Here is a 47937-nt window from a genome sequence, read left to right as displayed (position 1 = left end):
TAATCACAGTGCCAATGAAGCCATTAACCATGGTTTTGCACTGGTGACGGAAGAACGTCGTTCCACCGGTATTTATGCATATCTGGACATCGGCTTTAACTCGCTGATTTCTAATATTCGTCAATATAAAAATAAAGCCGGTTTACTCGACACTGCCCGGATGAAAAGCGATACCCAATGGGTTATCGATTCCATGCGGGTGAAAACGCCGGGACATAAAACCAGCATTGGTTCATTGTCAGGCGGTAATCAGCAAAAAGTTATTATCGGGCGCTGGTTATTAACCAACCCTGAGATATTAATGCTGGACGAACCGACGCGCGGCATTGATGTTGGCGCTAAGTTTGAAATTTACCAGTTAATCACCGAGTTGGCGAAAAAAGAGAAGGGGATCATTATTATCTCCTCTGAAATGCCGGAGTTGCTGGGTATTACTGACAGAATATTGGTTATGAGTAATGGACAGGTTGCAGGTATTGTTGAAACTAAAAATACCTCGCAGAACGAAATATTACGCCTGGCTTCCTTGCATCTCTAATTTTTAAGGGTTCTTATTATGAAAGCATTAAATAAGAAAAGTGTGCTCACTTATTTAAAAGAGGGCGGGATTTATGTGGTCCTGCTGGTCTTACTGGCCATTATTATCATCCAGGATCCGAGCTTCCTCAGTCTCGTCAACTTAAGTAACATTCTGACTCAGTCATCTGTGCGCGTTATTATCGCACTGGGCGTGGCAGGGCTTATCGTCACCCAGGGTACTGACCTGTCAGCCGGGCGTCAGGTCGGGTTAGCAGCGGTTGTTGCGGCCACCATGTTGCAGGCGATGGACAACGTCAACAAAGTATTCCCGAATCTGGAAGTGGTGCCCATTCCGCTGGTTATTCTGACCGTGTGTATTGTTGGTGCATTAATTGGTTTGCTGAACGGTATTATTATCGCTTACCTGAACGTAACGCCGTTTATTACCACGCTGGGCACGATGATTATCGTCTACGGGATTAACTCCCTGTATTACGATTATGTTGGTTCTTCACCGGTCGCAGGCTTTGACCCGGGCTTCTCCCAGTTTGCACAAGGCTTTATCCATTTAGGTGGTCTGAAGCTTTCCTACATTACGTTCTACGCGCTGATTGCGATCGCCTTTGTCTGGGTGTTGTGGAACAAAACCCGCTTCGGTAAAAACATCTTTGCTATCGGTGGTAACCCTGAAGCTGCGAAAGTTTCCGGCGTTAACGTCCCGTTAAACCTGATTATGATTTATGCATTGTCTGGTGTGTTCTACGCGTTCGGCGGTTTACTGGAAGCTGGGCGTATCGGCAGTGCGACCAACAACCTCGGCTTTATGTATGAACTCGATGCCATCGCAGCCTGTGTGGTCGGCGGCGTGTCATTCGCCGGTGGTGTGGGTTCTGTGGCAGGGGTGGTGACARGGGTGCTGATTTTCACCGTCATCAACTACGGCCTGACCTACATCGGCGTGAACCCTTACTGGCAGTACATTATCAAGGGCAGCATCATCATCTTCGCGGTGGCGCTGGACTCTTTGAAATACGCCAAGAAGAAATAAGTTATCGGGCAGTAAAAACAAAAGGCCGCATACGCGGCCTTTTTGCTGTCGTAAATTCGGAACCGGACTGCTCCCTCCCCTTTCGCAGGGTGAGGCGCTAAAGGCCAAACCCTTTCGAAGGGGAGGCGCAGTCCGGTTCTTACTGCTGGAAAGGATTTCTGCCCACCGGTTTCGGTGGTTCAGGTTGCGGTGCCGGTGCGGCATCCTCGGTTTCAGCCTGTGCCGCGTCATTGGCTTCCTGCTCCGCTTTGACTCTGGCTGCTTCGTCTGCGGCCGCTTTTTCCGCAGCAGCTTTATCCGCTGCTGCCTTATCTGCCGCGGCTTTGGCGATAGCGGCTTTCTTCTCGGCTTCAAGTTGCTGTTGTAATGCCAGCAGTTGTTCCGGTGTTACCGCCGGGTAGCCCTGGGCATCGTCCGGAATGGTGTGTACCGCAGGAATAGGGATTAGCGGGCCAAGGAAGCGGGGTTCGCGTTTAAGCAGATACAAATCCGTCAGCGCGCCGAGGCGGGCGAAGATCTCGCGGCTGCGCACGCTGAGCATATTTTTTGGCGATGGTACGGCGAAACATTGTGCCTGAATGCCCATGTGCAGCGCGATAAACAGCGCCCGCTCGCAGTGGAAACGCTGGGTGATAATGATGAAATCGTTAGTGTCGAAGACTTTACGGGTACGCACGATGGAGTCGAGCGTACGGAATCCGGCGTAGTCGAGCACGATATCGCTGGCGGGAATACCGGCGGCAATCAGATCGCGGCGCATGGTGCTCGGCTCGTTATAACTTTGCTGTGCATTGTCACCGCTCAGCAGCAGATATTTTACCTTGCCGCTGTTGTAGGCATTAATCGCGCCCTGAATCCGGTACAGGTAATACTGATTAATGACGCCGGTGCGGTAATACTTCGCCGTTCCGAGCACCACGCCGACCTGACGGTGCGGCAGGGTTTGTACTTCGTCATAAATGTAGGGCTGGGTACGTAAGCTTATCCACTGATCAAGCCCAATAGCGACAGCCAGCATCAGAATAATGATGCCGAAAACGCCAGCTATAAGTCGCTTAATCATAGGTATCCCTGTTATGACCGGATGGAAATCGGATCCAAGGCTACTTTACCTGTTCGGGGTTCGCAATACGTTGGACTCTGCATCCACAGGCTTCGCAGCTTTTTTCAGCACTTTTCAGTGAATTACTTCTTAATCTGCGCGACGTGCTGCAATTTGGACGAAAAAAAAGACCAATGCATAAGGCATTGGTCTGGATCATAGCCGGACTTCTTTTACTACCGTCGGATCAGAAAGACGTGCGCTTATAACTTCGGTACTGCGGTGCCCAGAAGTTATGCTCAATGGCTTTCGACAGAGAATCTTCTGACGTTACCATCGCCACGCCCTGCAACTGCGCGGCCTTACCGACGGCCATCGCGATGCATTTAGACACGCCCTGAATATCGTCAACGTCCGGCAGCAGCGAGCCTGTGCCTTCTGTGGCCAGCGGCGAACACTCTGCCAGTGTTCTGCTGGCGGCCATCAGCATACCGTCGGTAACGCGGGTGGCGCCCGAGGCAATCACACCCAGCCCGATCCCCGGGAAGATGAAGGAGTTGTTGCACTGTGCGATAGGGTAGAGCTTGCCTTTGTGGCTCACCGGTGCAAACGGGCTGCCGGTGGCGACCAGCGCGGCGCCGTCGGTCCAGTTCAGGATATCGGCAGGTGTGGCTTCCACGCGGGACGTCGGATTGCTCAGGGGCATCACCACCGGACGTGCGCAGTGTTTGTGCATTTCGCGGATGATTTCTTCGGTGAACAGCCCCGGCTGGCCGGAAACGCCGATCAGCACGGTTGGCCTGGCGTTACGCACCACATCCAGCAGGGAAACGCTGTCGCTTTCCATGCCCCAGCTGGCCAGTGCGCTGCTTTTCTGCACCAGTTTGCTCTGGAAATCCAGCAGGTTAGGCAGTTTATCGGTGAGCAAACCAAAGCGGTCGACCATAAAGACTTTGGCGCGGGCTTCTTCTTCGCTCAGACCTTCAGATTTCATCTGCGCAACGATTTGTTCTGCGATACCACAACCGGCAGAACCCGCACCGAGGAAGGCGACTGTCTGATCGCTCAGTTTGCCCCCGGCGGCTTTACTGGCGGCAATCAGGCTACCCAGCGCCACGGACGCTGTGCCCTGAATATCGTCGTTAAAGCAGCACAGTTCATCACGGTAGCGTTCGAGGATCGGCATGGCATTCTTCTGTGCGAAATCTTCAAACTGCAGCAGCACGTTTGGCCAGCGGATTTTTACGGCCTGAATGAACTGATCAACAAACGCTTCATATTCTTCACCCGTAATGCGCGGATGACGCCAGCCCATGTACAGCGGGTCGTTGAGTAACTGCGGATTGTTGGTACCGGCGTCCAGAACCACCGGCAAGGTATACGCCGGGCTGATGCCGCCACAGGCGGTATACAGGGAAAGCTTACCGATCGGAATGCCCATGCCGCCGATGCCCTGGTCGCCCAGACCGAGAATGCGTTCGCCGTCAGTCACCACCACCACTTTTACGTGTTGTTTGGTGGCGTTTTGCAGCATGTCATCGATGTGGGCGCGGTTGGGATAAGAGATGAACAGGCCACGGGCGCGGCGGTAGATATCTGAAAAGTGTTCGCAGGCCTCGCCGACGGTCGGGGTATAAATCACCGGCATCATTTCGCTGAGATGGTTGTCCAGCAGACGGTAGAACAGCGTCTCATTGGTGTCCTGAATGTTTCTCAAATAGATGTGTTTATCGATGTCGGTTTTGAAATTCTGAAACTGGCGGTAGGCACGGTCAGCCTGTTCTTCGATGGTTTCCACCGCTTCCGGCAGTAAACCGTGAAGGTTAAAGTTGCTGCGCTCTTCTTCAGTAAAAGCGCTGCCTTTATTCAGTAACGGAAACTCTAACAGGATCGGGCCAGCGTGGGGAATGTACAGGGGGCGTTTACTTTCGTATTCAAGTTCCATCGTTTTACTCTTCCGGTTTTCAGAATGTTGTTTTTTATATTTCGGAGCGGTGAGGGTAACAGAGAGGAAATAAGGATTTCAAATGACAAATGTAATGACAATGTTATGTAACTAAAGACTCCGGAAACAGAGTCTTTAGTGTTAACCGGCTCACACTATCAGCAGGTCAGCGTGGTGATATCTTTGCAGCCCAGTGCTTTTAACGTGGCACGCGTGGCATCGTTTTGCGTGATCAACGCATCTTTTTGCTCGACCAGTACTGCACGGCGAACTTTCAGGCAATCTTCACCTGACATATTCAGCAGGATTAACGCGGCCTGCAAAGGAGGCAGGCTCGGATTGAATGCGGCGTTTTCGGCGTAACGGCCACCGAACTGTTTGCCGTTATGGGTTTCCAGCGCCACACCACTGTGCGACTTACTGTAAGGCGCATGACTTTGATTGCAGGCATCCAGTGCCATGAGTGCCAGGGAGTCGGTGCTTTCCAGTGTGTAACCGTGATTCACTTGGTCCATCAGCAGAGTGGTGATGTCCAGATCCTTCGGGCCGAAGGAGTGCGGCAGATAATCGCCAAGTGTTGCTACATCACGATCGGGCAGATGGATATCCAGCGCTGTGCCGCTGGTCAGCTCATTCATAAACTGACGACAATGCCCGCAAGGGGTGTAATTCACGGTGATGGAGGCCAGACGGGTTTCACCACGCAGCCAGGCGTGCGTGACTGCGGATTGCTCAGCGTGAACCGTTTGTTGCATCGGCGCACCGGCGAATTCCATGTTGGCACCGAAATACAAATTGCCTGAAATTCCGCGTGCAACCGCACCGACATTGAAATGAGAGATAGGCGTAACGGAACAGGCTGCGGCCAGAGGCAGCAGGGCAAATGCCAGCGCGTCATCGTCCAGTCCGGTCGCCTGTTTTATCTGCGCAACATCAGCCGCAGTGAGCATTGCCGGGAAGTCATCATGACGCAAAAACGGCTCAAGCGCGGAGGATAAATTTTCAGGGAGTGCCGCAAAGGCGGTGTGAAAACGTGCGTGCATAAACATTCGATCTCGCAGTGATTACGGTTGAACAGTGTAAAAGTCATTCCATGAATGTAGTGTGATGAATGTCACTTTTTCGATGTAATAAGTTCTGCTTCGTTGCATATTTGGGAGATGTTACGCAGAACAGCCGCCTTTCCAGACGGCTGTTAAAAAAGGATGACGGGGAATCAGTGAGCCGGGAACCACTTGTCATTGATCTTTTTAAATTCGCCGTTAGCTTTGATCCCTTCCAGCGCTGTGTTCAGCTTCGCCAGCAGTTCCTTATTATCAGGACGCACCGCCATGCCGACGCCGGTACCAAAGTATTGCGGATCTTTAATCAGCTCGCCGACTTCACCCAGATTCGGGTTGGATTTCAGCCAGCCGTTCAGCACGGCGGTGTCGCCTAACAGCCCGTCCAGACGACCACTTTTCAGATCCAGAATCGCATTCTGATAGCTGTCGTAACCGACGGTAGTGATTTCAGGATGCTTTTCCATCAGGTATTTCTGGTGCGTGGTGCCATTTTCCAGGCCAACACGCTTACCTTTCAGATCCGCAATAGAAGCAAACTTGCCTTTCGGCCCGATAATCATCGCCGTGTTAGCGTAGTAAGGCTGGGTGAACGTCACCTGTTTACTGCGCTCTTCCGTGATATCCATACCGGAAATAATCACATCGAAACGACGGAATTTCAGTGCCGGGATCAGACCATCAAACGGCTGATTGGTGAAGGTACAGGTTTCCTGCATTTGCTTACACAGCGCGTTCGCCAGATCGATATCAAAACCAATAATCTGGTTGTCAGCGCCGATAGATTCAAACGGCGGATACGTGGCGGAAGTACCGAAACGAATGGTGTCCGCAGCGGTGGCAGTGAAAACCGTGGCAGACAAGAGGGCGGCGAGGATCAGCTTTTTCATGCAATACATTCCTGTTCAAAAAATGACATTCCCTTCATGGTGCAGTTTACTGATTTTATTAATTTAATCGGGTAACTGGCAGGAAGTGAAACCTGAGAATAAAGTGCCACTAAATGAATTTATATGCAATAAATTTGATTAAAAAATTATAAATTGAAACAAGGGGATGTTTTTTCCGGCACAAAAAAAGGGACGATTTCTCGTCCCTTCAGATTCTTCTCTGGCTATCAGTTACGGCGTTCAAATGCCAGTGCACGACGCTCAATCAGGCGCATCATCAGGGTCAGCAACCCGTTCACGCACAGATAAACCACACCGGCCGCACCGAATACCATCACGTCATACGTACGACCGTACATCAGCTGGCTGTGACCCATCACATCCATCAGCGTAATGGTGTAGGCCAGCGAGGTACTTTTAAACACCAGCACCACTTCGTTGGAATACGATGACAGCGCGCGTTTAAAGGCGTACGGCAACAGAATGCGCAAGGTTTGCGGCTTCGACATGCCAAGTGCTTCGCACGACTGCCACTGGCCGGACGGAATAGCGCGTACCGCACCGGTAAACAACTGTGTGGTATATGCCGCGCTGTTCAGCGCCAATGCAAACATCGCGCAAAGCCACGGCTGCGACAGGACTTCCCATAACCACGGAATTTCGCGGATCGACGGAAACTGGCCCGGTCCGTAGTAAATCAGGAAGATTTGCACCAGCAACGGTGTGCCGGTAAACAGCGTGATGTAACCTTTAACGATCTGGCTGGCAACCGGCACTTTCAGCGTCAGAATGACGGTGAAAATCATCGCCAGCAACAGTGCAACAATCAGTGCCGCCACGGTCAGCGTCAGGCTGGTGTGCAATCCTTTCAGGACTTCAGGTAAATATTCCCACATCAGGATGCACTCCGTTCAAAGCGTGTGGTACGCAATTCGATACGTTTAATCACGAACTGGCTGAACAGGGTAACAAGCAGATAGATACACGCCGCAATCACATACCAGGTAAATGGCTCCTGCGTACGGGTCGCAATGCTTTTGGTTTGCAGCATCAGGTCGTTCACGCTGATAAGGGATACCAGTGCGGTATCTTTCAGCAGCACCAGCCACTGATTACTCAGTCCCGGCAACGCATGACGCCACATCTGCGGCATGATCAGGCGGAAGAAAATCGCCGACTTTTTCATGCCCAACACCTGACCGGACTCCCATTGTCCTTGTGGCACGGCTTTCAGTGCGCCGCGCAATGTCTGCGATGCATAAGCCGAATACAGCAGGGAAAGGGCGATCACACCACACACAAACGGGCTGACTTCGAAGTTCTCAATCGGCAACTTGATCGGTATGGCGAACAGGCCAAGGTTGATGCTGAAGCCATCGGCCAGCACCATCAGCAGTTGTGAGGAACCAAAATAGATGAACAGTACCACCAGGATTTCCGGCAGACCGCGCAGCACGGTAACCCACGCGGTGCCCAGCCAGCTAAGCGGCTTCCACGGCGCGGATTCCCAGACTGCGAAAATCATCGCCAGCACCAGGCCGAGGATCAGCGCACAAACGGCAAGGCCGACGGTCATCCCGGCGGCGCTTGCTAAAGGTTGGAATTCAGTCATTGATAGGCAAACTTATTGCTGGAACCATTTTGAATACAGTGTTTTGTAAGTGCCGTCTGCTTTCACTTTTGCCAGAGCATCATTCAGTTTAGTCAGCAATTCGGTATTGTTCTGACGAACCGCAACACCCAGGCCGGTACCGAAGTAAGTCGGGTCAGTGATTTTGTCACCCACAGCGGCCAGATTTTTGTTCTGTTTCAGCCATTCATTCACCACGGCGGTGTCACCGAATACGGCATCCAGACGACCGTTTTTCAGGTCCAGTACGGCATTCTGATAGCTGTCGTAAGGTACGGCGGTGATTTCAGGGTGCTTATCCATCAGGTATTTCTGATGAGTCGTGCCGTTTTGCATACCGACACGTTTGCCTTTGAGCGCAGCAACGTCAGTGAACTGACCAGAATGGGCGATGAAAATAGCAGAGTTATCGTAGTACGGGTTGGTGAATGCCACTTGTTTCTGACGTTCAGGCGTGATGTCCATACCGGAAATCACCGCGTCAAAACGGCGGAATTTCAGGCTCGGGATCAGGCTGTCGAACGCCTGATTGGTGAACGTACAGGTTGCCTGCATCTCTTTACACATGGCGTTCGCCAGATCGACGTCAAAGCCCTGGATCTGATTGCTGGAGTCTACAAACTCAAACGGAGGATAAGACGCTTCCATCGCGAAACGGATGGTATCAGCAGCGCTGGCAGACAAACTGACGGTAGCCAGAACCGCGGCAATTACTAATTTTTTCATCGCAAACTCCGTAGAAACATCAATCAATGTATTGATAGAAATACAGTTTAGTGGGAAAGGTAGCTGGCAAACTCTTTGGTTTGCGGCTGTGCGAAAACGGAGGCATCGCCTTGCTCGACAATGCGGCCATTTTCCATGTACACCACGCGGCTGGCGGTCTTACGCGCAACTTCAACTTCGTGGGTCACGATAACCTGAGTAATGCCGGTGCCGGCCAGTTCGCGAATAATGCTGACGATCTGGGCGGTGATTTCCGGGTCAAGCGCGGCGGTAGGTTCATCAAACAGCAGAACCTGAGGCTCCATCATCAGCGCACGGGCAATCGCCACACGCTGTTGCTGGCCACCGGAAAGATGCAACGGAAAACGATCGGCGTAATCGGTCAGACGCAGACGGGTCAGCAATTTCTGGGCACGCGCGAGCGCAACGTCTTTGGTCAGCCCCAGCACTCGCATAGGCGCTTCCAGTAAGTTGTCGAGCACCGTGCGGTGCGGCCACAGATTGTATTGCTGGAAAACCATGCCGACGTTCTGACGCAATTCGCGAACGGCTTTTTCATCCGGTTTGCGGGTGAAATCGAAGGTATTACCGGCGATCTGCAAAGTGCCTGAACGCGGCATTTCCAGCAGGTTCAGAACACGTAACAGGGAGCTTTTGCCTGCACCACTTGGGCCGAGTAAAACCAGAGTTTCACCGGCAGGGCAGTCGAGCTGAATGTCAAAAAGCGCCTGATGCACGCCGTAGAAGCAGTTGATGCTATTAAGTTGAATACTCATGCGCAAATAGTGAATAGCCATTGATGCCGCAGATGGTAACTTCCGCAGCATAGTTATGCAACGATCGCGGCTTAAAAATTATGTGTTACCGCAGGAATGCCAAAGTGTAGCACATCATATTGTTAAACCGCTGTGACGGGGATGTTGGTCAATGACGATATTCATCACTGACCCACATTATGCAACCGCTATTTTAGAGAAAGGAATGGCTTACTGGTGTTCTAAAACCTGGCGCAGTGTGCCACTTGAAGCGAAATCGAGGTTTGCCATATAACGCACATCATCAACCGTCCAGCATTGGCCTTCACGCACCATCAGCACTTCATCTTTCCAGCTTGTCGATGCGCCTTTGTCTTTCTCATGTGTGAAGGTGACACGCAGGGGAATGTTACGGGCGTCGGTGTTCGGTATGGTGGAGGCGCTGTCTACGGAGGCAGACGTCGGTCCATCAAACAGGCTGGAGAAAATGTCACCATCGCCTGAACCAGCACCCGTTTTCTCGTTCGGTGAGGCGGCGATATCGACTTTCGGATGTGACTGCGCTTTCAGCAGCGCATCATACAATGCGGTGCTCAGATAAGGTCGGTATGCGGCCAGTTGGCTGGAATTGGGTAATCCGCTGCCGCCTTGTTTAATGCGAAAATCATAGAATTGCTGAGCAACGCTGTCAGGGCCGCCATCGACACAGGGTGCGGTGCGGCTGCCAATGTCCTTATATGCAGGTTCTACCGTGGTGCAGGCACTTAACATCAGTACCAGCGGGATGGCGGCGACAAGGGTTTTCTTTTTCATTGTATTCCTTACTGAAAGATTGAACATTTTCACCATGACGTTCTTTACCATACAGTATAAAACCGATTTGGCTTAATGCATGACGAAGAGAAATCAGTCAAAGGTAATACCTTGATCTCTCACGCAGGGTTTATGCTATTAATGGCATTATTGCCAGGATTTGGACGACAACTGATAAGGAATACGCATGCAAATTTCAACCACTCCGACCCTCGAAGGTTTCACCATCGCTGAATATTGCGGCGTAGTGACGGGCGAAGCGATTTTAGGGGCAAATATTTTTCGTGATTTCTTTGCTGGTGTGCGCGATATCGTCGGTGGGCGTTCCGGCGCTTATGAAAAAGAGCTGCGCAAGGCGCGTGAAATTGCTTTCCGTGAACTGGAAGAACAGGCGAAAGAGCGCGGTGCGAACGCGGTTGTCGGTATTGATATCGATTATGAAACCGTGGGCAAAGACAGCAGCATGCTGATGGTCAGTGTGTCCGGCACCGCAGTGATTGTGCATCGCAAATGATCTGTCAGCGTGTGAAACGGGGTCTGTTCACTGTCGCATTACTCATGCTGGCCGGTTGTCAGCACGCCAGCCAGCAGGGCGCGGATGCGCCATTCCGGCTGGAAACGGCGCGACAGGCGCAGGGCGCAGATCAGCGGATCCGTTTTCTGGTGATCCATTACACCGCTGAAGATTTCAACAACGCATTAAATACGCTTACAGATGAGCACGTCAGCGCACATTATCTGATCCCGGCGCAACCGCCACTTGAAGCGGGTAAACCGGTGGCGTGGCAACTGGTGCCTGAAAATATGCGCGCCTGGCATGCCGGTGCCAGCAGCTGGCGCGGGCGTACCAATCTTAACGATACGTCGGTGGGCATCGAACTGGAGAACAAAGGCTACAGCAACTATTTGCTCGGCAAAAAATTCTATCCGTTCCCGCCTGCGCAAATAGATTTACTGGCTAATCTGAGCCAGGAGATTGTCGCGCGTTATCAGATAGAACCGCGCAATGTGGTGGCGCACAGCGATATCGCGCCGCAGCGCAAAGATGACCCCGGTCCGCTGTTCCCCTGGCAGGAAATGGCCGAACGTGGGATTGGCGCGTGGCCGGATGCGGCGCGGGTGAATCAGTATCTGGCAGGACGTAATCCGCAACAGCCTGTCGATCAGGCGCAGTTGCTGGTGTTGCTGAAAGCGTACGGATATTCAGTGGAGGATAATATGACGCCGCGTCAGCAGCGTCGGGTGATTGCTGCATTCCAGATGCATTTCCGCCAGAGTGATTATCGCGGCCATGCGGATGCTGAAACCGAAGCGATCGTCCGGGCGCTGTTACAGCAGTTTCCGGAGAAGAACGACTGAAACCAGCGACTGACCTGTACGGTCAGTCGCGTTTCGGACCGATGCCGTGCAGCCCCTGAAGTTTACCGTGATCGCGTAACCAGTCGGCGGTGCGGATAATCCCCTGATCGAGTGAAATCACCGGCACATAACCGAGTTCTTTCTGCGCACGTTGTGTGTCGAGCGTGAGATCGAAATTGAGTTTTGCCACGCTGTAATGCGTCAGCACCGGTTCTTTCTGCGAGCTTTTGTTGATGCGCTCCATGCCCCGCGCCATCATATCCAGCAGCGGATACGGCACCGAACGGATGCGGTATTTGATATCCAGATTTTCCATCAGTTGTTTCACCAGCGTACACAGCGGACGCGGTTGCTGATTCGTAATATTGAACGCGCGACCTGATTCTGTTGCCTGCGACTGCGTCGCCAGCCACATTGCATGCACGGCATTCTCAACGTAGGTCATGTCCACCAGCGCTTCTCCGCCGCGTGGCAGCATCAGTGTTCCGCCATATTTCAGCATTTGCAGCAAACGCGGCATCATTACGTTGTCGTGCGGGCCGAAAATGCCCTGCGGCCGCAAAATGGTGAAATGCGTTTGTGGATTCGACAATGCCAGCGTGTGGATCACCTGTTCACCGGCGGCTTTGCTGCGTGCAAAGGAGTTGGCGAAACGGTGCGGGAGAAAGTCTTCCTGAATATCACGGTGATGGTGAAAATCGAAGTAGATCGCCGGTGACGAAATATGCACGAAGTTTTCCACACCATATGCCGCGGACCACTCGCCCAGACGCCGTGTGGCGCGCACATTCGCCAGCTCGAATTCCTGTTCACTGCCCCACGGCGACATCAGCCCTGAGCAGTGCCAGACGGTATCGATATCTGCCAGCAGGGCTTTGGCCTGAGCAGACACCAGCGTGGTGAGATCGGCGTGAATAAATTCTGCGCCCATTTTCTGCAAAAGCGATCCCATGGCGGCATTCCGTCCCGTCGCCCTGACTTTGATGCCTTTATTTCGCAGAAACTCAACGGCATTTCTTCCAAGACCGCCGCTCGCACCGGTAACCAAAACCTTCATATACAGGCCAATGCCTTCATAAATAGAGAAAAATTGTTGTCAGCGTCGGGGTTCTGGCACCCCTGAGCAATAAGGGTGCCATTCTTTCGTGAAATTGTGCGGGTTGCAATGGGAAAGGGGGAAAGCTGTGTCTGAAAGCAGATTAAATGACCCTCTTTAGCGTCCGCAACGGTCTTTCTGCCGGGCAAGGCTGGCGATGCGTTTTGCCATGCCACGAAAAATAAACTGATGAGCGGGCATCATACTGAACCAGTAAAGCAGGCCGCTGAACCCTGCCGGATGCCACCAGGCGCGCACATCCAGGCTGCGGCTTTCACCGTGGTCGGTAATCGTGAACGTTAAACGACCGAGCCCCGGCGCTTTCATGCCGAATAACAGCGCCAGTTCGCGCTGAGGTTTCAGGCCGATCACTTTCCAGCCATCAATTTTATCGCCAGGTTTCAGGAAATCACGATCCGGACGGCCGTATTCCACGCCTCCGCCGAGTAAATCGTCGATCCGTGCCCGCGTTTTCCACAAACCGTTGGCATAGAAATATCCTTCAGCGCCCCCAAGCTGCTGGATGACTTTCCATAATGCGGCTTTTGACGCCGACGTTTCCAACGTGAAACCCGCCTGTTTCGGATAATAACCGTAGCCTGGACGCCAGCGCGCACGGGCGTCAGGATCGTATCCCCAGTCCGGTGAATCCATGATCTGTTGCTGTTCTTTTTCCAGCGTACTGCGGATCGCCTCATCAATGGGGATCAGTGTTTGCGGGATCAGCTTTTGCAGTTTCTCACTGTCGGCCGGTAAATCGTGGTTCAGCCCCTGGATCAGCGCTTTTGCCAGTGACGTCGGCACGGAGGTGATCAGGCTGAGAAAATATACCGAAACAAAAGATGTTGGCAGGGGAACGGGGAGCAGCCAGCGGCGTTTACCGCTCATCGCGATAAAGCGTTTAAACAGCGTCTGATAGCTGATGTATTCCGGCCCCGCCGCCTCCAGAATCTGATTTTCAGTGGCGGGCAGTGTCACCAGCCCCTGTAAATAATTAAGCAGATTTTCCAGTGCAATGGGCGACGACTTTGAGCGAACCCAGCGCGGCGGCGTCAGCACCGGCAGGTTGTACACCATGTCACGCATCACTTCGAACGCGGCAGAACCGGCACCAATCACGATGCCGGTGCGCATTTCCGTCACCGGAATGGTACTCATGCGCAGCAAATCGCCGGTGAGTTTTCTCGCCTGCAAATGCGCTGAATGATTGCCTTCCGGCTGCATTGAGCCGAGATAAACAATGTGCTTAATGGAGGAATCTTTCAGTGCCAGCAGAGTGTGCTGCGCCGCCTGCCGTTCTTTTTCCAGTAAATCATCATCTTCTGCCATGGCGTGAACCAGATACACCAGCACGTCAGCGCCTTCAAAGGCGGCAGCCAGCGTTTTACTCTGATAGACATCCGCGAAGCAGCAGCGGACGTTTGGCCATTTTTGCTGTTGCAGCCATTCGATACGGCGTGCGGCGGCCGTGACCTTGAAACCTTGCTGGCTCAGATGCGCCGTCAGATGTTGTCCGATATACCCGCTGGCACCGAGAACGACGATCCGGCCAGTGTGTGTCGTGATTGGCATTTCCATTTGCTCGGTCAGTGTAAGGGAGATAAAGCAGAAAGTACGGCGATACCCGCGCAGGCTATCGCCGTCAACCGGATTGTCAGGCGTGCTGATGCAGGAATTCCTGCCACAGCGCCACGACTTTTTGCAGATCTTCACGACTGATATTGATATGCGTCAGCACGCGTGTGACCGGCCCCGCACTGATGATCACACCGCGCTCCTGCATCCACGGCCCCATTTTGGCTGCCAGTTCCGCGCTTTGTTTAATGTACAGCACATTGGTTTGGGCACCGGGTTCAGCGATTTCTACGCCGATTTTGCGCAGTTCCTGTGCCAGCCACTGTGCATTGTCGTGGTCATCTTGCAGACGTGAAACGTTATTTTCCAGCGCGTAAATTGCTGCTGCGGCCAGAATACCGGACTGGCGCATACCGCCACCGGTCATTTTGCGCCAGCGGTTAGCACGCTGGATGTACTCTTTGCTGCCGACCAGAAGGGAACCAATCGGTGCGCCCAGACCTTTCGACAGGCAGATGGTCAGCGTGTCGCAATACTGAGTGATCTCACGTAATTCCACGTTCAGTGCCACTGCAGCATTCATGATACGCGCGCCATCAATGTGCAGTGCCAGCCCTTTTTCGCGGGTGAAGGCGAACGCCTTTTGCAGATAATCCAGCGGAAGCACTTTGCCACTGTGGGTGTTTTCCAGGCTCAGCAGACGGGTCCGGGCAAAATGGATATCATCGGGCTTGATGGCTGCCGCGATCTTATCCAGCGGGATAGAACCGTCAGCATCCATGTCCAGCGGCTGAGGCTGGATACTGCCGAGCACCGCGGCTCCACCTGCTTCATACATATAATTGTGAGCTTTCTGGCCAACAATATATTCTTCGCCACGCTGGCAGTGCGTCAGCAACGCCACCAGATTGGCCTGCGTACCGGTTGGTAAAAACAGCGCCGCGTCTTTGCCACACAACTTTGCCGCCATGTCCTGTAAAGCATTTACCGTTGGGTCATCGCCGTAGACATCATCGCCGACTTCAGCGCGGGCCATGGCCTGACGCATAGCTTCACTGGGGCGGGTTACGGTATCACTGCGTAAATCGATCAACGTGGCTTCCTTCTGGGTGAATGCCCCTTAAGGGGGCAGGTATGATTATTTAATCATGCACTATAGCCCTGTCGGGGTTATCGCAGCCAGTTGGTTTTTGCCAGTTCGACCACTTCGTCGCCCCGGCCGCTGATCACCGCGCGCAGCATGTACAGGCTGAAGCCTTTTGCCTGTTCGAATTTTATCTGCGGTGGCATCGCCAGTTCTTCAGTGGCGGTGATCACATCGATCAGCACCGGCCCCTCGTAGGCGAACGCATCCTGCAAGGCGGTGTTGATATCGGAGGCTTTTTCAACCCGAATGCCTTTGATGCCTGCAGCTTCAGCGATAGCGGCGAAATCCGGATTTTTCAGCTCGGTGCCATCCGTCAGATAACCGCCGGATTTCATTTCCATTGCCACAAAGCCCAGTACGCTGTTATTGAAAATGATGATTTTCACCGGCAGCTTTTGCTGCGCCAGCGTCAGGAAATCCCCCATCAGCATGGCAAATCCGCCGTCGCCGCACAGCGCCACAACCTGACGTGAGCGGTCAATGGCCTGCGCACCAATCGCCTGCGGCATGGCGTTGGCCATCGAGCCGTGGTTGAACGAGCCGAGCAAACGGCGCTGGCCGTTCATTTGCAGATAACGACACGCCCAGACGGTCGGCGTGCCGACGTCGCAGGTGAAAATCGCATCGGCAGCGGCAAAGCGGCTAATCTGCTGCGCCAGATATTGCGGGTGGATCGGTTGCTTGTCGTTCGGCGTCGCCAGCCCGTCGAGATCTTTGCGCGCTTCCTCGTAATGCTTCAGCGCCTTGTCGAGGAACTTGCGTTCATTTTTTACCTGCAACTGCGGCAGAAGGGCGGTCAGGGTGGATTTGATGTCGCCGACCAGCGCCATATCCACATGGCAATGTGCACCGATGCTGCCCGGATTGATATCAATCTGAATGATTTTGGCATCGGTCGGATAAAACGCGCGATACGGGAATTGCGTGCCGAGCAGGATCAGCGTGTCGGCATTGAGCATGGCATGATAACCGGAAGAGAAGCCGATCAGCCCGGTCATACCGACGCTGTACGGGTTATCCCATTCGATATGTTCTTTGCCGCGAAGTGCATGCACCACCGGCGCTTTCAGGGTTTCAGCCAGTCTGATCACTTCATCGTGCGCACCCGCGCAGCCGCTGCCACACATCATCGTAATGTTGGTCGCGCCGTTCAGCAGTTCCGCCAGCTTTTCCAGTTCTGTAGGCTGTGGCGTGACTTTTGGCAGCACAGGCGGATACCAGCTGACTTTAGCATCTTCCGGCGCAGGCTTGAGCGCCACATCGCCCGGCAGCACAATCACCGACACGCCACGGTTGAGAATGGCTTTGCGCATGGCGATCGCCAGCACCTGCGGCAGTTGCTCGGGATTGCTGATCAGTTCGCAGTAATGGCTGCATTCGCGGAATAATTCGGTTGGGTGGGTTTCCTGAAAGTAACCGCTGCCGATTTCACTCGACGGGATATGCGCGGCAATCGCGACAACCGGCACGTGATTGCGATGGCAATCGAACAGGCCGTTGATCAGATGCAGGTTGCCCGGGCCACAAGAACCTGCGCACACCGCCAGTTCGCCGGTGATTTGTGCTTCGGCTCCGGCGGCGAATGCGGCCACTTCCTCATGGCGCGTACCCAGCCATTCGATGGTGCCCATGCGGTTCAGGCTGTCGCTTAACCCGTTCAGGGAGTCGCCGGTGACGCCCCAGATCCTTTTTACGCCTGCTGCCTCGAGAGTTTTCGCCAGGTATGCTGCTACGCTTTGTTTCATAGTCCCTCCGGTGCGCCCGTCATCCTTCGAGCTGCCTCTGCGTTGGCTGCTTTCGCGAACCCGGTCACATACTTATGTATGCTCCCGGCGATTCACTCAGTTGCCGCCTTGATCCAACTCGAATGATTTAGGGCTAATTTTCAAATAAGTGGATTAAGCATAGTCCACTGATTACATCCTTGAATGTTCAGCCTTAAACCATACAAAAATATGCGGAGGAGGGAGGTGAAGAATTGTAAATCTGCCCGCCCAGACTGTAAAAAGTCATGAGCGGGCAGTGAGTTACTGCGGGGGATCAGGCGAGGGTGACGTCGCCCTGGAGCTGACAGCTACAGGCCAGTACATAACCCTGAGCGACCTCTTCGTCGGTCAGTGTCATGCGGCTGGTGGTCTGGTAATCACCGGAAAGTATCCGGGTTTTACAACTGCCGCATACGCCTGCACGGCAGGCTGCGGTGACCGGCAAACTGTGCTGTTCCATGGCTGCCAGCAATGTCGTTCCAACCGGTACGCGGTAATTCTGTAACGGTGTCAGGCGGGTCAGCGTCAGTTGCTGGTCGGCAGACACTTCAGTTTGCTGTGCCTGAAACTGCTCTTTGACGATATTCTCTGCCGTTGCGCCCAGTTGTTTCACCCATTCTCCGGCCAGTTGCATATAAGGCGCAGGGCCGCAAATCATTACCCGACGTTCACGGATATCCGGCACCTGACTTTGCAGTAGATCCTGGCTCAGGCGACCGGCGATTTGGCCGGGTTTTGCATCCTGTTCCACAAGAAGAGTCAGATTAAGCTGCGGATACGCTGCGGCCATTTGCTGCCATTCTTCGGCAAAAATGATGTCCTGCGGGCTGCGCACGCTATAAAACACCTGCACGCTTTGCGCCGGATGATGCGCCAGAATATCGCGCGTGATCGACATAACCGGCGTCACGCCACAGCCAGCCGCCAGCAACAACAAAGGCTGTGGCGTATCGCAGGTGAATTCCCCCTGCGCATCGCTCAGCCAGAGATAATCACCGGCTTTCACCTGCTGCGTCAGCCATGGCGAACCTTCGCCGCCCCCGATGCGGCGTACCGTCAGCTGAATAAAGCGGCTATTGCCCGGTGTGGAAGACAGTGTATAGGCACGCTGTACGTCACCACTTTGGCCAATATTCACCAGAGCAAACTGGCCGGGACGGTACGAATACACATCGTGATTAATCAGCGACAGCGTGCGGACATCCGGCGTTTCCTGTGTAACGGAATACACCTGCATGCGGTTCTGGCACAACGCGGTCGGCTGATCGGGAAATAAAGGAAATTTCATGTCAGCTTACTCCGGCAGCATGGTTTTCAGATCCTGCTCAACCGAGGTGATTGCGCGCAGGCCAAATTTTTCATTCAGGATCGCCAGCAGGTTATCGGTGAGGAAGGCCGGTGCCGTCGGGCCGGTGGCGATATTTTTTACGCCAAGCGACAGCAGGGTCAGCAGGATCACGATCGCTTTCTGTTCAAACCACGACAGCACCAGACTCAGCGGTAAATCATTCACACCACAGCCTAATTTCTCGGCCAGATTCACGGCCAGAATAATGGCGGAATAGGCGTCGTTACACTGGCCGACGTCCAGCAGACGAGGCAGGCCTTCAAGCGTACCGAAATCCAGTTTGTTGAAGCGGTATTTGCCGCAGGCCAGCGTCATGATCAGGCAGTCCTGCGGTACGCTAAGCGCCAGATCGGTGAAGTAGCTGCGTTCGCCACGGCTGCCGTCACACCCGCCGATCAGGAAGATGTGGCGCAGTTTTTTTGCGGCAACCAGATCGATGACGGTGTCTGCTGCGCTGAGTAAGGTCTGGCGGCCGAATCCGACGGTAATTTCCTGTTCAATCTCGCTGTAGCGGAAGCCCGGAAGCTGCAATGCCTGCGCAATCACCGGCGCAAAATCTTCGCCTTCCAGATGTTGCACACCCGGCCAGCCGACAATGCTGCGGGTCCAGATGCGGTCACCATAATTCCCGACATTCGGGTCAATAATACAGTTTGAGGTCATGACGACAGGGCCGGGGAATTTGGCGAACTCCACCTGCTGATTTTGCCAGCCGCTGCCGTAGTTACCGGCCAGATGCGGGAATTTTTTCAGTTCGGGATAACCGTGCGCCGGCAGCATTTCGCCGTGGGTGTAAATATTGATACCGGTGCCGACGGTTTGCTCGAGCAGCATCTGCAAATCTTTCAGGTCGTGACCGGAAATCAGAATCGCTTTACCTGCCAGCGGACGGACATTGACCGCCGTCGGTTGCGGATGTCCGTAAGCATCGGTTTCGCCTTTGTCCAGAATGGCCATCACGCCAAAGTTCATTTTGCCGATTGCCATCGCGTTCGCGAGCAGCTCGCCCATGTCGGACGGTTGCGTGCCCAGCCACGCCATCAGGCGATGATATTCGGCGTAAATGGCGCTATCAGACTGGCCCAGAACATGCGCGTGCTCCATATACGCCGCTGCACCTTTCAGGCCATACAGGCACAGCATACGCAGGCCGTGAATGTCATCACCGATCTGCGCTTTGTCACCGTTGAGCGCAAATTGCTGTGCCTGCTGTTGCAGCTCGCTGAGATTATCGCTCACCAGTTCCAGTGCGGCCAGCGGATGGTTAATGGTGATTTCCGCATCCATCAGACGGCAGCGGGTAGCCAGCGATTCGCGATAAAGAACGGCTTCACGGGCATAGCCGACAATACGCTCGGAATCGAAGTTTACGTTGGTCAGCGTGGAGAAAAAGGCGCGGGGCGCGAAGCTGTCGATCTCTTCATCAATGATGCCATAGCCGCGTGCGGTCAGTGCCCAGGCAGATAAACCTTCTAACACCGCGACCAGTAAGTCTTGTAAATCAGAAGTTTCGGCTGTTTTGCCACACATACCTTGCGCATACGCGCAACCATTGCCCGCCGGGGTACGGACTGTTTGTTCACATTGCACACAAAACATAATGAGGTCCTTTTAAAGTTGCATTTGAAATGCTTGTTTTGATGCAAGCCTAGAGCTGGCTGAGACAGAAATGAAGGGATTTTTAAGACAAAGTGACGCGGAGTTGATTTACCGCAAGTTTTGCCGGGCGGTTCCCGCTGCGGGATGGCAGCGGGACGGGCAGGGATCAGGCAGAAAAAAAGGCCATTAAGACCGGGGCAATCAGGCTGAGGATAAAGCCGTGCACCACGGCCGGAGGCACCATATCCAGTCCGCCGCTGCGCTGTAACACCGGCAGGGTAAAGTCCATGGATGTCGCGCCGCACAGGCCGAGTGCCGTCGAACGGCTGCTGCGCACCAGTGTCGGAATCAGCATGATGGCGCAGAGTTCGCGGGCAAGATCGTTAAAGAAGGCCGCGCTGCCAATCACCGGTCCGAAAGAATCTGTCAGAACGATGCCTGAAAGCGAATACCAGCCATAACCGGAGGCGATGGCCAGCCCGGTTTTCAGCGGTAAACCCAGCAGCAGTGCGGCAAGTGCACCGCCAATCAGGGCGCTGAGGGCCACCACGATTGCTACCATCATGCCGCGACGGTTCAGGATAATCTGGCGCAGGGTCATGCTGCTGTTGCGCAGTTGCAGACCGACCAGCGCCAGCAGGAATAACAACGCGATTTCGCTGGCCTGCGACGCGAAGGTAAGCCAGTGCCATTGTGTCAGACCCAGCGCAAAACCCCCGACCACCACGCCGCACAGTTTCAGTGATTCCAGTGCCATGTGAATGCGGGACGGCAATTTTTCCTGTTTATACTGCGTTTTCCAGGGCTTGCGGCGTTCCAGCAACCACAGCGCGGCGTAGTTCATCACGAAGATGCACAGGAAACAGACGGCGGCATATTTGAAAATCAGCAGCAAATTGGTGCTGAGATTGTCCAGGAAAGCCAGACTGATGCCCATAATGAACAGGATGACGTACACCATCCAGCTCAGTAACTGGTTAACAAGATGCAACAGGGCACGGTTTTTGAGCGGAATAAGGTAGCCGGCAATCAGCGGCAAAAGAATAATTAACAGCCCGGAGTACATGATGCAAAAGTCCCTGAAAAGTAAGATCCCATGAGTGGCGCGCAGCACATAAAATGCCGCCCGCCACGCTAACGAAAAGTTATCTGACTGTAAAGCAGCTTCGGCACGCAGAGATATCTCTGCGAGCTTGACCTGAACCGATTTTTAACGCCATGCTCAGGAAAGTTTTGAGCACACAGGAGGCGTCTGATGTATCTGGAACGTGTTGATATTGTCGGTTTTCGCGGGATTAACCGCCTGTCTTTGACGCTGACGCAGCCCGCGCAACGTGGCGCATCGATTACCGGTTCTGCCCATCAGGGGCAGGCCGAATCCTTTCTGACCAACACCGTGTTAATCGGCGAGAACGCCTGGGGGAAATCCAGCCTGCTCGATGCGTTAACTCTGCTGCTTTCCCCCGAATCTAAATTGTACTGCTTTAAAGAGGAGGATTTCTATTTCCCGGCAGGCGAAGAGGAGGCCAAATCACAGTACCTGCACGTGGTGTTTACATTTTGCGAGAACCAGGCCGGTCATCATATGTCGCCGCGCTTTAATCCGCTCTCACCACTTTGGGTGAAATGTGCCGATAAACTGAACCGTATCTATTATCGTCTTGAAGGAGAGCTGGACGACGATGGCAGCGTGATGACGCTGCGCAGTTTTCTGTCGTCCAACGGTCAGCCTTTAAATCTGACGACGATTGACCCGCTTGCGCAGGCGTTGATCCGCCTGAACCCGGTATTACGCTTACGCGATGCGCGCTTTATTCGCCGTCTGCGCAGCGAAACACTGGCGCCGCGGCTGGCAGTCAATAATGAAGAGCTGGCAAAACAGCTTGATGAACTGACGCGCGAATTGGTTCACAGCCCGCAGACGCTGAAAAACAGTGAACTGCGCAGTGGCCTGTCGGCGATGCGACAGTTGCTGGAACACTATTTTGCCGAGCAGGGGACGTCCAGCAGTGCCCCCTGGCAGCAAAAGCGTCATGGCCGGGCGGAGAGCCGCCGCGCATGGCGTTCGCTGGATAACATCAATCGCATGATTGCCGAACCCAACAGCCGCAGTATGCGGGTGATGCTGCTCGGCATGTTCTCGACATTGTTACAGGCGAAAGGCTCGGTGGTGCTGCATCCGGATGCCCGGCCACTGTTACTCATTGAAGACCCCGAAACCCGTTTGCATCCGATCATGTTATCGGTGGCCTGGGGATTACTGGATCAGTTGCCGTTGCAGCGTATCACCACCACCAACTCCGGCGATTTGTTGTCGCTGGTGCCCGTTGAGCAAATATGCAGACTGGTGCGTGAGTCCGGCCGCGTCGCGGCTTACGCCATCGGTCCTGAAGGGCTGAGTATGGAAGACAGCCGCCGCATCGCTTTCCATATCCGTTTTAACCGTCCCTCGTCTTTATTCGCCCGCTGCTGGCTGCTGGTGGAAGGCGAGACCGAAGTCTGGTTGCTGAACCAGCTGGCGCGTCAGTGTGGTTATCATTTTGAATCGGAAGGGATAAAGGTTATTGAGTTTGCACAATGTGGCCTGAAGCCTCTGCTGCGTTTTGCGCGGCAAATGGGCATCGAATGGCATGCGCTGGTCGACGGTGACGAAGCCGGTCGCAAATATGCTGCGACAGTGATTGCGAACGTGGAAAACCACAACGATACGCTGCGATATCGCCTGACGGCGTTGCCGTCGCAGGATATCGAACACTTCCTGTATCGCGAGGGTTTTGAAGACGTTTACCGCAAGAATGCGGCGATACCGGACAATGTGCCGATGTCGCCGAGAAGAATTATCGATAAAGCCATTCACCGCAGTTCGAAGCCAGATCTGGCGATTGATGTGGCACTTGCGGCCTCGTTGCGGGGAACCTCGTCTATTCCTGCGCTGCTGCGGCAAATGTTTTCCCGCGTGGCATGGCTGGCACGCGGCAGGGCGGATTAAGCGGCGTGGCTGTTTTCGGTTATCACGGGGTTGCCATGTCCGCTGGAAAAAGTGTGACGGATCTGCGTTTCCAGATCGTCTAACAGCTGGTAACGGCGACGGTATTCCGAGCGTCGTTTACTGGCGATTTCTTCCAGCGGGCGATGGGCAATCTGTGAAGGTAAATGGAAATAACCGTCATCGCCCGGTTTAGCATCCAGCGTTTCCCAAAAACTGTCGTAATCGGCAAACACCATGCCTTTGCGTTTTTTGTAGCGCGGGTTTTCATAAATATGGGTGTGATTTCCCACCGCCACGATTTGCTGCATGCCGGTGACGTCTGCGAGTGTGGTCAGCGCTTCAATCACCAGACGTTTAGGGAATAAACCGTGGCAGGCTTTGGTCGCTGTTTGTATCTCCAGATGATCCACGTGCGCGCGTGGCCCCTGTAACGCGCCGATAAACAGCGTCGGACGCCCCTGATATTCAATAAACGAAAACGTCACGATCGCAATCGGTTCACCCTGCGGAGTATTAAATGTCAGGGTGGCTTCGCCTTCTTTATCGAGACGGCTGATGGCATTAAAGGCGACAAAAAAATGTTGCCCCTCTTTGCCTGTCAGCGTGGCGATCGCCATCGGCTTTTTATTCAGATAACCGTGATTAATCGCGTCGGGCAGGCAATGACCAATCATATCGTAGTGATCACTGATGCGTTTCATCGCCTGTTGCGGCGTGATATTTGCCGACTGATACGCCCTGTGCAGCTTACAAGGCAGGCTGGGCATGGCGGTCAGGATTTCGTCGCGCTGCGGATGCTGTGCCAGATAATCAAGCATCCCAAACGTTCTGAGCGGGTGCGCCAGCGTGCGGAAGAGGAATTTGAGGCGATAGCGTGGTAATTCCCATGATGGCCCCGGCGTTATCTGACGGGTGAGCAATGCCTTCATTAACTGAAGGCCGGTAAGTGGCGCCTTTTCTACAGAAGGGTAGCTGAAAGTAGTCATGGAAATACCTGTTGTCGTGAGCCAGAGTTTTGTGGTGGCTATTTCATCAGGCCAAGAATAAACAGGTATACAACGGTGGGAATTATGGAGAAATTGCATGTAATTTGTTGAGATGATGTTTAGATTTACATCCTCATATGACGTGTCTTAGCAATTTGTGTCTAAAAAATGTACTTTTTTTCACGCTCAGGACTTGAAGCCGGAAGCATTCTCCCCCATAAATAAAAATGCCAGTCAGTAAGTGACCGGCATTTGCAGTTGAAGCGTTATCTGATGCGTGATGCTGAACCGGTCAGGCGACCACTTCACTTTCCACTGGAATAATGAGACTGGCATGATTCCCCTTTGGGCCTTCATGAACGTCGAAATTGACCTGCTGGCCGGCTTTCAGAGTCCGGTAACCCTCCATCTGGATTGTGGAGTAGTGAGCGAAGATGTCTTCACCGCCATTTTGCGGGCAAATGAAGCCAAAGCCTTTAGCATTATTGAACCATTTAACAGTACCCGTCTGCATGCTTCTTCATCCCTCTCATGACTAGTCTGGTAGTAAATAGATAAAGCCAGTTGAGTGAGCCCGAAGGCCGGAACACGGCGGATAAGCGTCTGTTCAGGCCGGTTTAAACTCCGTTCAGCTCACGAATTTACACTCTAGTGGAATAGAGTTAGACGTCAAGGAAACGGCATTTGTCGCGGGGGAGCAGATAACCAAAGTTTGAAGCAGGTAACGCTATTGACATATTTTGTTAAGTTTTGCCCGGCGTTGTCTGACGTACGTAGACATTTTGTGCAGCGGCAAGGTGAGGCCAGAGATGGTAAAATACGGTAATAACAGCGCGAGGCTCTGCAGAAAGTCTTCCCGTTTGTGTATTTGGCTTCCAATACGATCTTCACAGGTGATGAACAGGCAATGGGTAATAATCAAGACTGGCTAAATTTTGAACATTTGGCGGCGGATAAGCAAAAGGATGAGGTAAAACCGCCATCTATGTATAAAGTTATATTAAACAACGACGATTACACTCCAATGGAATTTGTGATTGACGTTCTGCAAAAGTTCTTTTCTTATGATATTGAACGTGCAACGCAACTGATGCTCCAGGTGCACTACAGAGGTAAAGCGATATGCGGCGTTTATACTGCCGAAGTCGCGGAAACCAAGGTCGCACACGTAAATGAGTACGCCAAGGAGAATGAGCATCCGTTGCTGTGTACGCTGGAAAAAGCCTGATTAAGGCAATCTATTTGGGAGGTGCCTATGCTCAATCAAGAACTTGAACTCAGTCTCAACATGGCTTTCGCAAGAGCCCGTGAGCACCGGCATGAGTTTATGACCGTGGAGCACCTGTTGCTGGCGTTGCTCAGCAACCCTGCTGCCCGTGAAGCGCTCGAAGCTTGTACAGTTGATTTAGTGGCCCTGCGCCAGGAACTGGAAGCCTTCATCGAGCAAACCACACCCACCTTACCTGCCAGTGAAGAGGAACGTGACACCCAGCCTACGCTGAGTTTCCAGCGCGTTCTGCAACGTGCGGTATTCCACGTGCAATCTTCTGGCCGCAGTGAAGTGTCCGGCGCCAACGTTCTGGTCGCGATTTTCAGCGAACAGGAATCTCAGGCTGCCTACTTACTGCGTAAACATGATGTCAGCCGCCTTGATGTGGTGAACTTTATCTCGCACGGCACCCGTAAAGATGAATCGGGTAGCCAGGCGCAAAACAATGCGGAAAACCCAGTTAACGAAGAACAGTCGGCGGGGGAAGATCGTATGGAGAACTTCACCACTAATCTTAACCAGTTAGCGCGCGTAGGTGGTATCGATCCGCTGATTGGCCGTGACAAAGAACTGGAGCGCGCCATTCAGGTGCTCTGCCGTCGCCGTAAAAACAACCCGCTGCTGGTGGGCGAATCCGGCGTAGGTAAAACGGCCATTGCCGAAGGGTTGGCATGGCGAATCGAGCAGGGCGATGTGCCGGAAGTGATGGCAGAATGCACCCTGTATTCTCTGGATATTGGTTCGTTGCTGGCGGGTACCAAATACCGCGGTGATTTCGAGAAACGTTTCAAATCTCTGCTGAAACAGCTGGAGCAGGATAAAAACAGCATTCTGTTTATTGATGAAATCCACACGATTATCGGTGCCGGTGCGGCGTCAGGTGGTCAGGTGGATGCGGCAAACCTCATCAAACCGTTGCTGTCGAGCGGCAAAATCCGCGTGATTGGTTCGACGACCTATCAGGAATTCAGCAATATCTTTGAGAAAGATCGCGCTCTGGCACGGCGTTTCCAGAAAATTGATATTACTGAGCCAAGCGTTGAAGAAACCGTCCAGATTATTAACGGCCTGAAAACCAAATACGAAGCGCATCACGATGTGCGCTACACCGCGAAAGCGGTGCGTGCGGCGGTCGAGCTGTCGGTCAAATACATTAATGACCGTCATCTGCCGGACAAAGCCATCGACGTGATTGACGAAGCGGGCGCACGTAGCCGGTTAATGCCGGTCAGTAAACGCAAGAAAACCGTGAATGTCAGCGATATCGAAAGTGTCGTAGCGCGTATTGCCCGCATTCCGGAAAAAACTGTGTCTGCGACAGACCGTGATGTCCTGAAAAGTCTGGGTGACCGCCTGAAAATGCTGGTCTTCGGACAAGATCCGGCCATTGAAGCACTGACCGAAGCGATCAAGATGAGCCGCGCCGGTCTGGGTCAGGATCACAAGCCTGTCGGTTCGTTCCTGTTCGCCGGTCCAACCGGGGTGGGGAAAACCGAAGTGACGGTTCAGTTGGCGAAAGCGATGGATATCGAACTGCTGCGTTTTGATATGTCGGAATACATGGAACGTCATACGGTCAGCCGTCTGATCGGTGCGCCTCCGGGATATGTCGGTTTTGATCAGGGCGGTTTGCTGACGGATGCGGTGATTAAACATCCGCACGCCGTCGTGCTGCTTGATGAAATAGAGAAGGCGCATCCGGATGTCTTCAACCTGCTGCTGCAGGTAATGGACAACGGTACGCTGACCGATAACAACGGTCGCAAAGCAGATTTCCGTAACGTGATTTTGGTGATGACCACTAACGCCGGTGTGCGTGAAACGGAACGTAAATCGATTGGTCTGGTGCATCAGGATAACAGCCCGGATGCGATGGAAGAGATCAAACGGACCTTTACGCCGGAATTCCGTAACCGTCTGGACAACGTTATCTGGTTCAACCATCTGTCTACGGAAGTTATCCAGCAGGTTGTCGACAAGTTTATCGTCGAACTGCAGGCGCAGCTGGATGCGAAAGGCGTTTCTCTGGAAGTCAGCGACGAGGCTCGCGACTGGCTGACAGTGAAAGGCTATGACCGTGCGATGGGTGCGCGTCCGATGACCCGTACCGTTCAGGAAAACCTGAAAAAACCACTCGCTAACGAGCTGCTGTTTGGTTCACTGGTGGATGGCGGTTCCGTCTCTGTGGCACTGGATAAGGCGGCTGACAAGCTCACTTATCACTTTATGAGTGCGCAGAAGAAAAAACCGGAAGGTGCGGTGCATTAATTTTTCATAAAGCATGAAAAAACAAAAGGCGATGTGAAAACATCGCCTTTTTTCTTTCTGAAATTCTTTATTTAATTGCAGTAATTAGTGAGGGATTTCAGAAAGGATAATGGAACAAAACGCCGGATTGCGGATACCACAAAACGCCCTTGCAACAGCAGGAAGGGCGAAAAGGGTATCCTCAGGTATCGCCGGAAAATCAGCGATGAGTGAGCCGCTTATTAACGGCTACGGAAGACAATGCGGCCTTTGCTCAGGTCGTACGGGGTCAGCTCTACAGTGACTTTGTCGCCCGTCAGGATGCGGATGTAGTTCTTACGCATTTTACCGGAGATGTGAGCGGTAACTACGTGTCCGTTTTCTAATTCTACACGGAACATAGTGTTTGGCAGCGTATCAAGTACGGTGCCTTGCATTTCAATGTTGTCTTCTTTGGCCATCGAATCCTCTAGGTCTAACTACCATAGTTTTTAACCGGCAAGATAATGCCGAAAAACCCACATTATGTAAAGAAGTATGGTCCATGACCGCACCTATTCCCTATCCTTCGGGAACACCGGCAGGTCTTCATCATGTGGGGATAAGTCTTGTGGCAACCAGCAATCCGGTGCTAACGCGCGTTGCGAAAGTGCGGATAACTGCTGCAAAAATTGGCGGCGGGGGATCTCTCTCGCACCCAGCGACGCAGTGTGAGGGTTGAGCACCTGACAGTCAATCAGTTCTCCTCCATTGCGGGAAAAATGTTGGCAAAAAAGCATAAGCGCGCACTTAGAGGCATTCTCCCGCCGGCTGAACATCGACTCACCGCAAAATAATCCGCCGACAGAAACGCCGTACAAACCGCCAACCAGTTCTTCACCTTCCCAGACTTCAACCGAGTGCGCGCGTCCGGCTTCATGCAATTCCTGATAACCACGCTGCACCAGCGGCCCGATCCAGGTGCCATCTTCACGCTGCATGGCGCACGCATGGATCACCTGCTCAAATTGCTGGTTGAGGGTGAAACGAAACGGCATCTTGCGCATAAAACGTTTCAGACTGCGGCTGGCGTGGCGTTCTCCCGGGACCAAAATTGCGCGGGGGTCAGGTGACCACCAGAGGATCATTTCCCCCGGCTCGAACCAGGGGAAAATGCCATGCTGGTACGCGGAAAGCAGGCGGGGAGCGGTAAGATCRCCCCCGATAGCCAGCAGGCCATTCGGCTCCTGCAATGCGGTTTCAGGTTCCGGGAAATTCAATGAATTGGCCTCAAGCTTAACTAACCGCATAGATCTCCTTATCCGGCGGACACGTCCGCCGTAAAACCACAAACAACCCCGTCAGGCGCGGGCAAGGAACCTTGCATAACGACTTTGTGCCGCGGCTAACGTCTGGTGATCGCCTTGTTCCACAATCTGCCCCTCTTCCATAACACATATCCTGTCGAGGGCTTCCAGACCGTGCAAACGGTGCGTCACTAAGAGTAGCGTCTTATTCTGACAATGCTTGTGCAGCAGTGCCAAAATGTGTTGTTCCGTTTCTGCATCCAGCCCTTCCGTGGGTTCATCCAGCAACCACAGTGGCGCGTCATGTAACAAAGCTCGCGCCAGCCCGATACGACGCTGTTCGCCGCCGGAAAGCTGACGTCCGCCTTCACCGAGCCAGGCATTCAGGCCTTCGTTTTCCAGCAGGACATGTAAATCAACTTGTTTCAGAGCATCGGCGATTTGTTCGTCGGTGCTCTGCGGCGATGCCATGCGCAGGTTTTCGCGCAGCGTGGTGTTAAAGACGTGCGCACGCTGGCTGACGACGGTGATCATTTTGCGCAGTGTCGCTTCATCATAATCAGCAACCGGATGACCGTTGATTTCCAACGCACCGTTGCTGATATCCCAGGCGCGAGTCAGCAGTTGCAGCAGGGTGGATTTGCCACAACCGGTCTGACCAAGCAGGGCGATGTGCTCACCGGCACGGACATCCAGATTGATATTTTTCAGCACCGGCAACGGTTGCCCCGGATAGGTGAAATTCACATTTTTCAGCGACAGACTAACCCGTTCACCGGCCAGCGGGCCCTGAGACGGGAAGGTCACATCTGCGGGCTGGTCGATGATCTGGCTGACGCGCTGAGCTGAGGCGATAACCTGCCCGAGATGCTGGAATGCGGCGGCTACAGGTCCCAGCGCTTCGAATGCCGCCAGCGGGGTGAAGACAAACAGTGCGATCAGTGCGCCCGGTTGCGGGAACTGGTTGATACCACCGGCAGCCAGCCATAGCATCAGTGTGACGGTCAGACCGGCCGCCGCGATCACCATTGCCTGAGACAGGCCCGTGAGTTTTGCCTGCTGCTGCTGGCGCAACATCCAACGCTGTTCGATATCATTGAGTTGCTGGCGGAACCGCGACTGAGCGCCGAAAACCACCAGTTCAGACTGCCCCTGTAACCACGATGTCAGTTGCATCCGGTAGTTACTGCGCAGCGCCGTCAGTTCACGTCCGGCAGGTTTTCCCGCGCGGTAGAAAATCACCGGCAGGAGCAGCATCAGCACCAGCATAATCGCGCCCAGCGTCAGCGCCAGTTTCACGTCGAGGAAGCTCAGGCCGAAGGTCACCAGAATGATCACCACCAGCGCACTCACCAGCRGAGAAATGACCCGCAGATATAAGTGATCGAGCGTATCGACATCGGCGACCAGGCGGTTAAGCAGGTCAGCCTGACGGAAATGTGCAATTCCCCCCGGTGACAGCGGCAGAATTTTTGTGAATGTAAACACCCGCAAATGCGCCAGCACACGGAAGGTCGCGTCGTGGCTGACCAGACGTTCAGCATAGCGGCCTGCGGTACGAAATATCGCAGCACCGCGCACACCGGCTGCGGGCAGCATATAGTTGAAGCTGTATAAACCGGCGACACCGGCCACTGCCGAGGCTGCCAGGAACCAGCCAGAGAGCGTCAGCAGGCCGATGCTCGCCAGTAAGGTGACGATGGCCAGAATAACACCCAGTGACAGACGGAACCCGTGGCGGCGGTACAGAGCAAGATAAGGCAGAAGGGTTTTCATCATTAAAGCTCCTTATTCCGCCGGGAAAGCAGACTGGCGAATAAACCGTTCTGAGTCACCAGTTGCGCGAAGGTGCCACGCTCAGCGATCAGGCCTTTCTCCATCACCCAGATTTCGTCATAGTCACGGGTATCTTCCAGTTGATGCGTTACAAGCAGTGAAGTCTGTGCTTTAGAGGCTTCGCTCAGCGCGCTCATCACACGTTTTTCGCTGTGCGCATCCAGGCTGGCGGTCGGCTCATCGAGCAGTAACAAACTGCATGGTGAGAGCAGGGCGCGGGCAACGGCGACGCGTTGCGCCTGTCCGATAGATAACCGCGCAGCACTGTCACCCAGTTCAGTTTCCAGCCCCAGCGGTAACAAGGGTAGAAATTCATTCACATACGCACGTTCAATGGCGGACTGAAGCTGTTCGTCACTGACCTCCGGCTGATTAAGCAGAATGTTGGCGCGCAGGGTAAGTTCGGGCAGATACGGGTTCTGGCCCACCCAGCTCAGCTGTTTACGCCATTCATCACTACGCAATGATTTCAGTTCAATACCGCTGGCAGTAAGGGAACCCTGGTAAGGCAGGAAGCCCAGCAGGGCGTTGAGCAGGGAGCTTTTCCCCGCGCCGCTCAGGCCGACAATCGCGATACGTTGTCCGGTCTGAATGCTAAACGTTAACGGACCGGCCAGCGTTTTGCCTTGCGGTGACTGAATAATGACGTCGCGGGCTGCCAGTGCCACTGTCTGCCCGGCTGGCCAGGGTTGCTCGCCGTCACCCATATCGGCACTTTCTGCGCTCAGAAACGTGACTAAACTTTCTGCTGCGCCGATGGCTTGCGCTTTGGCGTGGTAAAACGCGCCCAGATCACGCAGAGGCTGGAAAAACTCAGGGGCAAGTATCAGTACCAGAAAGCCAGCGAACAGGGTCACAGGCGTGCCGTAACTGCCAAAATTGAGTTCACCGAGATAGGAGAAGCCGAAGTAAACCGCGACAACGGCGATAGAAATAGAGGCGAAGAATTCGAGTACAGCGGAAGATAAAAAGGCCAGACGCAGAACGTCCATCGTGCGGGCGCGGAAGTTTTCAGTTGAACGCTTAATCTGGTCGATTTCCGCTGTGCCGCGATGGAAAAGGCGAAGCGTATCAAGACCGCGCAGGCTGTCGAGAAAATTCCCACTCAGACGCGCCAGCGCGACAAAGTTACGACGGTTCGCATCAGCGGCCCCCATACCGACCAGTGCCATAAACAGCGGGATCAGCGGCGCTGTCACCAGCAAAATAAGCCCGGCGGCCCAGTTAATCGGGAAAATACTGACCAGAATGAGGAGGGGAATAATACCTGCGAGAGCGATCTGCGGCAGATAACGGGAATAGTAATCCTGCATATCTTCGATTTGTTCAAGAATAATGCTGGCCCAACTGCCAGCCGGTTTTCCCTGGATCCAGGCAGGTCCCAGCTTCTCGAGACGATCCAGCACCAGCTTGCGCATTTCCTGACGGATAACACGTCCGCAAATAAAGCCCACCTGTTCACGCAGCCAGGTGACCACAGCGCGCAGAACAAACGTCAGCGCCATTAACAGGAAACTTTGCAGCAGGGCATCACGCGGTGTGTGGTCAATGATCAGGCTGTGCAGTAATCCGGCCATCAGCCAGGCTTGCGCGAGGATCAGCAAACCGGAAAGTAAACCCAGCATCATAGACAGACGGATCCAGCCTTTGGCGCGTGAGCTTTGTTGTTTTAACCAGCGGATAAGTTCTTGTTGTCGTGTTTTATTCATCAGGCATCAGTCTGTGCAGCAATCCGGATGGGAGGGCGCTCATGTTACATGCTTGGCTCAACACTGAAAACAATAAGGCGGCAATTAAGCCGCCTTATTCGTTACTCTTTGTATGGACTCTTGGTCCGATAACTAGCCGCAGGCGTAATTATAAATCCGGGGCTTGAGATAAACCGTCCAGATAGCGTTCTGCATCCAGTGCGGCCATACAACCGGTTCCGGCAGAAGTGATCGCCTGACGGTAGATATGATCCATAACATCGCCCGCTGCGAAGACGCCCGGAATACTGGTCTGGGTGGCGTTGCCATGAGAGCCGGACTGCACTTTGATGTAGCCATCTTTCAGTTCCAGCTGGCCTTCAAAAATGCCGGTATTCGGGCTGTGACCGATAGCAATGAACACGCCCGCCACATCCACTTGCGATTTCTCATCAGTGCGCACGTCGAGCAGGCTCGCGCCTGTCACACCCATCTGATCGCCGACCACTTCATTCAGGGTCTTATGGGTATGCAGAACGATATTGCCGCTGGCCACTTTGTCGTTCAGACGATCCACCAGAATTTTTTCCGCTCGGAAGTTGTCACGACGGTGAATCAGATGCACTTCAGAGGCAATATTGGCCAGATAAAGAGCTTCTTCAACAGCGGTGTTGCCACCGCCGACAACCGCGACTTTCTGGTTGCGATAGAAGAAGCCATCACAGGTTGCGCAGGCTGACACGCCGCGACCTTTAAAAGCTTCTTCAGAAGGCAGACCGATATAACGTGCTGAAGCGCCGGTTGCGATGATCAGCGCGTCACAGGTGTATTCACCGCTGTCACCAGTCAGGCGGAACGGACGGTTCTGCAAATCGACTTTGTTGATGTGGTCGAAAATGATCTCAGTATTAAATTTGGTGGCATGCTCATGCATACGTTCCATTAAGCCCGGACCGGTCAGACCCTCCGGATCGCCTGGCCAGTTTTCCACTTCGGTAGTGGTGGTCAGCTGACCGCCTTTTTCCACACCGGTAATTAATACCGGATTGAGGTTTGCACGCGCAGCATAAACCGCTGCGGTATAACCCGCCGGACCGGAACCCAAGATCAATAACTTACTGTGTTTAACCGTACTCATGCGTAATTCATCTCCGCGATGGCGACAAGCGATAAACCGATTGTAGGGAAAACGGCGCAGTAAAAAAAGTAAACTCAGATGTTGTTAACGATTTGTCTGATAGTTTTTACTGCGTAACCCGCGTAAAAAGGATTTCGCCAATATTGATGAGGCAGATAACTGTTTGATGGATAGGATGAAAAACCAGCATTCCGGCGACCGATCGTTGTGAACGTTGTTCATCAGAACGCGTTAATTTAGCCACAATTCAGGATTGTTTGTAGGGATTTGGCCGAAATAATGGGTGAGATGCGTTGTTATTGTTCATAGATAAAAGACAGCTAAAAAGGGGGCGTCCGCTTTTCAATCTGGCACGTTCTTCTGATTTTGCTTCTTTTACTTTGACAATCCGCTGTGCATTTGCGAAAACATCAGGGGAAGAAGAAATTAACTGCCTGTCTGTGACTTGAATTTATGCAATTGGCTGCTACGGACCCGTCCTGGTATTGCTTTTTGGTTTTTATGTTGCAGCAGGGTTTAGTGAATCAGGTTGGTGGTTTTCAATCTATTAATTTCACAAGGTTATTTCTTTTGAGTATCCGTTTTATGGCCGTGTTCCTTTTGACAGGGGATCAACGCGGCTTTTGGATGCGTAAACCTTAATCATCGGGTCTTCGCTTGGGACAACCCTTAGACATTGAAGTTGGCTGGGGTATGGCAGGTGCAGGGAAGGACAGCAGAGAGACAATAATAATGGTAGACAACAAAAAACGTCCGGGAAAAGATCTCGACCGTATTGACCGTAACATCCTCAACGAATTGCAAAAGGATGGCCGGATTTCAAACGTCGAGCTTTCCAAACGTGTGGGATTATCTCCAACTCCATGTCTGGAGCGCGTTCGTCGTCTTGAACGTCAGGGCTTCATCAATGGTTATACTGCATTGCTCAACCCGCATTATCTGGACGCATCGTTGCTGGTATTTGTTGAGATTACCCTCAATCGCGGCGCCCCGGATGTGTTTGAACAGTTCAATGCGGCAGTACAAAAACTCGAAGATATTCAGGAGTGTCATCTGGTTTCAGGGGACTTCGACTACCTGTTGAAAACCCGCGTACCTGATATGTCTGCTTACCGTAAGCTGTTAGGTGAGACTTTACTTCGTCTGCCAGGTGTTAACGACACCCGCACCTACGTGGTGATGGAAGAAGTGAAACAGACAAATCGCCTGGTCATTAAGACCCGGTAATTGTTCTGGTGCAAAACCTTGTCATTTTAGCTACACTCCTGTGTATCTATACAGCTATGGCGCCGGGGAGTCTCGGCGCTGTTGCTTTTTCTCAGTTCACAGGAACCTGGAGAGCCTTTCTTGAGCCAGGAATATACAGAAGATAAAGAAGTTACCCTGAAAAAACTGAGCAATGGCCGCCGTCTTCTGGAGGCTTTGCTGGTTGTGGTAGCGATTTTTGCTGCTTATTTAATGGCGGCATTGGTGAGTTTTAACCCCTCTGATCCAAGCTGGTCTCAGACAGCCTGGCATGGGCCAATTCATAACTGGGGCGGTGGTGTAGGTGCATGGATGGCCGACACGCTGTTCTTCATCTTTGGCGTATTTGGTTACGCTATTCCACCTATTATTCTGTGTCTCTGCTGGGCGGCTTTCCGTCAGCGGGATAAACAGGATTTCGTCGATTATTTTGCCCTTTCGCTGCGCCTTATTGGCACGCTGGCGCTCATTGTCACGTCTTGTGGTCTTGCAGCCGTCAACGTTGATGACCTGTATTACTTCGCTTCCGGCGGTGTAATCGGCAGTTTGCTCAGTACCGCGATGACACCTTACTTTAATAATGTGGGGGCGACTCTGGTGCTGTTATGCGTCTGGGCTGCTGGCCTGACCTTATTTACCGGCTGGTCCTGGTTGACGATCGCCGAAAAGATCGGTGGTGCCGTGCTGGGTGTAACGAATATCGTGACCAACCGGTCCCGTCGTGACGATGATTATGATTACGACGAGGAGGACGCTCCGCTACTGGAAGACGATGACGCAAAACCGGCTGCTAAAGTCGCGCCGGCCGTCGCTGCTGCAGCGGCTCCTGCAACTGCCGCCGCTTCCGAAGCTGATGAAGATGACGTGCTGTTCTCTGCGCCTTCGGTGAATGAACCTGTGGCGCAGGCCTCTTCTGAGGCTACCGCACCTGCTGCGAGCGCGGCTGTTGCTGAACCGGTACAGGCAGCGGATCCTTATGCTGCTGAGCCGCCGGTTGCTAATATTTCACCGCAGCCAGCACCGGCAACGGCCATTCCGCCGTTATACAATTTCGAGATCCCGGAAGAAACACCAGTTCCGCGCCATCCGCAGCCCGTTCAGCAATCGCCTTCACCAGCGCCAGTTGAGCGCAGAGAGGAAGATGGTCCGAGTCTGGGCAACTGGCAAACTGCCGTGGAGCATTCCCGTTCTCCGTTTGATTTCAGTTCAGCAGTGCCTGATGCCGCTCAGGCGGCCAGCGTGGCGGCCACCGCAGCACTGGCGACCGGCCTTGCACAGGCAGGGCAGTCCACGGCATCTTCCGCTGGTAACACCTTTATGCCAGCCTTCAGTGCTGTGAGCGATGAAAATCCACAGGTGAAAAAAGGCTTTGGCCCTGAGTTGCCGCGTCCTAATCCGGTGCGTATACCTACACGCCGTGAGCTGGCCTCGTATGGCATCAAGCTGCCTTCTCAGCGTATGGCAGAACAGCAGGAACAGGCACAGTCTGCGACGCATAGCGATCCACAGATCCAGGCAGACGTAGAAGCGCTACAGGAAGCAGCATTGCAGCAGGCGTTTGCCGCTCAGCAACAAGAGCGCTATGGCGATGCGGTCACTGAAAATGAACCTGATGAAGAAACTGCCTTGCAGGAAGCCGAATTGCGCAATGCGTTTGCTGCGCGTGAGCAGGCCCGCTATCAGCAGGATGTCGAACCGCTAAGCGGCGTGGTACAGCATCATCATTCACAAAATCAGCAGACTGAATTACCGGCTGTTGCTGATGATTTTGCCGCTGCAGCCATGAAACTCAGCCAGCATGATGCGTTCAGCTTCTCACCAATGGCTGACCTGGTGGACGATACGCCTTCTGAACCGCTGTTTACATTGCCGGCACAAGCGGAAGAAGAACCGCAGGCTGCAACGTTTGCACAACAACCTTATCAGCGCGCTACGTCTTCTGAGCCCGTACAGCATGCGCAGGAATATGAGGCTCCACGACAGTCTTCGCCATCGGCGCAGCCTGATATGGATAGCCTGATCCATCCGTTCCTTATGCGTAATGAACAGCCGCTGGTGAAACCGACCACACCGCTGCCATCACTGGATTTGCTGACCTCACCGCCGGCTGAAGCTGAGCCTGTGGATGAGTTCGCGCTGGAACAGATGGGAAATCTGATCGAAGCGCGTCTGAATGATTACCGCATTAAAGCCGATGTCGTGGGGAAATTGCCGGGGCCGGTAATTACCCGTTTCGAACTGGATCTGGCGCCGGGCGTGAAAGCTGCACGTATTTCTAACCTTTCGCGTGACCTTGCCCGTTCATTGTCTGCGGTTGCGGTGCGTGTTGTAGAAGTGATCCCGGGCAAACCGTATGTCGGCCTGGAATTACCAAACAAGAAGCGCCAGACGGTATATCTGCGCGAAGTGCTGGACTGTGCGAAATTTAAAGAAAGTACGTCGCCGCTGACAATTGTGCTGGGTAAAGATATTTCAGGTGAGCCGGTTATCGCCGATCTGGCGAAAATGCCTCACTTGCTGGTGGCCGGTACGACCGGTTCCGGTAAGTCCGTCGGCGTTAACGCCATGATCCTGAGTATGCTGTACAAGTCTAAACCTGAAGATGTGCGCTTCATTATGATCGACCCGAAAATGCTCGAATTGTCGGTGTATGAAGGTATTCCACATCTGCTGACCGAAGTCGTTACTGACATGAAAGATGCAGCCAATGCGCTGCGCTGGTGTGTCGGTGAAATGGAACGTCGCTATAAACTGATGTCGGCGCTGGGTGTGCGTAACCTTGCCGGTTACAATGAACGTGTTCTGGAAGCGGAGGCGATGGGACGTCCCATTCCTGATCCGTTCTGGAAGCCGGGCGATGGCATGGCTGCTGAGCCGCCGTATCTGCAGAAAGAACCGTTTATCGTGGTGCTGGTCGATGAGTTTGCTGACCTGATGATGACCGTCGGTAAAAAAGTTGAAGAGCTGATTGCGCGCCTGGCCCAGAAAGCCCGTGCGGCAGGTATTCACCTGGTTCTGGCGACCCAGCGTCCTTCTGTCGATGTTATTACCGGTCTGATTAAAGCCAACATTCCGACCCGTATTGCCTTTACAGTTTCGAGTAAAATTGACTCCCGCACCATTCTGGATCAGGGCGGCGCAGAATCACTGCTGGGGATGGGGGACATGCTGTATATGGCACCAAACTCCTCGATTCCGGTGCGTGTTCACGGTGCTTTTGTCCGCGATCAGGAAGTGCATGCGGTGGTTCAGGACTGGAAAGCGCGCGGTCGTCCGAAATACATCGAAAGCATTGTTTCCGGTGGTGAAGATGGTGAGGGTGGCGGTTTAGGGCTGGACGGTGATGAAGAGCTCGATGCGCTGTTTGATCAGGCGGTTGCGTTCGTAGTCGATAAACGCCGTGCGTCGATTTCGGGTGTTCAGCGTCAGTTCCGTATCGGTTACAACCGTGCGGCGCGCATTGTTGAGCAAATGGAAGCGCAGGGCATTGTCAGTACTCCGGGTCATAACGGTAACCGCGAAGTGTTGGCACCACCGTCACACGAGTAAACCCAGCCGGTTTGCCTGCATTTGTTAAGAAGGGTCGCGAATGCGACCCTTGTGCAAAGATGCGTAAAACTATTGTTTTTCAGATGAATGAGCTACCGCCGGGGCGCTGCCTCGGATAGAGTTCGCACCATACGTCTTTTGCCTGTGTAAAAGGCATCGTCTGAAGTTTATGGATTTCTGAGGTAAGTATAAGAATGAAAAAATTGTTAATGGTAGGGTGTTTACTGACCGCATTTACCTCTGCTTCCGTTTTAGCGGATGCCAGCAGTGATCTCAAATCTCGTCTGGGTAAGCTCAATACTTTCCATGCCAGCTTCACGCAGACGGTAACCAGCGATGATGGTGCAGCCGTTCAGCAGGGCGAAGGTCAGTTGTGGGTGAAACGTCCAAACCTGTTTAACTGGCATATGACTACGCCGGATGAGAGCATTTTAGTTTCCGACGGTAAAACCCTATGGTTCTATAACCCGTTCGTTGAACAAGTCACGGCAACCTGGCTTAAAAATGCCACCGGCAACACGCCGTTCATGCTGATCACGCGTAATGATAGCAGTGACTGGGCAAAATATAACGTGAAACAGAAAGGCGATGACTTTGAATTAACGCCGAAAGCTGCGACCGGTAATCTGAAACAATTTGCGATCAACGTGACCCCTTCAGGCACTATCAAAAGCTTCACTGCCGTTGAACAGGACGGGCAGAAAAGTGCTTATACCCTGAAAGGTGAGCAAAATGCGTCTGTTGATGATGCCAAGTTTAAATTTACTCCGCCGCAGGGTGTGACGGTGGACGACCAGCGTCAGTGAGGTTAGTTTGAGTAATCTGTCACTCGATTTTTCCCAAAATGAATTCCAGCCACTGGCCGCCAGAATGCGGCCAGTCACTCTTGCAGAATATATCGGACAGCAGCATCTGTTAGCGCCGGGCAAACCTCTGCCGCGGGCCATTGAAGCAGGGCAATTGCATTCGATGATTTTGTGGGGGCCGCCGGGTACCGGGAAAACGACGCTGGCAGAACTGATTGGCCGGTATGCAAACGCCGATGTTGAGCGCATATCTGCGGTCACATCCGGTGTTAAAGATATTCGGGAAGCGATTGAGCGAGCCCGGCAGAATCGCGATGCCGGGCGTCGTACCATTTTGTTCGTTGATGAAGTCCATCGATTTAACAAAAGTCAGCAGGACGCTTTCCTGCCGCACATTGAAGATGGCACCATTACATTTATTGGTGCGACCACCGAAAACCCTTCTTTCGAACTCAATTCCGCATTGCTGTCTCGCGCTCGTGTGTATTTACTTAAATCACTGACGGCTGAAGATATCGAGAAAGTGATTGATCAGGCACTGAGCAATTCTGAGCGCGGTTACGCCAATGAGAAAATCCGTGTTCCGCCGGAAACCCGCCGGATGCTTTCGGAGCTGGTGAATGGCGACGCGCGCCGGGCGCTGAACAGTATTGAAATGATGGCCGATATGGCGGAAATCGACGCCAATGGTTACAGGACACTCACGCCGGAATTACTCACTGAGATTGCCGGTGAACGCAGTGCGCGCTTCGACAATAAAGGCGATCGTTTTTACGATTTAATCTCTGCATTGCATAAATCAGTGCGGGGTTCTTCGCCTGATGCGGCACTTTACTGGTATGCCCGAATCATCACCGCCGGTGGTGATCCGTTGTATGTCGCCCGACGTTTGTTGGCGATTGCTTCAGAAGATGTCGGGAATGCCGATCCACGGGGCATGCAGGTGGCGCTCGCTGCCTGGGATTGTTTTACCCGTGTTGGCCCGGCTGAAGGTGAGCGTGCGATTGCCCAGGCGATTGTGTATCTGGCCTGTGCACCGAAAAGTAATGCTGTATACACCGCATTCAAATCTGCCATGCGTGATGCACGCGAAATGGCAGATTTTGATGTGCCGGAACATTTGCGTAATGCGCCTACCAAACTGATGAAAGAAATGGGGCTTGGTGCTGAGTATCGTTATGCGCATGACGAACCGAATGCATATGCGGCGGGAGAGGATTATTTCCCGCCTGAAATGGCCCGTACGCAGTATTATTACCCGACATCACGCGGGCTTGAAGGCAAGATCGGCGAAAAGTTGGCATGGCTTGCCGAACAAGATCAAAATAGCCCGACAAAACGCTACCGCTAATTTTATCGTTGCGGTAAGGTTACCGTGATAACTCTTTGACACGCTGCCATTTCAGACAGCGTGCATCATCAAATTAACATTCAATAACGACACGTACAGGATTAGCATGCTGGATCCCAATCTGCTGCGTAATGAGCTAGACGCAGTTGCAGAAAAACTCGCTCGCAGAGGTTTTAAACTCGATGTGGAAACGCTGCGTTCTCAGGAAGAACGCCGCAAAGTCTTGCAGGTAGAAACGGAAACTCTACAGGCTGAACGTAACTCCCGATCGAAATCTATCGGTCAGGCAAAAGCCCGTGGCGAAGACATCGAACCCCTGCGTCTGGAAGTGAATACGCTGGGTGAGAAGCTGGATGCAGCGAAAGCTGAACTGGATGCATTGCAAAATGACATCCGCGATATCGCTTCTGCTATTCCAAACATGCCTGATGACTCCGTGCCTGCCGGTAAAGATGAGAACGATAACCAGGAAGTGAGCCGCTGGGGCACGCCGCGTCAGTACGATTTCACCGTGCGCGATCACGTATCGCTGGGCGAAATGGCTGGCGGCCTGGATTTTGCCGCTGCCGTTAAACTGACGGGTGCGCGTTTTGTCGTGATGAAAGGGCAAATCGCCCGTATGCATCGCGCGCTGTCGCAGTTCATGCTCGATCTGCACACAGAGCAACACGGTTATCTGGAAACCTATGTTCCCTATCTGGTCAATCAGGAAACGTTGTACGGTACCGGTCAGTTGCCTAAGTTTGGCGAAGACCTGTTCCATACCAAACCCCTGGATGAAGAGGCGGGCAGCAGTAACTATGCGCTGATCCCGACGGCGGAAGTGCCGCTGACCAACCTGACCCGTGATGAAATTCTTGAAGAAGAATCTCTGCCACTGAAGATGACAGCGCATACGCCATGTTTCCGTTCAGAAGCCGGTTCGTATGGTCGTGATACCCGTGGTCTGATCCGCATGCACCAGTTTGACAAAGTTGAGATGGTGCAAATCGTTCGTCCTGAAGATTCAATGGACGCACTGGAAGAACTGACCGGCCATGCAGAAAAGGTGCTTCAACTGCTGAATTTGCCATACCGCAAAGTTTTGTTGTGTACCGGCGATATGGGCTTTGGCTCTTGCAAAACCTACGATCTGGAAGTTTGGTTGCCAGCGCAGGATACATACCGTGAAATCTCCTCATGCTCCAACATGGGTGATTTCCAGGCCCGTCGTATGCAGGCGCGTTGCCGCAACAAAACCGATAAAAAACCACGTCTGGTTCATACCCTGAATGGTTCTGGTTTGGCTGTAGGCCGTACACTGGTCGCCGTGCTGGAAAACTACCAACAAGCTGATGGCCGTATCGAAGTGCCGGAAGTATTACGTCCGTACATGGGCGGTTTAGAATATATCGGTTAATCCCGTTATATCTGCACTAACATAGCGAAAAGCGCCTTAGGGCGCTTTTTTTTATGCATGAAATCATGCGTTACGTTACGAATTCCGTATTTCTTTCTCTTCAACCCCGCCTTTTTTGATAGCAGACAAGGTTTCGTACCCCCTAATAAGTAGTATCCATGCTGTTTGAGTGGGTATTGCCTCATTACCGGAGCGAAAAATGTCGGAAATCAAATCAGAAATCACCACGCTAAAAAGTGGTATCAGCCGCCGGACACTGATCAAAACATCAACGCTGGCAGGGCTGGCCGTTGCTGCGGATGGCGTATCCCTTCCTTTTAGCCGTAAAGCACTGGCCCAGGGAGTGGGTGAGGCGAAGCATTTAGTCTCCGAAGATAAAGTGGTGTGGGGCGCCTGTTCAGTCAACTGCGGTAGCCGTTGTGCGTTACGTTTGCATGTACGTGATGATGAGGTGTACTGGGTCGAAACAGACAATACCGGGCAGGATATTTACGGTGATCACCAGGTGCGCGCCTGCCTGCGCGGGCGTTCTATCCGCCGCCGCATGAATCATCCGGAGCGCCTGAATTATCCGATGAAGCGCGTCGGCAAGCGCGGTGAAGGTAAGTTTAAACGCATTAGCTGGGAAGAGGCGTTCGATGAAATTGCCAATAACCTGAAGCGTATTGTCGCGAAATACGGCAATGAAGCGGTATATATCAATTACACGTCCGGCATTGTAGGCGGCAACATCACCCGTTCTTCTCCTTACGCTTCGCTGGTTGCCCGCCTGATGAACTGCTATGGCGGTTTTCTCAGTCATTACGGCACTTACAGTACCGCGCAAATCGCCTGCGCCATGCCATACACGTATGGCAGTAACGAGGGCAACAGTACGTCAGATATTGAAAACAGCAAGCTGGTCGTCCTGTTCGGTAACAATCCGGCTGAAACGCGCATGAGTGGCGGCGGCATCACCTATTACCTCGAACAGGCACGCCAGCGTTCCAATGCCCGTATGATCGTGATCGACCCGCGTTATACGGATACTGCTGCAGGTCGGGAAGACGAGTGGATCCCTATTCGTCCGGGGACGGATGCCGCACTGGTGGCTGGCCTTGCGCATGTGCTGATCACTGAGAACATGGTCGACCAACCCTTCCTTGATTCGTATTGTGTGGGCTACGACGAAAAAACCCTGCCTGCGGACGCAACGGCCAACAGTCATTACAAAGCCTATATTCTCGGCCTGGGCGAAGATGCGACGGCAAAGACACCTGAATGGGCGTCCCGCATTACCGGTATTCCGGCCAATCGTATTGTCAAACTGGCCCGCGAAATCGGTCAGGCAAAACCCGCCTATATCTCTCAGGGCTGGGGTCCACAGCGTCAGGCCAACGGTGAACTGACGTCCCGAGCCATCGCTATGTTGCCGATTTTAACCGGCAATGTTGGCATTAATGGCGGCAATAGTGGCGCACGTGAATCCACTTATACCATCACCATTGAACGCATGCCCGTGCTGGAAAATCCGGTCAAAACACAGATTTCCTGTTTTAGCTGGACTGATGCCATTGCCCGTGGCCCGCAGATGACTGCCACGAAAGATGGCGTGCGCGGCAAAGACAAACTGGATGTGCCGATCAAATTCATCTGGAACTATGCCGGTAATACCATCACCAACCAGCATTCCGACATCAATAAAACCCACGATATTCTGCAGGATGACACGCAGTGCGAGATGATCGTCGTGCTGGAAAACTTCATGACCTCCTCGGCGAAGTACGCCGACATCCTGCTGCCTGACCTTATGACCGTCGAGCAGGAAGATATTATTCCAAATGACTACGCCGGAAATATGGGGTATCTGATTTTCATCCAGCCCGCAACGTCCGCTAAGTTCGAACGTAAAGGCATCTACGAGATGATGAGCGAAGTCGCGCGTCGTCTTGGCCCGGATGTTTATAACAAGTTCACCGAAGGCCGTACCCAGCGGGAGTGGTTGCAATATCTGTATGCCAAAATGCTGGCGAAAGACCCGGCATTGCCTGCTTATGAAGAACTACGGCTAATGGGGATATATAAGCGTAAGGATCCTGCCGGGCATTTTGTGGCTTATAAAAAATTCCGTCAGGATCCCCAGGCCAATCCGCTGAAAACACCTTCCGGTAAAATCGAAATTTACTCCTCTGCTCTGGCGAAAATTGCCGGCGAATGGGAGCTGAAAAAAGATGAAACCATTAGTCCGCTGCCGGTATATGCCTCAACCTTTGAAGGCTGGGACGATCCGAAACGTAGCCAGTTTCCGTTGCAGATGTTCGGCTTCCACTACAAAGCCCGCACCCATTCCACATACGGCAATATCGATGTTTTGCAGGCGTCCTGCCGGCAGGAAGTCTGGATTAACCCGATCGATGCCAAAACCCGTGGCATTGAAAACGGTGACAAAGTGAAAGTCTTTAATGACCGCGGTGAAGTGCGTGTAGCGGCAAAAGTCACCCCGCGCATCATACCCGGCGTTGTGGCTATGGGGCAGGGCGCATGGCATCAGGCCAATATGGGTGGTGACCGTATTGACCATGGTGCCTGTATGAACACGCTGACAACCCAACGCCCCTCACCGTTAGCGAAGGGTAATCCTCAGCATACAAATTTGATTCAAATAGAAAAAGTCTAAAGAAGCCACGAGCCACGAGCCAGGGCCCGATGACAGGGTTGTTAAATTTTCGTCCTTCAGATAAGGGCGTTACGGAGTAAGCAATGTCAGATTCAAACAGTAATAAAACCGATTCAGGCGGTGGGATCAGCCGCCGTGACCTGGTTAAGGGAACCACACTCGCCGGTATAGCAGCCGCAGTTGGCGGCATATCGTTGCCGTTCAAATCAATACGTGCGGAAAAGCTACAGGCCCCGGCCAAATCTACAGATGAGAAAATCGTCTGGAGTGCCTGTACTGTTAACTGCGGCAGCCGCTGTCCGTTGCGAATGCACGTCGTTGATAACGAGATCCGCTATGTCGAGACCGACAATACCGGTAATGACAATTATGAAGGACTGCATCAGGTTCGTGCCTGTCTGCGCGGGCGCTCAATGCGTCGTCGTGTTTATAACCCGGACCGTCTGAAGTATCCGATGAAACGCGTGGGCAAACGTGGTGAAGGGAAATTCAAGCCTATCAGCTGGGACGAAGCCTTTGACACCCTGGCGGGCAGCCTTAAAGACATTATTCATCGCTATGGCAATGAAGCGATTTATCTGAATTACGGCACAGGTACGCTGGGTGGCACGATGACGCGTTCATGGCCGCCAGGCAAGACACTGATCGCTCGTCTGATGAACTGCTGCGGTGGTTATCTGAATCATTATGGCGACTACAGTTCAGCGCAAATTGCAGCGGGTCTTAATTATACCTATGGCGGCTGGGCGGACGGCAACAGCCCGTCTGATATCGAAAACAGCAAACTGGTGGTGCTGTTCGGCAATAACCCGGGTGAAACCCGTATGAGCGGTGGCGGGGTGACATATTACCTCGAACAGGCTCGCCAGCGTTCGAACGCCCGTATGATCATTGTGGATCCGCGCTATACCGATACCGGTGCCGGACGCGAAGACGAATGGGTGCCGATCCGTCCGGGTACTGATGGCGCGCTGGCAGCGGCGCTGGCGCACGTCATGATCACTGAAAATCTGGTTGATCAGCCATTCCTCGATAAGTATTGCGTCGGGTATGACGAAAAGACCTTACCGGCGGGTGTGCCTGAGAATGCGCATTACAAGGCTTATATTCTCGGCAAAGGGCCAGACGGTGTAGCGAAAACGCCTGAATGGGCGGCAAAAATCACGGGCATCTCCGTGGATAAAATCGTCAAGCTGGGACGTGAAATCGGACAGGCAAAACCAGCATTTATCACGCAGGGTTGGGGCCCGCAGCGTCACGCTAACGGAGAAATTGCAACCCGTGCAATTGCGATGCTGGCGATCCTTACTGGCAACGTGGGCGTTAACGGTGGCAATTCCGGTGCCCGCGAAGGTTCCTACGAGATCCCGTTTGTACGTATGCCGACGCTGGAAAATCCGGTTCAGACCAGTATTTCTATGTTCCTGTGGACGGATGCGATTGTGCGTGGCCCGCAGATGACCGCCATGAAAGATGGCGTGCGCGGCAAGGATAAACTTGATGTGCCCATTAAGTTTATCTGGAACTACGCTGGTAACTGTTTGATCAATCAGCATTCAGATATTAACCGCACCCATGACATTCTGCAGGATGACAAACAGTGTGAAATGATTGTGGTGATTGATAACCACATGACCTCGTCAGCAAAATACGCAGATATTATCCTGCCAGACTGCACGGCCTCTGAGCAGATGGATTTCTGTCTCGATGCCTCGTGCGGCAACATGGATTATGTGATTTTTGCCGATCAGGCGATTACGCCACGTTTCCAGTGCAAGAACATCTATGAAATGACCAGCGAGCTTTCCCGCCGCATGGGGGTAGAGCAGCAGTTCACCGAAGGCCGTACGCAGGAAGAATGGTTGCGTCATCTGTATCAGCAGTCACGTGAAGCGCTGCCAGAACTGCCAGATTTCGAGACCTTCCGCAAACAGGGCATATTCAAAAAACGTGACCCCGACCAGCATCATGTGGCTTACAAAGCATTCCGTGAAAATCCTGCGGCCAATCCGCTGAGTACGCCGTCCGGTAAAATCGAAATTTACTCTGCTGAACTGGCCAAGATTGCGGCTGAATGGGAACTCTCTAAAGAGGACGTTATTGATCCATTACCGGTGTATGCCGCCGGTTTCGAAAACTATGACGACCCGCTGGCCAGTAAATATCCGTTACAGATGACGGGTTTCCACTACAAAGCGCGTACCCACTCCACTTACGGCAATGTTGATGTACTGAAAGCAGCCTGTCGCCAGGAAATGTGGATCAATCCGATGGATGCCGCACAGCGTGGTATCACCAACGGCGACATGATCCGCATCTTTAACGATCGCGGGGAAGTGCATATAGCCGCCAAAGTGACACCGCGCATGATGCCGGGCGTTGTCGCACTTGGCGAAGGTGCCTGGTATTCCCCTGACAGCAAAAAAATCGACCGTGCGGGCAGCATTAATGTACTGACTTCTCAAAGACCTTCACCGCTGGCGAAAGGTAACCCCTCTCATACCAACCTTGTGCAAGTGGCTAAGGTTTAACGGAGTAAATCATGACAACTCAATATGGTTTTTATATTGACTCAAGCCGCTGCACAGGGTGCAAAACCTGTGAACTGGCATGCAAGGACTTCAAAAATTTAACCCCGGACGTGAGTTTCCGCCGTATCTATGAATATGCTGGCGGCGACTGGCAAAAAGACGGAGATGGCTGGCATCAGAATGTCTTCGCCTATTATTTGTCAATTTCCTGTAACCATTGTGCGGATCCCGCCTGCACCAAGGTCTGTCCGAGTGGCGCGATGCATAAGCGTGAAGACGGTTTTGTGGTCGTAAACGAAGATATCTGTATTGGCTGTCGTTATTGCCATATGGCGTGTCCGTATGGCGCGCCGCAATACAATGAAGCCAAAGGTCACATGACCAAATGTGACGGATGCTACGAACGCATTGCTGAAGGTAAAAAACCGATTTGTGTTGAATCCTGCCCGCTGCGTGCGTTGGATATGGCGCCAATCGAAGAACTGCGTGCGAAATACGGTGAACTGGCTGAAGTGGCACCGTTGCCGGCTTCACATTTCACTCACCCAAATATCGTCATTAAACCCAATGCGAATTGCCGTCCTGTAGGCGATACCACGGGTTATCTGGCTAACCCGAAGGAGGTTTGAGATGGGAAACGG

Annotated in this window: 38 protein-coding genes; 15 read left to right on the top strand and 23 right to left on the bottom strand. The window is 53.0% G+C overall.

Features of this window, described 5'->3' with window-relative positions; translation table 11 throughout:
* Positions 1-538: ATP-binding cassette domain-containing protein (locus AC1DUO_RS15950; protein ID WP_477987920.1), on the top strand; the 538-nt coding region annotated here is incomplete at its 5' end.
* 18 nt (positions 539-556) lie between these two features.
* On the top strand, positions 557-1567 hold the full coding sequence (mglC, locus tag AC1DUO_RS15945) for a galactose/methyl galactoside ABC transporter permease MglC (protein ID WP_477987918.1): 1011 nt from the start codon (positions 557-559) through the stop codon (positions 1565-1567).
* A gap of 139 nt (positions 1568-1706) precedes the next feature.
* Here mglC and sanA read toward each other — a convergent pair whose 3' ends face one another.
* From sanA to AC1DUO_RS15900, 9 genes are all read right to left on the bottom strand, one after another.
* Positions 1707-2630 carry an outer membrane permeability protein SanA gene (gene sanA, locus AC1DUO_RS15940; RefSeq protein WP_037036078.1) on the bottom strand — a complete coding sequence of 308 codons (924 nt, stop codon included), beginning with the start codon at positions 2628-2630 and terminating at the stop codon, positions 1707-1709.
* Between the two features lie 226 nt (positions 2631-2856).
* Positions 2857-4554, bottom strand: coding sequence for an NAD-dependent malic enzyme (locus AC1DUO_RS15935; protein ID WP_013574749.1), 1698 nt, complete (start codon positions 4552-4554; stop codon positions 2857-2859).
* Between the two features lie 158 nt (positions 4555-4712).
* Complete coding sequence (cdd, locus tag AC1DUO_RS15930) at positions 4713-5597, bottom strand: cytidine deaminase (RefSeq protein ID WP_015689569.1); 885 nt, start codon at positions 5595-5597, stop codon at positions 4713-4715.
* A 173-nt stretch (positions 5598-5770) separates the two neighbouring features.
* Positions 5771-6505, bottom strand: coding sequence for an arginine ABC transporter substrate-binding protein (locus AC1DUO_RS15925; protein ID WP_013574751.1), 735 nt, complete (start codon positions 6503-6505; stop codon positions 5771-5773).
* 227 nt (positions 6506-6732) lie between these two features.
* Positions 6733-7401 (bottom strand): arginine ABC transporter permease ArtM, encoded by a 669-nt coding sequence (gene artM / locus AC1DUO_RS15920; protein WP_013574752.1) that lies wholly within the window; start codon positions 7399-7401, stop codon positions 6733-6735.
* Positions 7401-8117: an arginine ABC transporter permease ArtQ gene (gene artQ, locus AC1DUO_RS15915; RefSeq protein WP_013574753.1), complete on the bottom strand. Its 717-nt coding sequence runs from the start codon at positions 8115-8117 to the stop codon at positions 7401-7403. Before artQ ends, artM begins: the two co-directional genes overlap by 1 nt.
* A 12-nt stretch (positions 8118-8129) precedes the next feature.
* Positions 8130-8861: an arginine ABC transporter substrate-binding protein gene (gene artJ, locus AC1DUO_RS15910; RefSeq protein WP_013574754.1), complete on the bottom strand. Its 732-nt coding sequence runs from the start codon at positions 8859-8861 to the stop codon at positions 8130-8132.
* A 47-nt stretch (positions 8862-8908) separates the two neighbouring features.
* Positions 8909-9637, bottom strand: coding sequence for an arginine ABC transporter ATP-binding protein ArtP (artP, locus tag AC1DUO_RS15905; protein WP_015689572.1), 729 nt, complete (start codon positions 9635-9637; stop codon positions 8909-8911).
* Between the two features lie 210 nt (positions 9638-9847).
* On the bottom strand, positions 9848-10429 hold the full coding sequence (locus tag AC1DUO_RS15900; RefSeq protein ID WP_013574756.1) for a lipoprotein: 582 nt from the start codon (positions 10427-10429) through the stop codon (positions 9848-9850).
* A 187-nt stretch (positions 10430-10616) separates the two neighbouring features.
* Between AC1DUO_RS15900 and AC1DUO_RS15895 the strand changes: the two genes are divergently transcribed.
* Both AC1DUO_RS15895 and AC1DUO_RS15890 read left to right on the top strand, forming a co-directional pair.
* Positions 10617-10943, top strand: coding sequence for a heavy metal-binding domain-containing protein (locus AC1DUO_RS15895; RefSeq protein ID WP_013574757.1), 327 nt, complete (start codon positions 10617-10619; stop codon positions 10941-10943).
* Positions 10940-11788 carry an N-acetylmuramoyl-L-alanine amidase gene (locus tag AC1DUO_RS15890; RefSeq protein WP_126124720.1) on the top strand — a complete coding sequence of 283 codons (849 nt, stop codon included), beginning with the start codon at positions 10940-10942 and terminating at the stop codon, positions 11786-11788. The genes AC1DUO_RS15895 and AC1DUO_RS15890 overlap by 4 nt, the downstream gene beginning before the upstream one ends.
* 22 nt (positions 11789-11810) lie before the next feature.
* On the opposite strand, the gene AC1DUO_RS15885 is transcribed toward AC1DUO_RS15890, so the two are convergent.
* The 7 genes from AC1DUO_RS15885 to AC1DUO_RS15855 form a co-directional block, all read right to left on the bottom strand.
* Positions 11811-12845: an NAD-dependent epimerase/dehydratase family protein gene (locus AC1DUO_RS15885; protein WP_449632253.1), complete on the bottom strand. Its 1035-nt coding sequence runs from the start codon at positions 12843-12845 to the stop codon at positions 11811-11813.
* Between the two features lie 156 nt (positions 12846-13001).
* Positions 13002-14456: a DUF2867 domain-containing protein gene (locus tag AC1DUO_RS15880; RefSeq protein ID WP_443566713.1), complete on the bottom strand. Its 1455-nt coding sequence runs from the start codon at positions 14454-14456 to the stop codon at positions 13002-13004.
* Between the two features lie 82 nt (positions 14457-14538).
* Positions 14539-15552 (bottom strand): low-specificity L-threonine aldolase, encoded by a 1014-nt coding sequence (gene ltaE, locus AC1DUO_RS15875; protein WP_013574761.1) that lies wholly within the window; start codon positions 15550-15552, stop codon positions 14539-14541.
* Positions 15553-15629: 77 nt separating this feature from the next.
* Positions 15630-17351 (bottom strand): ubiquinone-dependent pyruvate dehydrogenase, encoded by a 1722-nt coding sequence (gene poxB, locus AC1DUO_RS15870; protein ID WP_112151153.1) that lies wholly within the window; start codon positions 17349-17351, stop codon positions 15630-15632.
* Between the two features lie 295 nt (positions 17352-17646).
* Positions 17647-18660 (bottom strand): NADH oxidoreductase, encoded by a 1014-nt coding sequence (gene hcr, locus AC1DUO_RS15865; protein ID WP_126124723.1) that lies wholly within the window; start codon positions 18658-18660, stop codon positions 17647-17649.
* Between the two features lie 6 nt (positions 18661-18666).
* Positions 18667-20319 carry a hydroxylamine reductase gene (gene hcp, locus AC1DUO_RS15860; RefSeq protein ID WP_013574764.1) on the bottom strand — a complete coding sequence of 551 codons (1653 nt, stop codon included), beginning with the start codon at positions 20317-20319 and terminating at the stop codon, positions 18667-18669.
* Positions 20320-20485: 166 nt separating this feature from the next.
* A complete protein-coding gene (locus tag AC1DUO_RS15855; RefSeq protein WP_013574765.1) occupies positions 20486-21385 on the bottom strand; it encodes a LysO family transporter in 900 nt (299 codons plus the stop codon).
* Between the two features lie 189 nt (positions 21386-21574).
* Between AC1DUO_RS15855 and AC1DUO_RS15850 the strand changes: the two genes are divergently transcribed.
* Entirely contained in the window at positions 21575-23308 is a 1734-nt protein-coding gene (locus AC1DUO_RS15850; RefSeq protein WP_037036070.1) for an ATP-dependent endonuclease, read from the top strand.
* Here the strand turns inward: AC1DUO_RS15850 and AC1DUO_RS15845 are convergent.
* Both AC1DUO_RS15845 and cspD read right to left on the bottom strand, forming a co-directional pair.
* Positions 23305-24294 (bottom strand): VirK/YbjX family protein, encoded by a 990-nt coding sequence (locus AC1DUO_RS15845; RefSeq protein WP_443566690.1) that lies wholly within the window; start codon positions 24292-24294, stop codon positions 23305-23307. The genes AC1DUO_RS15850 and AC1DUO_RS15845 overlap by 4 nt on opposite strands.
* Positions 24295-24586: 292 nt before the next feature.
* Positions 24587-24808: a cold shock-like protein CspD gene (cspD, locus tag AC1DUO_RS15840; RefSeq protein WP_013574768.1), complete on the bottom strand. Its 222-nt coding sequence runs from the start codon at positions 24806-24808 to the stop codon at positions 24587-24589.
* Between the two features lie 393 nt (positions 24809-25201).
* Between cspD and clpS the strand changes: the two genes are divergently transcribed.
* Entirely contained in the window at positions 25202-25522 is a 321-nt protein-coding gene (gene clpS, locus AC1DUO_RS15835) for an ATP-dependent Clp protease adapter ClpS (RefSeq protein WP_013574769.1), read from the top strand.
* Between the two features lie 27 nt (positions 25523-25549).
* Positions 25550-27832, top strand: a complete 2283-nt coding sequence (gene clpA / locus AC1DUO_RS15830; protein WP_112151150.1) for an ATP-dependent Clp protease ATP-binding subunit ClpA — start codon at positions 25550-25552, stop codon at positions 27830-27832.
* A gap of 221 nt (positions 27833-28053) precedes the next feature.
* Here clpA and infA read toward each other — a convergent pair whose 3' ends face one another.
* The 5 genes from infA to trxB form a co-directional block, all read right to left on the bottom strand.
* Complete coding sequence (gene infA / locus AC1DUO_RS15825) at positions 28054-28272, bottom strand: translation initiation factor IF-1 (RefSeq protein WP_002211347.1); 219 nt, start codon at positions 28270-28272, stop codon at positions 28054-28056.
* A 93-nt stretch (positions 28273-28365) separates the two neighbouring features.
* A complete protein-coding gene (gene aat / locus AC1DUO_RS15820) occupies positions 28366-29100 on the bottom strand; it encodes a leucyl/phenylalanyl-tRNA--protein transferase (RefSeq protein WP_015689576.1) in 735 nt (244 codons plus the stop codon).
* 51 nt (positions 29101-29151) lie between these two features.
* Entirely contained in the window at positions 29152-30873 is a 1722-nt protein-coding gene (cydC, locus tag AC1DUO_RS15815) for a heme ABC transporter ATP-binding protein/permease CydC (protein WP_477987922.1), read from the bottom strand.
* A gap of 2 nt (positions 30874-30875) precedes the next feature.
* The gene (gene cydD, locus AC1DUO_RS15810) at positions 30876-32642 is read right to left on the bottom strand and encodes a heme ABC transporter permease/ATP-binding protein CydD (protein ID WP_013574773.1); all 1767 of its coding nucleotides are present in this window, start codon (positions 32640-32642) and stop codon (positions 30876-30878) included.
* A gap of 148 nt (positions 32643-32790) precedes the next feature.
* Positions 32791-33759, bottom strand: a complete 969-nt coding sequence (gene trxB / locus AC1DUO_RS15805; RefSeq protein ID WP_015689578.1) for a thioredoxin-disulfide reductase — start codon at positions 33757-33759, stop codon at positions 32791-32793.
* A 732-nt stretch (positions 33760-34491) separates the two neighbouring features.
* Between trxB and lrp the strand changes: the two genes are divergently transcribed.
* The 8 genes from lrp (at position 34492) to AC1DUO_RS15765 (ending at position 47925) form a co-directional block, all read left to right on the top strand.
* The gene (lrp, locus tag AC1DUO_RS15800) at positions 34492-34986 is read left to right on the top strand and encodes a leucine-responsive transcriptional regulator Lrp (RefSeq protein WP_013574775.1); all 495 of its coding nucleotides are present in this window, start codon (positions 34492-34494) and stop codon (positions 34984-34986) included.
* A gap of 120 nt (positions 34987-35106) precedes the next feature.
* A complete protein-coding gene (locus AC1DUO_RS15795; protein WP_112198012.1) occupies positions 35107-38553 on the top strand; it encodes a DNA translocase FtsK 4TM domain-containing protein in 3447 nt (1148 codons plus the stop codon).
* A gap of 194 nt (positions 38554-38747) precedes the next feature.
* Entirely contained in the window at positions 38748-39359 is a 612-nt protein-coding gene (lolA, locus tag AC1DUO_RS15790; protein ID WP_013574777.1) for an outer membrane lipoprotein periplasmic chaperone LolA, read from the top strand.
* Positions 39360-39366: 7 nt separating this feature from the next.
* The gene (locus tag AC1DUO_RS15785; RefSeq protein ID WP_013574778.1) at positions 39367-40710 is read left to right on the top strand and encodes a replication-associated recombination protein A; all 1344 of its coding nucleotides are present in this window, start codon (positions 39367-39369) and stop codon (positions 40708-40710) included.
* Between the two features lie 106 nt (positions 40711-40816).
* On the top strand, positions 40817-42109 hold the full coding sequence (serS, locus tag AC1DUO_RS15780; protein WP_013574779.1) for a serine--tRNA ligase: 1293 nt from the start codon (positions 40817-40819) through the stop codon (positions 42107-42109).
* Positions 42110-42308: 199 nt separating this feature from the next.
* Positions 42309-44765, top strand: coding sequence for a selenate/tellurate reductase subunit YnfE (gene ynfE / locus AC1DUO_RS15775; RefSeq protein ID WP_223510375.1), 2457 nt, complete (start codon positions 42309-42311; stop codon positions 44763-44765).
* A gap of 83 nt (positions 44766-44848) precedes the next feature.
* A complete protein-coding gene (dmsA, locus tag AC1DUO_RS15770; protein WP_112198016.1) occupies positions 44849-47296 on the top strand; it encodes a dimethylsulfoxide reductase subunit A in 2448 nt (815 codons plus the stop codon).
* 11 nt (positions 47297-47307) lie between these two features.
* Complete coding sequence (locus tag AC1DUO_RS15765; protein WP_013574782.1) at positions 47308-47925, top strand: DMSO/selenate family reductase complex B subunit; 618 nt, start codon at positions 47308-47310, stop codon at positions 47923-47925.
* Positions 47926-47937 lie beyond the last annotated feature (12 nt).

Source organism: Rahnella sp. P4_A8 (genome assembly GCF_056402435.1).
This window is presented reverse-complemented; position numbering and strand designations above follow the sequence as displayed.

Coding starts and splice junctions, on each gene's coding strand:
- sanA (WP_037036078.1), bottom strand. CDS start 2,630: ATGATTAAGCGACTTATAGCTGGCGTTTTCGGCATCATTATTCTGATG.
- AC1DUO_RS15935 (WP_013574749.1), bottom strand. CDS start 4,554: ATGGAACTTGAATACGAAAGTAAACGCCCCCTGTACATTCCCCACGCT.
- cdd (WP_015689569.1), bottom strand. CDS start 5,597: ATGCACGCACGTTTTCACACCGCCTTTGCGGCACTCCCTGAAAATTTA.
- AC1DUO_RS15925 (WP_013574751.1), bottom strand. CDS start 6,505: ATGAAAAAGCTGATCCTCGCCGCCCTCTTGTCTGCCACGGTTTTCACT.
- artM (WP_013574752.1), bottom strand. CDS start 7,401: ATGTGGGAATATTTACCTGAAGTCCTGAAAGGATTGCACACCAGCCTG.
- artQ (WP_013574753.1), bottom strand. CDS start 8,117: ATGACTGAATTCCAACCTTTAGCAAGCGCCGCCGGGATGACCGTCGGC.
- artJ (WP_013574754.1), bottom strand. CDS start 8,861: ATGAAAAAATTAGTAATTGCCGCGGTTCTGGCTACCGTCAGTTTGTCT.
- artP (WP_015689572.1), bottom strand. CDS start 9,637: ATGAGTATTCAACTTAATAGCATCAACTGCTTCTACGGCGTGCATCAG.
- AC1DUO_RS15900 (WP_013574756.1), bottom strand. CDS start 10,429: ATGAAAAAGAAAACCCTTGTCGCCGCCATCCCGCTGGTACTGATGTTA.
- AC1DUO_RS15895 (WP_013574757.1), top strand. CDS start 10,617: ATGCAAATTTCAACCACTCCGACCCTCGAAGGTTTCACCATCGCTGAA.
- AC1DUO_RS15890 (WP_126124720.1), top strand. CDS start 10,940: ATGATCTGTCAGCGTGTGAAACGGGGTCTGTTCACTGTCGCATTACTC.
- AC1DUO_RS15885 (WP_449632253.1), bottom strand. CDS start 12,845: ATGAAGGTTTTGGTTACCGGTGCGAGCGGCGGTCTTGGAAGAAATGCC.
- AC1DUO_RS15880 (WP_443566713.1), bottom strand. CDS start 14,456: ATGCCAATCACGACACACACTGGCCGGATCGTCGTTCTCGGTGCCAGC.
- poxB (WP_112151153.1), bottom strand. CDS start 17,351: ATGAAACAAAGCGTAGCAGCATACCTGGCGAAAACTCTCGAGGCAGCA.
- hcr (WP_126124723.1), bottom strand. CDS start 18,660: ATGAAATTTCCTTTATTTCCCGATCAGCCGACCGCGTTGTGCCAGAAC.
- hcp (WP_013574764.1), bottom strand. CDS start 20,319: ATGTTTTGTGTGCAATGTGAACAAACAGTCCGTACCCCGGCGGGCAAT.
- AC1DUO_RS15855 (WP_013574765.1), bottom strand. CDS start 21,385: ATGTACTCCGGGCTGTTAATTATTCTTTTGCCGCTGATTGCCGGCTAC.
- AC1DUO_RS15850 (WP_037036070.1), top strand. CDS start 21,575: ATGTATCTGGAACGTGTTGATATTGTCGGTTTTCGCGGGATTAACCGC.
- AC1DUO_RS15845 (WP_443566690.1), bottom strand. CDS start 24,294: ATGACTACTTTCAGCTACCCTTCTGTAGAAAAGGCGCCACTTACCGGC.
- cspD (WP_013574768.1), bottom strand. CDS start 24,808: ATGCAGACGGGTACTGTTAAATGGTTCAATAATGCTAAAGGCTTTGGC.
- clpS (WP_013574769.1), top strand. CDS start 25,202: ATGGGTAATAATCAAGACTGGCTAAATTTTGAACATTTGGCGGCGGAT.
- clpA (WP_112151150.1), top strand. CDS start 25,550: ATGCTCAATCAAGAACTTGAACTCAGTCTCAACATGGCTTTCGCAAGA.
- infA (WP_002211347.1), bottom strand. CDS start 28,272: ATGGCCAAAGAAGACAACATTGAAATGCAAGGCACCGTACTTGATACG.
- cydD (WP_013574773.1), bottom strand. CDS start 32,642: ATGAATAAAACACGACAACAAGAACTTATCCGCTGGTTAAAACAACAA.
- trxB (WP_015689578.1), bottom strand. CDS start 33,759: ATGAGTACGGTTAAACACAGTAAGTTATTGATCTTGGGTTCCGGTCCG.
- lrp (WP_013574775.1), top strand. CDS start 34,492: ATGGTAGACAACAAAAAACGTCCGGGAAAAGATCTCGACCGTATTGAC.
- lolA (WP_013574777.1), top strand. CDS start 38,748: ATGAAAAAATTGTTAATGGTAGGGTGTTTACTGACCGCATTTACCTCT.
- serS (WP_013574779.1), top strand. CDS start 40,817: ATGCTGGATCCCAATCTGCTGCGTAATGAGCTAGACGCAGTTGCAGAA.
- ynfE (WP_223510375.1), top strand. CDS start 42,309: ATGTCGGAAATCAAATCAGAAATCACCACGCTAAAAAGTGGTATCAGC.
- dmsA (WP_112198016.1), top strand. CDS start 44,849: ATGTCAGATTCAAACAGTAATAAAACCGATTCAGGCGGTGGGATCAGC.
- AC1DUO_RS15765 (WP_013574782.1), top strand. CDS start 47,308: ATGACAACTCAATATGGTTTTTATATTGACTCAAGCCGCTGCACAGGG.